The sequence below is a fragment of the Kitasatospora sp. P5_F3 genome, from assembly GCF_054049135.1.
Window position 1 is genome coordinate 1 of the sequence record NZ_JBFUMY010000051.1, and the last position, 48,191, is coordinate 48,191.

Annotated in this window: 36 protein-coding genes, 1 tRNA gene, 1 other RNA gene, 3 pseudogenes and 1 riboswitch; of the genes and pseudogenes, 5 read left to right on the top strand and 36 right to left on the bottom strand. The window is 71.4% G+C overall.

Going from position 1 to position 48,191, the window contains the following annotated elements; genetic code table 11:
* Positions 1 to 428: 428 nt before the first annotated feature.
* On the bottom strand, positions 429 to 2,246 hold the full coding sequence (locus ACXJMZ_RS25930) for a DEAD/DEAH box helicase (protein ID WP_457032481.1): 1,818 nt from the start codon (positions 2,244 to 2,246) through the stop codon (positions 429 to 431).
* A 347-nt stretch (positions 2,247 to 2,593) separates the two neighbouring features.
* Between ACXJMZ_RS25930 and ACXJMZ_RS25935 the strand changes: the two genes are divergently transcribed.
* Positions 2,594 to 3,037: an SsgA family sporulation/cell division regulator gene (locus ACXJMZ_RS25935; RefSeq protein WP_457032452.1), complete on the top strand. Its 444-nt coding sequence runs from the start codon at positions 2,594 to 2,596 to the stop codon at positions 3,035 to 3,037.
* Between the two features lie 7 nt (positions 3,038 to 3,044).
* Here ACXJMZ_RS25935 and ACXJMZ_RS25940 read toward each other — a convergent pair whose 3' ends face one another.
* From ACXJMZ_RS25940 to ACXJMZ_RS25955, 4 genes are all read right to left on the bottom strand, one after another.
* Positions 3,045 to 5,570 carry a phosphatidylglycerol lysyltransferase domain-containing protein gene (locus ACXJMZ_RS25940; RefSeq protein ID WP_457032453.1) on the bottom strand — a complete coding sequence of 842 codons (2,526 nt, stop codon included), beginning with the start codon at positions 5,568 to 5,570 and terminating at the stop codon, positions 3,045 to 3,047.
* Positions 5,567 to 6,889 (bottom strand): alpha/beta hydrolase, encoded by a 1,323-nt coding sequence (locus tag ACXJMZ_RS25945; protein WP_457032454.1) that lies wholly within the window; start codon positions 6,887 to 6,889, stop codon positions 5,567 to 5,569. Before ACXJMZ_RS25945 ends, ACXJMZ_RS25940 begins: the two co-directional genes overlap by 4 nt.
* The gene (locus ACXJMZ_RS25950) at positions 6,889 to 7,518 is read right to left on the bottom strand and encodes a class F sortase (RefSeq protein WP_457032455.1); all 630 of its coding nucleotides are present in this window, start codon (positions 7,516 to 7,518) and stop codon (positions 6,889 to 6,891) included. The genes ACXJMZ_RS25945 and ACXJMZ_RS25950 overlap by 1 nt, the downstream gene beginning before the upstream one ends.
* Before the next feature lie 114 nt (positions 7,519 to 7,632).
* Positions 7,633 to 10,215, bottom strand: coding sequence for a phosphatidylglycerol lysyltransferase domain-containing protein (locus ACXJMZ_RS25955; RefSeq protein ID WP_457032456.1), 2,583 nt, complete (start codon positions 10,213 to 10,215; stop codon positions 7,633 to 7,635).
* A gap of 267 nt (positions 10,216 to 10,482) precedes the next feature.
* On the opposite strand from ACXJMZ_RS25955, the gene ACXJMZ_RS25960 reads away from it, so the two are divergent.
* On the top strand, positions 10,483 to 11,790 hold the full coding sequence (locus tag ACXJMZ_RS25960) for a hypothetical protein (RefSeq protein WP_457032482.1): 1,308 nt from the start codon (positions 10,483 to 10,485) through the stop codon (positions 11,788 to 11,790).
* Between the two features lie 3 nt (positions 11,791 to 11,793).
* Here ACXJMZ_RS25960 and ACXJMZ_RS25965 read toward each other — a convergent pair whose 3' ends face one another.
* A complete protein-coding gene (locus ACXJMZ_RS25965; protein ID WP_457032457.1) occupies positions 11,794 to 13,257 on the bottom strand; it encodes an MFS transporter in 1,464 nt (487 codons plus the stop codon).
* Between the two features lie 95 nt (positions 13,258 to 13,352).
* Positions 13,353 to 13,667, bottom strand: a complete 315-nt coding sequence (locus ACXJMZ_RS25970; RefSeq protein ID WP_457032458.1) for a DMT family transporter — start codon at positions 13,665 to 13,667, stop codon at positions 13,353 to 13,355.
* A 35-nt stretch (positions 13,668 to 13,702) separates the two neighbouring features.
* A riboswitch (guanidine-III (ykkC-III) riboswitch) is annotated at positions 13,703 to 13,764 on the bottom strand.
* Positions 13,765 to 14,047: 283 nt separating this feature from the next.
* On the opposite strand from ACXJMZ_RS25970, the gene ACXJMZ_RS25975 reads away from it, so the two are divergent.
* A tRNA-Cys gene (locus ACXJMZ_RS25975) sits at positions 14,048 to 14,119 on the top strand.
* A 166-nt stretch (positions 14,120 to 14,285) separates the two neighbouring features.
* Here ACXJMZ_RS25975 and ACXJMZ_RS25980 read toward each other — a convergent pair.
* The 12 genes from ACXJMZ_RS25980 to ACXJMZ_RS26035 all read right to left on the bottom strand — a co-directional run bounded on the left by ACXJMZ_RS25980 (position 14,286) and on the right by ACXJMZ_RS26035 (position 26,875).
* Positions 14,286 to 15,701, bottom strand: a complete 1,416-nt coding sequence (locus ACXJMZ_RS25980; protein WP_457032459.1) for a WXG100 family type VII secretion target — start codon at positions 15,699 to 15,701, stop codon at positions 14,286 to 14,288.
* Between the two features lie 58 nt (positions 15,702 to 15,759).
* On the bottom strand, positions 15,760 to 16,089 hold the full coding sequence (locus ACXJMZ_RS25985) for a hypothetical protein (RefSeq protein WP_457032460.1): 330 nt from the start codon (positions 16,087 to 16,089) through the stop codon (positions 15,760 to 15,762).
* Positions 16,090 to 16,231: 142 nt separating this feature from the next.
* A complete protein-coding gene (gene mycP / locus ACXJMZ_RS25990) occupies positions 16,232 to 17,551 on the bottom strand; it encodes a type VII secretion-associated serine protease mycosin (protein WP_457032461.1) in 1,320 nt (439 codons plus the stop codon).
* A gap of 214 nt (positions 17,552 to 17,765) precedes the next feature.
* Positions 17,766 to 18,161 carry a hypothetical protein gene (locus ACXJMZ_RS25995; RefSeq protein WP_457032462.1) on the bottom strand — a complete coding sequence of 132 codons (396 nt, stop codon included), beginning with the start codon at positions 18,159 to 18,161 and terminating at the stop codon, positions 17,766 to 17,768.
* The gene (locus ACXJMZ_RS26000) at positions 18,161 to 19,420 is read right to left on the bottom strand and encodes an amidase domain-containing protein (protein WP_457032463.1); all 1,260 of its coding nucleotides are present in this window, start codon (positions 19,418 to 19,420) and stop codon (positions 18,161 to 18,163) included. Before ACXJMZ_RS26000 ends, ACXJMZ_RS25995 begins: the two co-directional genes overlap by 1 nt.
* A 5-nt stretch (positions 19,421 to 19,425) precedes the next feature.
* Complete coding sequence (locus ACXJMZ_RS26005) at positions 19,426 to 19,734, bottom strand: type VII secretion target (RefSeq protein ID WP_057237518.1); 309 nt, start codon at positions 19,732 to 19,734, stop codon at positions 19,426 to 19,428.
* A gap of 129 nt (positions 19,735 to 19,863) precedes the next feature.
* Complete coding sequence (locus ACXJMZ_RS26010) at positions 19,864 to 22,206, bottom strand: xanthine dehydrogenase family protein molybdopterin-binding subunit (RefSeq protein ID WP_457032464.1); 2,343 nt, start codon at positions 22,204 to 22,206, stop codon at positions 19,864 to 19,866.
* Positions 22,203 to 23,195 (bottom strand): (2Fe-2S)-binding protein, encoded by a 993-nt coding sequence (locus tag ACXJMZ_RS26015; protein ID WP_457032465.1) that lies wholly within the window; start codon positions 23,193 to 23,195, stop codon positions 22,203 to 22,205. Before ACXJMZ_RS26015 ends, ACXJMZ_RS26010 begins: the two co-directional genes overlap by 4 nt.
* Positions 23,192 to 24,058, bottom strand: coding sequence for an FAD binding domain-containing protein (locus ACXJMZ_RS26020; protein WP_457032483.1), 867 nt, complete (start codon positions 24,056 to 24,058; stop codon positions 23,192 to 23,194). Before ACXJMZ_RS26020 ends, ACXJMZ_RS26015 begins: the two co-directional genes overlap by 4 nt.
* 252 nt (positions 24,059 to 24,310) lie before the next feature.
* Positions 24,311 to 25,912, bottom strand: a complete 1,602-nt coding sequence (locus tag ACXJMZ_RS26025) for a beta-N-acetylhexosaminidase (protein ID WP_457032466.1) — start codon at positions 25,910 to 25,912, stop codon at positions 24,311 to 24,313.
* A gap of 51 nt (positions 25,913 to 25,963) precedes the next feature.
* Positions 25,964 to 26,242: a DUF3039 domain-containing protein gene (locus tag ACXJMZ_RS26030; RefSeq protein ID WP_057240860.1), complete on the bottom strand. Its 279-nt coding sequence runs from the start codon at positions 26,240 to 26,242 to the stop codon at positions 25,964 to 25,966.
* A gap of 63 nt (positions 26,243 to 26,305) precedes the next feature.
* Positions 26,306 to 26,875, bottom strand: a complete 570-nt coding sequence (locus tag ACXJMZ_RS26035; protein ID WP_457032467.1) for a YqgE/AlgH family protein — start codon at positions 26,873 to 26,875, stop codon at positions 26,306 to 26,308.
* A 269-nt stretch (positions 26,876 to 27,144) separates the two neighbouring features.
* Between ACXJMZ_RS26035 and murA the strand changes: the two genes are divergently transcribed.
* Positions 27,145 to 28,485 carry a UDP-N-acetylglucosamine 1-carboxyvinyltransferase gene (gene murA, locus ACXJMZ_RS26040; RefSeq protein ID WP_057237510.1) on the top strand — a complete coding sequence of 447 codons (1,341 nt, stop codon included), beginning with the start codon at positions 27,145 to 27,147 and terminating at the stop codon, positions 28,483 to 28,485.
* Positions 28,486 to 28,505: 20 nt separating this feature from the next.
* On the opposite strand, the pseudogene ACXJMZ_RS26045 reads toward murA, so the two are convergent.
* From ACXJMZ_RS26045 to ACXJMZ_RS26065, 5 genes and pseudogenes are all read right to left on the bottom strand, one after another.
* Positions 28,506 to 28,712, bottom strand: a pseudogene (locus ACXJMZ_RS26045) (HU family DNA-binding protein); the annotation flags it as partial.
* Positions 28,713 to 29,225: 513 nt separating this feature from the next.
* Complete coding sequence (locus tag ACXJMZ_RS26050; RefSeq protein WP_457032468.1) at positions 29,226 to 30,701, bottom strand: malic enzyme-like NAD(P)-binding protein; 1,476 nt, start codon at positions 30,699 to 30,701, stop codon at positions 29,226 to 29,228.
* A gap of 324 nt (positions 30,702 to 31,025) precedes the next feature.
* Positions 31,026 to 33,308, bottom strand: a complete 2,283-nt coding sequence (locus tag ACXJMZ_RS26055; protein WP_457032469.1) for a HelD family protein — start codon at positions 33,306 to 33,308, stop codon at positions 31,026 to 31,028.
* Positions 33,309 to 33,528: 220 nt separating this feature from the next.
* Positions 33,529 to 34,704, bottom strand: a complete 1,176-nt coding sequence (locus ACXJMZ_RS26060; protein ID WP_457032470.1) for a uroporphyrinogen-III synthase — start codon at positions 34,702 to 34,704, stop codon at positions 33,529 to 33,531.
* A gap of 172 nt (positions 34,705 to 34,876) precedes the next feature.
* Positions 34,877 to 36,256: a nitrate/nitrite transporter gene (locus ACXJMZ_RS26065; RefSeq protein ID WP_457032471.1), complete on the bottom strand. Its 1,380-nt coding sequence runs from the start codon at positions 36,254 to 36,256 to the stop codon at positions 34,877 to 34,879.
* Positions 36,257 to 36,696: 440 nt separating this feature from the next.
* On the opposite strand from ACXJMZ_RS26065, the gene ACXJMZ_RS26070 reads away from it, so the two are divergent.
* Entirely contained in the window at positions 36,697 to 38,034 is a 1,338-nt protein-coding gene (locus ACXJMZ_RS26070; protein ID WP_457032472.1) for a ricin-type beta-trefoil lectin domain protein, read from the top strand.
* 111 nt (positions 38,035 to 38,145) lie between these two features.
* On the opposite strand, the gene ssrA is transcribed toward ACXJMZ_RS26070, so the two are convergent.
* From ssrA to ACXJMZ_RS26130, 12 genes and pseudogenes are all read right to left on the bottom strand, one after another.
* Positions 38,146 to 38,522, bottom strand: a transfer-messenger RNA (tmRNA) gene (gene ssrA, locus ACXJMZ_RS26075).
* Between the two features lie 90 nt (positions 38,523 to 38,612).
* Positions 38,613 to 39,092, bottom strand: coding sequence for an SsrA-binding protein SmpB (smpB, locus tag ACXJMZ_RS26080; RefSeq protein ID WP_457032473.1), 480 nt, complete (start codon positions 39,090 to 39,092; stop codon positions 38,613 to 38,615).
* Between the two features lie 45 nt (positions 39,093 to 39,137).
* On the bottom strand, positions 39,138 to 39,782 hold the full coding sequence (locus ACXJMZ_RS26085; protein WP_457032474.1) for a hypothetical protein: 645 nt from the start codon (positions 39,780 to 39,782) through the stop codon (positions 39,138 to 39,140).
* Positions 39,779 to 40,162, bottom strand: a complete 384-nt coding sequence (locus ACXJMZ_RS26090; protein ID WP_457032475.1) for a hypothetical protein — start codon at positions 40,160 to 40,162, stop codon at positions 39,779 to 39,781. The genes ACXJMZ_RS26085 and ACXJMZ_RS26090 overlap by 4 nt, the downstream gene beginning before the upstream one ends.
* Before the next feature lie 89 nt (positions 40,163 to 40,251).
* Complete coding sequence (locus tag ACXJMZ_RS26095; RefSeq protein WP_457032476.1) at positions 40,252 to 41,466, bottom strand: hypothetical protein; 1,215 nt, start codon at positions 41,464 to 41,466, stop codon at positions 40,252 to 40,254.
* A 9-nt stretch (positions 41,467 to 41,475) separates the two neighbouring features.
* Positions 41,476 to 41,763, bottom strand: a complete 288-nt coding sequence (locus tag ACXJMZ_RS26100; RefSeq protein WP_457032477.1) for a hypothetical protein — start codon at positions 41,761 to 41,763, stop codon at positions 41,476 to 41,478.
* A 128-nt stretch (positions 41,764 to 41,891) separates the two neighbouring features.
* Positions 41,892 to 42,998, bottom strand: coding sequence for a S41 family peptidase (locus ACXJMZ_RS26105; RefSeq protein ID WP_457032478.1), 1,107 nt, complete (start codon positions 42,996 to 42,998; stop codon positions 41,892 to 41,894).
* A 34-nt stretch (positions 42,999 to 43,032) separates the two neighbouring features.
* Positions 43,033 to 43,938, bottom strand: a complete 906-nt coding sequence (ftsX, locus tag ACXJMZ_RS26110; RefSeq protein WP_184919061.1) for a permease-like cell division protein FtsX — start codon at positions 43,936 to 43,938, stop codon at positions 43,033 to 43,035.
* Between the two features lie 61 nt (positions 43,939 to 43,999).
* Complete coding sequence (ftsE, locus tag ACXJMZ_RS26115; RefSeq protein ID WP_457032479.1) at positions 44,000 to 44,689, bottom strand: cell division ATP-binding protein FtsE; 690 nt, start codon at positions 44,687 to 44,689, stop codon at positions 44,000 to 44,002.
* 682 nt (positions 44,690 to 45,371) lie between these two features.
* Positions 45,372 to 46,466, bottom strand: a pseudogene (gene prfB / locus ACXJMZ_RS26120) (peptide chain release factor 2); the annotation flags it as partial.
* Between the two features lie 9 nt (positions 46,467 to 46,475).
* Positions 46,476 to 47,765: a serine/threonine-protein kinase gene (locus ACXJMZ_RS26125; RefSeq protein ID WP_457032480.1), complete on the bottom strand. Its 1,290-nt coding sequence runs from the start codon at positions 47,763 to 47,765 to the stop codon at positions 46,476 to 46,478.
* Between the two features lie 165 nt (positions 47,766 to 47,930).
* Positions 47,931 to 48,191: pseudogene (locus ACXJMZ_RS26130) on the bottom strand (serine/threonine protein kinase); the annotation flags it as partial.

The following is a 48,191-nucleotide window of genomic DNA, read 5'->3' on the forward strand; positions in this document are numbered from 1 at the left end:
TGCGGCAGGATATGCGACCAACGGGGCTTCCCGGCTGACGAGTTGAGGCGTAGAGAACCTGCTCAACGGCCAGGAGGCCCTGTCTGTAGCGCCGAACATCCGCTCGATCCGTCAGATCACCCGATCAGGTACCGAGCTGAAAAGGCTCACTGGTGAATAGCTGGGCCGATATCTGACGATCCATACCGTTCTCCCACCGAGGTGATGCCCCTCTCGGCCGCTCTCGGCACCGGGCCCGCGCGGCAGGGAGGCCACAGCATGTCCGGGCGGGGCCGATGACCGGAAAAATGACTTGTCGCACCGTCAGCCGGGATATCCGAACTCCACCGCCACCGCCGTGCCCCCACCCGGTACGGACCGTACCGAGAGTGCGCCACCGAGCCGCCGGACCCGCTGACTCGCCCCGGCCGGCGAGGATGACGGACTGATCAGTTGGCCCACTCGCGGACCTTGGCGATCCTGGCCTTCAGCTGGTTCGCCGTCGCCTGGGCCGTGAGCGGCCCGCCGCACTGCCGGCGCAGCTCGTTGTGGATGGTGCCGTGCGGCTGGTTGGTCCGGTGGTGCCAGGCGGCGACCAGCCCGTTCAGCTCCTTGCGCAGGTCGCGCAGCTCCTGATGGGTCACCACCGGACGCTGCTCGGCCGGGAGTTCCAGCAGGTCGGCCTCGTCGGCCGGCTTGCCCTTGGAGCGCTGGATCTGCCGGGTCTGACGCTTCTGCAGCAACATCTGCACCTGGTCCGGCTCCAGCAGGCCCGGGATACCGAGGTAGTCGTCCTCCTCCTCGCTGCCCGGGTGCGCCTGCATCCCGAACTCCATGGAGTTGTAGAGCACCCGGTCGAAGACCGCGTCGGAGCCGATCGCCTCGTAGCTGAACTCGTCCCCGCCGCCGTCCGGGCCGTCGTTGGCCCGCTCGGCCTCGGCGAGCAGCCGGTCCTCCTCGTCGAAGAGACCGTCACCCTCCTTCTTCGGCCGGTCCAGCACGTGGTCGCGCTGCAGCTCCATCTCGTTGGCGAAGCCGAGCAGGGTGGGCACCGTGGGCAGGAAGACCGAGGCGGTCTCGCCGCGCTTGCGGGCCCGGACGAAACGGCCGACCGCCTGGGCGAAGAACAGCGGGGTGGAGATCGAGGTGGCGTACACCCCGACGCAGAGCCGGGGCACGTCGACGCCCTCGGACACCATCCGGACCGCGACCATCCAGCGGGAGTCCCCCGCCGCGTAGTCGGAGATCCGCTGGGACGACTCGTTCTCGTCGGAGAGCACCACGGTGGCCTTCTCGCCGCTGATCTCACGCAGGATCTTGGCGTAGGCGCGGGCCACGTTCTGGTCGGTGGCGATCACCAGGCCGCCGGCGTCCGGGATCGCCTTGCGGACCTCGGTGAGACGCTTGTCGGCGGCCTGCAGCACGCTCGGGATCCACTCGCCCTGCGGGGCCAGCGCGGTCCGCCAGGCCTGCGCGATCAGGTCCTTGGTCATCGGCTCGCCGAGCCGGGCCTCCAACTCGTCGCCGGACTTGGTCCGCCAGCGCATGTTGCCGCTGTACGAGAGGAAGATCACCGGGCGGACCACGTGGTCGGCCAGCGCGTGCCCGTAGCCGTAGGTGTAGTCGGCGACCGACTTCCGCAGCCCGTCGGTGTCCTGCGCGTACTGGACGAACGGGATCGGGTTGGTGTCCGAGCGGAACGGCGTACCGGTCAGCGCGAGCCGCCGGGTGGCCGGCTCGAAGGCCTCGAAGCAGGCCTCGCCCCAGGACTTGGAGTCACCGGCGTGGTGGATCTCGTCCATCACCACCAGGGTCTTCCGCGCCTCGGTGCGGTTGCGGTGCAGCATCGGGTTGACCCCGACGCCCGCGTAGGTGACCACGATGCCGTGGTACTCCTTCGACAGCGGCCCCGAGGAGTAGGCCGGGTCGAGCTTGATGCCTATCCGGGCGGCGGCCTCGGCCCACTGCTTCTTCAGGTGCTCGGTCGGGGCGACCACGGTGATCTGCTGCACCAGGTGGTTGTGCAGCAGGTACGAGGCCAGGGTGAGCGCGAAGGTGGTCTTACCGGCGCCGGGGGTCGCGACCGCGAGGAAGTCCCGCGGCTGCTTCTCGACGTAGGTGTCCAGCGCACCCTGCTGCCAGGCCCGGAGCTTGCCCGCCGTGCCGTACGCGGCGCGGCTCGGGAAGGCCGGGGACAGGTGGTGCGAGCCCGCGCCGACAGCGCGGACCGGCGCATGCGGGTCGGCATCCGAGAACAGCGGGGCCATGGCGGAGGAAGCGGCAGTACTCACGGTCTCCGAAGGGGATCGTCGCAGGTCAGGGCCTGTGCGGCAGGCCCGCCCCGCAGTCGGACAGCGGTCGGACAACCCGCCTAGCCTACCGGCACCCGCCCCGGCCGGCCGCCCGACACGAGATCCGCCGGCCCGCCCGGACGGTGTACGGCGCGCCCCCGCCGAAGCCCGGGTCGGCCGGCCGGTTTCGACGGAAAGATCACGGGCAGTGTGACGTGGATCACGTTATTCGGTGTCAGAAGTGACGTAAGGCCCCAGGGGTCCCCCGGCTCTCACTGGTGTGGGCCCAAACAACCGGGCCCACGCCCGATCGGGAGGAACCCATGTCCGCCGCCGTAGTCGAGCAGGTCGCCCAGGCCCGGCTCATCGTCAGCACCCACCGCTCCGCTCTGCTCCGTGTCACGTTGCGGTACCGGTCCGACGACCCGCTGGCGGTGCGGATGGGCTTCCCGGCCGAGTACTCGCTGGACGTCGAGCCCGAGCTGCTGGACGCCCCGCAGCCGCTGCCCGAGATCGAGTGGGTGTTCGCCCGTCAGCTGCTGGCGGCCGGTCTCGACCTGCCGACCGGCGACGGCGACGTGCACATCCGCCCCGCGCTCGGACAGCGGGCCATGGTCGAGCTGCGGGCCCCCGAGGGCGTCGCGCTGCTCCAGTTCGAGGCGCCCGAGCTGCGCCGCTTCCTCTGGCGCAGCTACCTCGCGGTGGCCGAGGGCGAGGAGTACACCCACCTGGACGCGGACCAGGCGCTGGCCGAGCTGCTCGGCTGAAAGCGCATCAGCCGGACAGCTTGCGCATCAGCCGGACTCCCTGGGCGGGCGTCAGATGCGGCAGGTACGCCTTGCCGATCGCCCGGCTGATGCTGCCCAGCGCGGCCGGGTCCGGGTAGACCATGTACATCGGCCGGTACTCGGGCTGGAACTTGGCTTTGAAGGCGAGCAGCGAGCGGAAGCCGTAGACCGGCTCCATGCTCCGGCCCAGCCAGTCCATGGTGCGGTCCAGCGTGCTCAGTTCGGCGCCGCGTTCGGCCCGGGCCAGCGGTGCGCCGGAGAGGCTGAGGAACTCGGCGCCCTCCTCCTTGAAGCCGAGCGCGGCGGAGGCGATCAGGAACTCCATCACACCCCGGAAGCCCTCCGAGCGGCGCCGCATGAAGTCCAGCGTCCAGCCCACCGGGGCGCCGTCCCGGTAGACCGGCATCCAGCTGGTCAGCCCGTGCACGGTGCGGTCGGCGTCCACCGCGACCAGCACCCGGACCGCCGGGTCGGCCAGCTCGGCCAGGCCGCCGAGGGTGAAGCCCATCTCGGGCAGGCCCTTGTCGGAGACCCACTCCTCCGAGATCGAGCGGATCTGGTCCCGGATCGCGATCGGGGCGTCCTGCCAGCTCCACCACTCGGCGGTGATGCCCTGCTTGCCGGCCTTGTTCAGCGAGGTCCTGATGTCCTGCCACTTCTTGCCCGTGAAGGCCAGGTCGGGCAGCGGCACCACGGTGTCCTCGGCGACCTGGAGCGAGCGCCAGCCGAGCTGCTCGGCGGCCTGCCGGGTGTCGGCGGTGACCGAGTAGAAGCACGGCGTCCAGCCGCGCTCGTCGCAGTACTCGGCGAACCCGGCCACCGCCCGCCGCCGGGCGGCCGGTTCGCCGAACGGGTCGCCGGTGGTCAGCGCCACGGTGGCGAGCACCCGGTACGGGACGGCCGCCTCGCCCTGCTGGTCGAACCAGTAGTGGTTGCCGTCCCAGGTGGAGATGAAGGAGAGCGTCGAGCCGCCGTACCGGGTCAGCAGCTCCCTGGCCCGGGCCGCGTCCTCGGCGTCCACGTGCACCACCGGACGGCGGAACGCCAGCAGCAGCGCGACCAGGGCGACCGCCCAGAACAGCACCCCGCACCAGATCTCCAGCGCCTGCGCGGTGCCGCCGACCGCGATCGGGTAGTCCGGCACCAGGTCGTTGTAGGCGGGCGGCAGCAGCTCCGAGGGCAGCCCGGCGAACAGCCCGCCGAGGGTGGCGTCCGGCTCGTACTGGTCCCGGACCAGCCAGCCAATCCCGACGTACGCCCCGCAGCTCAGCACCAGGGCGGAGCCGATCACCAGCGCCAGCCGGCGCAGGTCCCGCCCCGGCAGCCGCTGGTCGAAGCGCTGACGGCTGATCAGCAGCAACACCAGCATCGCCACCGGCAGCAGCATCGCCTCGCCCATCAGCTGGAACAGGTAGGCGTTGCCACCGCTGTCGGCGAAGTCGTCGTAGTTGTCCGCCAGCACCCAGGCCAGCACGCCGGTCCAGAGCAGTTCGGTGCCGGCGGTGATCCACCAGGCCGCCCGTAGCCCCCGGCGCAGGCCCTCGGCCAGCACCACCAGCAGGGCGGGCACCAGGGCCGCCATCAGCCGCCCGGGCGAGTCGAAGAACCGCTGGGTGGAGTGCGCACGGGCGCAGGCCTCGACCGACTCCTCACAGGCCGCGGTGACCTCCTCGGCCGAGGGCACGTGCGAGAAGTACAGCTCGCTCATGGTGTTGAAAGGCCCGATCGCGTCCTGGTAGAGCGAGGCGACCAGCGGGCCGAGCGCGGTGGCCAGCAGGCAGAGCGCGACCAGTACCCGCGCCTCGGTGTGCGAGATCCCGCGTGGCAGAGCCGGCCTGCGGTGGTGCAGCAGCGCGCCCAGCAGCATGCCGACCAGCACGCCCGCGAACCGCTGGACGCTCTCCAGATGGCCGATGTAGAGCATCGCCACCAGCGGCACCAGCACCGCCAGCAGCCGCACCCGGCGCCGCCAGAGCGCGGTCAGCCGGTAGCTGAGCACCGCCGCCAGGCCGAGCAGGCCGACGCCGGGGCCGATCGCGATCTGGTCCTGGATCGAGTTCAGCCAGTCCAGGTCGGCCGCCACCCCGAGCCGGACCAGGCCGGTGCCGAGCAGCGTGCCGAGCATCTGACAGGCGATCAGCACCCCGGCGGTCAGCGGGGTCCCGAGCCGCTGCTCGGCGACCGGGCCGAGCACCAGCAGCAGCAGGCTGGTGAACACGTACGCGCCGATGCCCGGGCACCAGAACAGCGAGCTGACCACGGTCCACCAGTGACCGTCCGTCAGGGTCGGGATGCCGACCCCGACCTGTTCGAGCAGCGACTGCCCCGGCCCGTCACCGAGGCTGCCGGTGGCCGCGCCGACCACCCAGAGCGCGGTGAACAGGGCCACCGTGAGCGGCGCGGTGCGCAGCCGACCGGCCAGCAGGCCGAGCAGCCGCAGCCAGCGGTGCCAGCCGCGCTCGGGCTCGGGGGCGATCGGGGCGGCCTCGGCCGCCGGGAGGGTTTCGGTCATCGGATCAGTCCCGCCTGCTGGGCCAGCCAAGGGATGTTGACGCCCAGTCCGGCCCGGAAGGTGTTCCAGTCGTGGCCGCCGGGGACGGTCTGGAAGTGGGCCTGCATTCCGGCCGCCAGCGCGGCCTGGTAGACCTTCTGCTGCTGCGGCCCGAACTCGCCGTCACCGGCGCCGACCACGAAGGCCGCAGCGGTGTCGGGGAACTTCTTCCGGGCCATCACGTGCAGCGGGTCGACCGCGTCGAAGGCCGCCTCGTCCCCGCCGAACGCCTGCTGCACGGTCTCCTGACGGGTGCCCAAGGTGGGCCCGTCCTGTCCGGAGATGTCCAGGAACATGCCGTAGACCTCCGGGGCGTTCACGGCCAGCTGCAGTGAACAGGTGCCGCCCTGGGACAGCCCGCCGATCGCGGTGGACTTCCGGCCGGTGGCGGTCTGCAGATGGGTGTGCACCCAGTCCGGCACGTCCTGGGCCAGATAGGTCTGGGCCTGGGCGATCTTCGAGTTCATGCAGAGCGAGTTGCCCCACTCCGAGCCGTTCTGACCGATCGCCACCACGATCGGGGCCAGGCCCTGGTGCGCGGCGGCGAAGGCGTCCATCTGCTGCGGCATCTCGCCGGTGCCGACCCACTGCGCCGGGGTGCCGGGCTGGCCGGTCAGCAGCACCAGGACGGGCAGCAGCGGCCGGGGGTTCGCCTGGTAGGCGGGCGGCAGGTAGACGTACGCGTCCGGGGTGCTGAAGCCGGACCTGACGCCCGGGATCGGGGTGGTCGACACGGTGCCCTTGGCGGGCAGCCCGGCGGGGGCGTGCCAGACCTCGGCGAGCGTGCTGCCCTCCGGTACGTGCACCGGCGTGACCTGACCGGTGGTCAGCGCGTCGGTCTTGCCGATCAACGGCTCCAGCATCACCCGCAGGGTGGGGTACTCGTCGAACTGCCGGTTGATCTGCGAGGAGGCCATCAGCACCACCAGCGCGGCAGCCAGCGCCGCCACCGCCCGCCCGCGCCAGCTCAGCGGCGGCATCCGCAGCGCGGCCAGGCAGAGCCCGAGGATCGCCACCGCGATCCAGAACAGGGTCGGCCGCGGCAGCCCCTCCGGGAACGGCGTCCACCAGTCGTCCACCACGAACCGCAGCAGCACCGTGAGCGCGGCCGCCAGCACCACGGCGCACGGCAGCCGCCTGCTCCACCAGTGCCTGCTCCTGGAGTACGCCAGGCCGAGCAGCGCGGCCCAGCCGACCGCCAGCACCAGGTACGGGATCACCCCGGTGGTCAGCGACCAGTCCAGCGGGTTCCAGCCGGCCAGCTCGGTGTGACGGCCCATCAGGTGACGCTCCGCACCAGGTGGGCGAAGACCACCACGTTGGCGTCCCAGCCGTGCGCCGCCGAGAACCCGCCGCCGCAGGTGATCAGCCGCAGCTGGGAGTCGGCCCGCTGGCCGTACACCCGGGTGTCGGGAAAGTCCGTCTTGGCGAAGCTCTCCACGCCGTCCACGGTGAAGTACCCGGTGCCCTGGTCGGCGCCGTCCACCTCCACCTGGTCGCCCTTGTGCAGGGTGCCGAGACCGTAGAAGACCGCGGGCCCGGACGCGATGTCGACGTGCCCGGCCATGATCGCGGTACCGCGCTGGCCCGGGGTGACACCGTCCCGGTACCAGCCCGTGAGGTTGCGGTCGTGCTCCGCCGGAGTCTCCAGCCGGCCGCCGACGTCCAGCCCGAGCGCGGCCACCGGGGCGTCCACCCGGAGCGCCGGGATCCTGATCCGGGTCGGCACCGCGTACGGCCTGGGCGGCACCAGCAGGGCCGCCGTGGTGGCTCCGTCCATCGCCTGGCTGCCGTCCGGACCGAGCGGGCCGCCGTGCCCGCCGCCGGCCAGCAGCCAGGCCCCGACCAGCAGGGCACCACCCGCAGCGAGCGAGCCCGGCCACGGACTCCTGGAGACCTGCCCGGTCACTCCCGACTCCCCTCGTCCTTCCGACCCTGATCCGTGCCAGTCAACCGCCGCCGGTGTCGCCCCGCGCGGCGAGCGCGCCCTCGCGCCGATCGCAGCAAGGAACATGACCGCAGGTCAGCGCCCTGACGACGGGTCAGCACCCGCGCCGACCATGGCCTGCCCCGAACGAGTGACCGCACCGCCCGGCAGCCGGCGCCTGGACAGCAGCCCCTGGGTGCTCACGCCGGCCAGCACGATCGCGGGCAGCTCGGCCGACTTCTCGTACAGCAGGAATCTCGGCACCCAGTGCGGGCCGTACCTGGCGTTCGCCCGGTAGCGCTCCTCCAGCCGCCACCAGCGGGCCAGCGAGCCCAGCCCGGCCTTCGCCAGCCGGAGCACAGGACCGGCGCCGACCCGGGCCCCGCGCTCGAAGACGTGGCGGAACATCGCGAAGTTCAGCGAGATCCTGACCACCCCGAACTCCCGGGCCCGCACCAGCAGTTCGGTGAGCAGGAAGTCGACCAGCCCGTCGTCGGACTCGCGGTCCCGGCGGACCAGGTCGAGGGTCAGGCCATCGGTGCCCCAGGGCACCAGGTTGACCAGCGCGCAGACCCGGCCGTACTCGTCCCGGCACTCGGCCAGCAGGCAGTCGCCGTCCACCGGGTCGCCGAGCCGTCCCAGCGTCATGGTGAGGCCGCGCTCGCCCCGGCCGTGCCGCCAGGCGTCGGCGAGCCGGACCAGCTCGGCCGACTCGGCCGCCGGGACGTCCCGGTGACGGCGCAGCAGCACCCGGTACCCGGCCGCGATGACCCGCTCCCGGACCTCTCGCAGCTCCGCCGGCGGCTCGAAGCCCGCCGCCTCGACCACCGCCTCGGCGCCGAACTCCAGCGCCCGCAGCCCCGACCGCTGGTACGCCGTCCCGGCCCGCTCCCCCGCCCCCAGCACCGCCGGGATCCAGGCGTACTGCCTGGCCTGCTGCCGCCAGACCTCGATCGCCTGCGGCCAGGCCTCCGGGTCGCCGATCGGATCGCCGGTGGCGAAGGTGACGCCGTTGACCACCCGGTGCAGCACCGCCGCCTTGCCCGACGGCGACCAGCAGACCGCCCGGTCCCGACGGAGCGCCAGATAGCCGAGCGAGTCCCGCTCGCCGTGCCGGGCCAGCAGCGCGCGCAACCGCTCCTCGTCCTCGGGCTCCAACCGGACCAGCCCGCGCGGCGAGCGGAACAGCAGCCGGACGGTGACCAGCAGCAGGCCCGCGCCCAGCACGTTCAGCAGCAGGTCGAACCAGCCGGGCACCGCAAGATCGGCGTACTCACCGATGCCGGAGAGGGTGACCAGCCGGAGTGCCACGTACTTCGCACAGTCGCCCCAGCCGGGCGAGCTGCCCTGGTCGGCCACCCGGAGCAGGACGGCGCCCACGGCGGTGAGCAGCGCGCCGCCACCGACCAGGAAGGCCAGCGCGAGCGGCAGGTTGCCCGGCTCGCCCCGGGCCCGGAAGGCCGGGCGGCCGAGCAGCAGGGTCACCAGCACAGCCAGGGTCAGCCCGGCCGAGACCCAGTTGAAGGGGTGCGCGCGGTCCTCCGGCAGCACCGCGAGGGCGATCGAGAACAGCACCGCGTACAGCGCCACCACGGTGGTGGCCACCACCCAGGCGGCCCGCTTGCGGCGGCGCAGCATCACCGCGAGCAGCGCGGCGAACAGTGCGGCGGTGAAGCCCGCGGTCATCAGCACCGGGGTGAAGAACTCACCGCTGTTGGCCCGGTGCACCTGATCGCGGAACGGCGCGACCAGCCCGGCCAGCAGGTTGAGCGCCGCCGCGACCCGCAGGTACCACTCGGCCCCGGTGGCGCACCGGCCGCGCCAGCGCGGCAGCTCCACCGGCGGCGCCTCAGCCGCCGCCTTGGCCGCCTTGGCCGCCTTCGCCGCCGGGGGTGACGGCGGCTCAGCCGGAGGCTCCAGGTGCGGGTTCGGGTGCGGGTTCGGGTCGGGGGCGCCGGCCAGCACGTCGTACACCGAGGTTTTCGCCGCCACCAGCCGTCGGTGGATCCGCTCCTCCCGGCGCTCCGCCCTGGCCAGCCGCCGGGGCCGGGCGTGGTAGCGCCAGCGGGCCCACGGGCTGCGCGGCCTGGCCAGCCGGAGCATCCCGACGACCGCCAGCGGCGCCAGCATCACGCCCAGCAGCCCGGTCCAGAGCTTGCCCTTGAGCAGACAGACCAGCACCGGCACCAGCAGCAGGCCTGCGCCCAGCAGCTGACTGCCGGTCACCCCGCCGACGAAGCCGCCCAGCGGCACCTCGCCGATCAGCAGCAGCCCGATCAGCGACACGGTCAGGATCACCGCGTCCACCGAGGTCCGGCCCTGTTCGCTCCAGTACACGTCCTCCAGGTGCAGCACCAGCGCGAACTCGTCCAGCACCAGCCCGCAGCCGATCCCGAACCCGGCCGCCAGCACCTCCCACAGCGCCCCGCCGTCGCCCCGGACCGCGAAGGCGCCGACCCCGCAGATCACCATCAGTCCCTGGCCGAACACCACGTGATGGATGTGCAGCCCGCCGGGCGTGACGTTGCCCGGCCACCAGGAGGTGCCGCGGCGGATCATCCGGACACTGAACCGGATGAACAGGAAGGAGCCGATCAGTCCGAGCAGCAGCAGGAAGAGCGGCTGCCGACCGGTGTCGACGATCCGCTCGTGGTAGGCATCGAGCACCGACTGCCACATGGACGGATCTGCCTCCGTGAGTCCCGGGCTCCCATCTGACGCCGGGTCAGGGCCGGTCGCCAGCCGGGTACTCCGAACGGGCGAGCGTCGCTCTCACGCCCTGAGGATCACCCCCGCCACCGCCCCGCCTTACCCGGCGGACGGCACCCGCCGTGGCAGGCTGTGCCCCATTAGCCACATCCGTGCACTTATCGGACTATTCATCGGCCGACTCCCGAGGGCCTCGGCTCAAGTCACCCCGCACGGCCTCCAGGAACGGACGTGACCATGGACGCACTCTCCCGCCGCACACTGCTGGCCGCCGGGGCCGCCACCGCCGCCACACTCGCGGCCGGCTGCGGCAGTTCGACCGGCAGCGACGGCGAGCAGGCCGCCGCCGCCCCGCCCGCCGTCGGCAGCCCGGGAGCCCACCCCAGCGTCCCGGCCAAGCCCCCGGCCATCGTGATCGGCGACGGCTCCACCTCGGACACCGGCCCGCAGCCCCACCAGCCCACGCCCGAGCAGCTCAAGCCCGGCGAGCGGCCGCCGCAGTTCGTGGTCTTCTCCTGGGACGGCGCGGGCGAGCTGGACAACCGCCTGTTCACCCGGTTCCGGCAGCTGGCCAAGGACAACAACGCCTCGATGACCTTCTTCCTGTCCGGCATCTACACCCTGCCAGAGGCCAAGAAAGACCTCTACCACCCGCCGCAGCACCGGGTCGGCGCGAGCGACATCGGCTACCTGACGGACCAGCACATCCACGACACCATCGAGCAGATCGGCGCCTCCTGGCTGGAGGGCCACGAGATCGGCACCCACTTCAACGGCCACTTCTGCGGCGCCAACGGCGGCGGCCGGTGGTCGCCCGAGGAGTGGGACAGCGAGATCGAGCAGGCGATGTCCTTCGTGATGAGCTGGAAGACCAACACCGGCTTCACCGACCTGCCCGCGCTGCCCTTCGACTACCGCAAGGAGCTGATCGGCGGCCGCACCCCCTGCCTGGAAGGCCAGCGCGGCCTGCTGCCGACCGCGGTCAAGCGGAACTGGAAGTACGACAGCAGCGGCCCCGGCGGCACCCAGGTCTGGCCGCAGAAGTTCCAGGGCGGGGCGCTCTGGGACATGCCGCTGCAGTCCGTCCCGTTCCCCGGGCACAGCTTCCAGGTGCTCTCGATGGACTACAACATCATGTACAACCAGTCCGGCAACAACACCAAGGCCGGCGCGGGCTCGTACGACGCCTGGCGCACCCAGGCCGCCGGGTCGTACCTGGCCGGCTTCGAGCGGGCGTACAACTCCAACCGGGCACCGCTGTACATCGGCAACCACTTCGAGCAGTGGAACGGCGGCATCTACATGGACGCCGTCGAGCAGACCATCAAGACCATCGCGGGCAAGCCAGAGGTCCGGCTGGTGTCGTTCCGTCAGCTGGTCGAGTGGCTGGAGGTGCAGGACCCGGCGGTGCTCCGCAAGCTGCAGACCCTCAACCCGGGCCAGGCACCGACCGGCGGCTGGGAGACCTTCCTCGGCACCCCGGCAGCGGCCGGCCCCGCTGCCGCCGGCCCCGCCGCGGCCGCCGTGAGCCCGGCGGCGGGCTGACGGTCAGGCCGCCTTCACCCTGCTGGTGAGGGCGGCCCCCAGCAGGGCCACGCCCGCCATCACCGCGAAGATCACCGCGAACGGTGCGACCGGCACCCCAGCCGCATCCGCCGCGCCCACCGCGCCCGCCGTCGAGTCCGCCACCGTCAGGGAGCCGCCGCCGAGCGCGGCGAACAGCACGCCCGCCAGACCGGCCAACGCCACGTTCCCGAGCGCGTCACTGAGCTGGAGCGAGGCCGAGTTGACCCCCGCCTCCTCCGGCGCCGAGAGCTTCATCATCAGCACGCTGATACTGGCCACCGCCAGTCCCATCCCGATCCCGCCGACCGCCCAGGCCACCGCGGTCACCCAGACCGGCACCGCCGGTATCAGCACCAGCGCCGCCCCCGCGATCGACACCGCCGTCAGCACGAATCCCAGCCGGATCAGCGCCTCCCGGTGCCGGTCCGCCGTCGGCCGCCCCTGCAGCCAGGAGCCCAGCGCCCAGGACAGCCCGCCACTGGTCAGGGTCAGCCCCGCCATGGTCAGCGACAGGTGCCGCTGAGTGACCATCATCAGCGGGATGAACAGCTCGGCCGTGAAGAACGCCCCCGCCGCCACCCCGCGCAGCACGATCACCGTCGGCAGCCCCCTGGCCGCCCGCAGCGCCCCGGCCGGCAGCAGCCGCAGCGCGGCCGGAACCAGCAGCGCCGCCCCCGCCACCGCCGGGATCAGCCCCAGCAGATCGCGGCGCTGTCCCGCGTACTGCAACAGCGCCGCACCGACCGCGGCCATCGCCGCCAGACCGGTCCGCCGCAGGTCGAACTCCGCACCCTGCTGCGGCGGCTGGGCCCGCTCGGCCCGCCGCAGGGCCGGGCCCATCACCGCCAGCGGCAGCAGGATCAGCACCGGCACCGCCAGGAACACCCAGCGCCAGCCCAGGTGCTGGGTCACCGCACCCGAGATCAGCGGCCCGAGGATCGAGGGCAGCACCCAGGCCGCCGAGAAGGCCGCGAACACGGCCGGCCGCAGCCGCTCCGGAAAGGCCCGCCCGACCACCACGTACAACGCCACGATCACCAGCCCGCCACCGAGCCCCTGCACCGCCCGGCCCGCCACGAACATCCACATGTTCGCCGCCGCACCGGCCACCACCAGGCCCACCCCGAACACGGCGATCCCGGTGAACAGCGGCCCCATCGGCCCCCGCCGGTCCGACCACTGCCCCGAGACCACCAGCGCGAACAGCGTCGTGGTGAAGTACCCCGAGAAGGCGAAGGCGTACAACCCGAGCCCGTGCAGTTGCCTGGCCGCCTCCGGCATCGCGGTGTTCACCGCCGTCGCCTCGAAGGCGAGCAGCAGGACGACCGAGACGATCCCGAGGGTGAGCGCACGGTACGGGCCGCTCAGCACGCCCCCGCTCTCCGCTTCCGGGAGCGGGTCTTCCGGACGGACGGCATCGACCGAGGTGGGGGAAGCTGTGGTCATGGATGCCATCGTAAGTGCCGTGGCCGCCTTTTACTCCTGACCTGCGGTCCCGACACCCCTCCGCCCCTGGTCCTAGGACCGCTGCTGCGCGCGCGTCAGTGCAGCACCTTCAGCCCGACCACCCCGCCCAGGATCAGCACCAGGCAGGTGATCCGGGCCGCGGTCACCGCGTCCCCCATCACCGCCATGCCGTACAGCGCGGTACCGATCGCACCGATCCCGACCCAGATCGCGTACCCCGTGCCGAGCGGGATCGACTTCATCGCGTACGCCAGCCCACCCATGCTGAGCACCAGCGCGACCCCGAACACCACCGTCGGCACCAGCCGCGAGAACCCCTTCGACGCCTCCAGAGCAACCGCCCACACCGTCTCCAGCACACCGGCGATGATCAGAACAACCCAAGCCATGACGAGCACTCCCTCGCAGTAGGTGTCAGTTCACTACTGCGCCGTCTTGTCAGACCGGGTACGACGCGCTCGTCCGGGGCGATCAACTCGCCTGCCATCGAGGCTAGCACGGCCGACACACGGAATTCATATACGGATATTGACGCGGCCCGGCACATTCGGGCACTATGAATTCACGAACAGCGCGCCCGGTCGATCCGGGCCACGACGACAGGAGCAGGCCATGAGCAGGGAGACGGTGGCGATCTCGATGCCCCTCACCTGTGCCGCTTCTTGTTGTCGGTCCTGTCGCTGACGTTCCCCTCCTTGCCGACGGCGGTCCCTGACCTGCCGTCACATCTTCTGCCTCGCCTCCTGCCCCACCTTCTTTCCACCTTCACGGCCGTGTGCCCGAGTGGCTTAGGGAACCGCCTGCAAAGCGGTTTACACGGGTTCGATTCCCGTCATGGCCTCTTTACCGGATGCGTCGAATTCCCCTGCGCGGGGGGAATTCGGCGCATTCTTTTTCGGCATTCTCTCTGCCCCACCCCACCCCGCCCCGCCCCGCCCCCGCAAAGGGAACGGCCCGGCCACGGGGTCTCCCCCGTGGCCGGGCCGTCAGTCCGACCGGACCACCCGCTACTCGATCACCGGCGGGTTGGCCTTGCCGCCGGAACGCCAGGTGTCCTCGTCCTCGACCAGGTAGTCGGGACGGTTCCCGTTCTTGTCCTTCTTCTTCCCGCCGGCACCGGCCCCGGGCATACCGCCCGCACCCGGCGCGCCACCACGGGCCTGGCCACCCTGGCCGAGACCGGAACCGCCCTGAGTGAAGGCCCGGCCGCTCGCGCCGCCCGCCTTCGCGCCGCCGACCGTACCGCCCCCGCGCCGGACCAGGCTCGGCTTACCGCCACCGGCCTTGCCGCCACCGGCCGCACCGCCACCGGGCATGCCACCCGCACCGGGAGCACCGCCACGGCCCTGACCCGCAGCACCACCGGCCGCACCAGCACCGGCCCCGGCACCCGCGCCACCGGCCCGGCCACCTGCACCGGAACCAGCACCGCCACCGGCCAGACCGCCGCCACGGCCACCGCCGGCACCGATACCGCCACCACGACCGCCACCGCCCGGCAGCCCGCCGACACCACCGGGGAAGCCCCCGCCGATGCCGCCACCGCCACCACCACCGCCGCCACCGGTCCCGATGCCGCCGCCACCCGGCAGATCAATCCCAGGCCGAGGCAACGTCGACCCCGGCGTCGGCTGCTGCACCCCACCATCAATCCCGGTCCCGGGCACCCAGCCCGGCAGCTTGCCCTCCCCGGTCCCACCGGGCACCGGCGGAGTCCACGGCGTCGGCGGCACGACGGGCTTGCCGCCGTCGCCCGGGCCGGGCAGGTCCTTTTGGGGGATCACCAGCTTGGGGCCGTCGCTACCGGGGCCGCTCGGGCCGACCGGCGGCGCGATCTTCGGCTGCGGCTTGGGCGGCGTAGCCGGCGGCGGCTCGACAGGCTCCGGCGGGAACGGCTTGCGGGGGTCACCGCCCCGGTCGTCCCCCGGTGGCTTCCCCATGAACTCGACTGCCTCGTTGTACTGCGGCGCCAGGTGCTCCATCACCACGATCGCCCGCTGATGCGCGATCTCGGTGGCCGACAGTTCGTCATAGTTCTTGTTGACGGCAGCGGCCCGATCCATGCCGCCTGCCAGGTCCGCCTTGAACTGCGCGTCGGAGCGCTGCCCGAGGTCGCCGACCAACTTCACGCCACTCTCGAACCGGCTGGGGACGTCGATGTCCTCCATGACCCCCTTGCTCTGATCCAGCGCCTGCCCGGCGTAGTTCATGGCAGTGGAGGTCCGTACCGCGTACGAGGCTGTGTTGGCCATGCTGGTCTGGATGCGAGTGGCCGCAGTGACGAAATTCTGCGCGGCGGTGCCCTGCCAGGACTGCGTGGCGTGCTCGACCGCCTTCTGCAAGTCCTCTGCAGCGGCCCGGAGTTCGGCATCGACGTTCTTCCAGTGGTCGGCCACCTCCTTCAGCCGACCGGGATTGGACACGTTCAACATCCGCTGGAGCGGAATCAGGGATTCACCCTCGAAGTACGACCTCGCCATGTCAGTTCCCCTTCTGCTGGGAGTTCATGACGGACTGCTGATCTTCCTCGACGCCCCGGTAGTTCTGGTTGACCTGATGGGTCTTGTCACCGAAGTCGTTGATCAGCTGGTTCAGGTTGGCGATGGTGGTGCTGAGGAAGGTCTGCATGTTCCCGTGCGCAGAGCGGAGCTTCTCCGCTTCCTTGAAACCGCTGCCCCCGAAGTCGTTCGGTCCGACCACGGTGTTGTACTTGCTGCTGTTCGCGGTCTGACCGAGGTTCTGCTGAAGGGCGCGCAGTCGTCTGACTACCGCCTCCAGTTCGGCGGTGTTGACCTGGTATCCGTCCGACATTCGGCTCCTCCCCCTGGAGTGTCGATGCTTCCCCGTCTTGCTCTGGCGGGTGCTGAAGTCGCCTCGTCCGACCGGTTGCTGTCATCCGGTCAAGGCGTTCGATCGTATCGCTTAAGCAGAGGGTGCTGACACACCCTCAGCGTCACTGGTTCTGACCGGAACCGTAAGGATTCGGGTACGGCGGCTGCTGCGGCGATTGGTTACCGTACGGGGGCTGGCCCGGCATCGGAGGCTGGCTGCCGTACGGCTGGTTCGGGTACGGCGGCTGGGCCTGCGGGTATCCGTACGGAGCCGGTCCCGGCGGGACCGAGGCAGCGGCCCGGCGGCGCTTCGCGGCTCGCACGATCAACACGATCAGACCGATGAAGAGCAGCACGAGGACCAGTAGGACGACGCCAGCGATGGCGAGACCCTTGCCGAGGAAGGAGAAGCTCTCCGACTTGATCTCGTCACCGGTCGATCCGCCGGGAGCAGCCCCACCTGGCGCCGGAACAGCAGCGCTGGGCGCAGCGCTCGGAGCACCCGACGCCGTGGTCTTGGCCAGCGGCCCCTGAGCCGGGCCCGCCGCGATGTCCTGGGTAAGTGCCTCGTACGGACGGATACTCCCGTACCCGTACCGCTCGTCCGGGAGCTTCAAGCCCGTCGGCGCCTTCGCCGACTTGGCCAGTCGGTTGGCGATCTGTCCGGCCGTCAGGTTGGGGAACTTCGCGCGGAGCAGCGCCGCGGCACCCGACACGTAGGCCGTCGCGGTTGAGGTCCCGTTGCCGATGCAGTACTTGCTTCCGGAACAGTTACCAGCGGACACGATCTCGTCACCCGGTGCGACTAGCAAGACCTCGGGGCCATAGTTGGAGCCCGACCAGATCTTGCCGCTCTTGTCGACGGCTCCCACCGCCAGGATGCCCGGGGTATTAGCGGGGCTCTCGACCGGGCTGATCCCGCTGTTTCCAGCGGCGGACACCACCAGGACGTCCTTTGAAAGCGCATACGCCACTGCCTGGCTCGTCTTCTCATCGGGCGCTCCGATACCGCCCTGAGAGATGTTGATGACCTTCGCGTCATGGTCGGTGGCCCAGCGGATGCCTTCGGGGATCGCGTCCAGGTTCTCGGCGCTCGCCTTGTAGATCGGCAGAATCTTCGCGCCCGGCGCCACCCCGATCATGCCGGCGCCGTTACCTTGACCCTTGGCCGCGATGATGGAAGCCATCGACGTGCCGTGGCCGTCACCCGTCGGGACCTTCTCACGTCCCTTGCCACCAGGGTCGAAGCCCGGCAGTACCTGCCCGGCCAGGTCGGGGTGGTTCACGTCCATCCCCGAGTCGATGACCGCGACGATGACCCCGCTGCCCTTACTGACGGACCAGGCCTTCTCCAGGTTGAGCTGCTGGATCGGCCACTGCCCGTCCCGGACCTGGTCCGCCGAGGCCAACGGCGCAGTGGTCAGCAGCAGACCGGCGGCCAACGTCGTGGCACCCAGTGCGCGCATGGTCCTGGTGAGCGTCATCCCTACCCCGTTACCCCGTCAATTGGAGACCGTGGTCCGCGCCTTGGAGGCACGCACCGACCGATCGTATCTCCCGACCGGCTGACATGGGCAGGACCCCACGCCTCTGCACGTGTTCCGCACAGCCGCCTTGGCTTGATTCGTCACTTCACCGTCGGGATCTTGTCGAAGATCATCTGCGTGATCTTCCGAGCAATTCCGCAGACATCGGGCTCAGCGGCGCAGCGCCGGAGCACAGCCGCCGCCCCTTCCCCAGGTCGAGCGTGTCGGCGACCAGGAAGACGCCCGTGCCGACCAGCACCACACCGGCCACCATCGCGAGGACCGCCAGCACCCCGAGCCGGGCCCGGCCCAGCAGGCGCAGGCCCAGCGGCAGCAGCACAGCCAGCACCCCGAAACCGAGCACGCCCCAAGCCCCCACCCGCATACCGGTGTTGGCCGGCAGGTCGAGGCAACTCGCCAGCACCGCACGGTGCCGCTCCTCGTACGCGACGCTGAACCACCACGCGGCCGCGCCCCCCAGCACGGCTGCCGGCACACCAACGAAACCGGAACGACGCGTCGTCATCAGTACCAACTCGGGGAGACGCGCACGATGCGAACCTTCTGTTCGCCCTCAGCCTTCTCGGTCGCGTGAACCCGCCCGTCCAGGCTGACGTTCTGTCGGGAGGTGGTGTGCTGGGTGTACTTGACGTCGCCGTCAGGGGTGACGGCGGTGACCACGGCGGCGTGGTGGGTGTTGCCCTTCTCGATGTGCTCGTTGTCGCCGGACTGCTCGTAGAAGATCAGGTCGCCGGGCATGGCCTCCGACACCGAGACCTCGTGACCGCCGTTCTCCAGCATGAAGTTCTGCAGGTTCTCGGCGGCGCCCCAGCTCTTGGAGTAGTCCATCCGCTCGTCGTACCAGCCGGAGTCGGCGTCGTCGTCGCGCCCCCAGCTGTCGTCGGACCAGCCGGGACCCCAGCCACTGTCGGGCTTCTCCTTGACGCCGCCCTGCCGCAGCGACTCCGAGGCGAAGTTGGTGCAGTTGTTGTCCAGCTTGTCGATCGAGGTGTCGTCCCAGTGGTCCAGTGCCCACTGCACCTGCTTGACCCGGTCGTACTTGCCGTCCCGGCCGTGCAGGTCGAGCTTGACGTCCTCCGGGATGCCGTTCAGGTTGGCGAGCTTCACGGGCTCGGCCCGCATCAGTTCGCGCTGTTCCTGCACCGTCAGACCGGCCCACCAGTCGCGGACCACCTGCTGGTCGGTGCCGTCGGGGATGCTGCTGGAGAGGATGTTCATCTGGGTGTGCGAGGCGGCGGTCTGCGCCTCGTCCAGCGCCTTGGACGGGTCCGACTCGTACGTCTTGCCCATCAGGGTGCGCAGTTCGGGCTCGGCGAGCGCGTCGGCCTCGCGGGCCTGGCGCAGCGCCTCCTTGATCAGGTCGGAGACGTCGTTGAGGTTGTTGAGCTTCTCGCTGGTGACGCCCTCGCCCTGGGTGGAGGTGTTGCCGTTCTCGTCCACCGTGATCTGGTAGGCCTCGGCGAGTTCGAGGGCGTGCCGCAGGGTGCGCTGGGCGTACTCCATGGACGAGGCAAGCCCGTCCAGCACCATGGTGATGCCGCGCATGATGTCCGCGCCGGCCTCCAGCCGGTCGGCGATGTCCTTCAGGTCGGCGGCGGCCTGCTGCCCGACCGCGTCGGTCCAGTTCTCCGCCAGCGGGCGGCTGCCCTGGCCCCGGACGTCATCGGCGGCCTGCAACGCGTGCTTGGAGAGCGAGAGCCAGTCCTCGGCGGCCGTCTGCCACTGCGTCGGGTGGGCGTTCTTCAGATCAGCGAAGGTGATCACGGCGCTCACACCCGCCCGAGGTCGGTCATCGCCGCCCGCATCCGGGCGTCCGCCTCGGCGTCGGCCGCGTCGTACGAGTTGGCCGAACTGTGCAGCTGCTCGGAGAGCTGCTGCATCCGGTCGGCCAGCACCACCATGTGACGCTCCCAGTCCCCGGCGCACTCCCGCAGGGTCGCTGCGGAGGACCAACCCGCGTCCAGCGAGCCTGCGGTCTCACTGCTGTCCAGCGCCCCGGAGAGCCGGCTCTTGGTCTGGCCGCTCAGCTCCCCCATGCTGTCGCCCGCCCTGCGTACCCCGCTGGTGGTGATGTTCATGTCCTGCACTCGGACCCCCGCCCGTTCCCCGCTCAAAAAATCAGCTTTACCGGGGAACACCCTAACCAGACGGTCCGACGGTCCGTCAGCCGCCCACCGGCCGGACGTCGGCAGGGCGCCAGCAGAACATCAGCCGACCGTCGCGTCCTCGGGCAGAATCGGCAGCCGCCCGACCGGCAGCCCCGTGGCGGCCCGGACGGCGGCGGCCACGGCGGCCGGGGCCACCACGGCCGGGACGGCGCTGACCGCCTTGGCGCCGAAGGTGGCGACCACGTCGCGGTCCTCGATCAGGGCGGCGATCCGGACCTCGGGGGCGTCCAGGGCGGTGGGGAGCCGGTAGCCGGTGAGCGAGGGGTTGACCAGGCGGCCGCCCTCGGTGCGGAGGTCCTCCAGCAGCGCGAGGCCGACGCCCTGGGCGACTGCGGCTTCGATCCGGTCCTCGATCTGACGCGGATTGAGCGCTCGGCCGACGTCCTGGGCGACCGTCATCTCGACCACCCGGACGGCGCCGAGCTCGATGTCGACGTCCACCACGGCCCGCATCGCGCAGAACGCGATCGAGACGAAGGCGTCGCCCTGCCCGGCCTCGTTCAGCGGCTCGGTGGGGTGCGGCCGGCACTGGGCGGTGGCCCAGAGCTCCTTGCCCTCCAGGGCCTCGGTGACCGGCATGCCGAGCACGCCGTCGTACGAGGTGATCTTGCCGTCGGCGATCGAGAGCAGCTCGACGGACATCCCGAAGTTGGCCGCGATCGGCTGCAGCAGTTGGTGCCGGACCATCAGTGCGGCCCGTTCCACCGCTCCGCCGGAGACCCAGGTGTGCCGCCCCCGGGCGGACGGACCGGCCGAGGACTGGTCGCTGTCGGCGGGCGCGATGTAGACCTCGGAGACGCCCAGCACGGACTGCACGATCTGCCGGGCCAGGGTGGCGAAGCCCTGCCCCGAGTCGACCGCCGCGCAGATCACGGTGGCGTGGTCGCCGCTGACCCGGACGGTGGCGGTGGAGACCTCGTCCTCGCCCTCCGCGCCGAGCATGTGCACCATGCCGACCGCGTAGCCGATCCCCCGGCGGACGGCCGCCGGGTCACCGGCGCCGCCCGGGCCGCCGGGCAGCAGCCACTCGCTGTCCGGGTCGTCCAGCGGGAGCGGCGGCAGCGGTGCGGTGGAGACCGCGTCGAGCAGCGCGGCGACCGGGGCGGGGCAGGTGACGGCCTGTCCGGTCGGCATCAGGTCGCCGGTGGCGAGCGCGTTGCGGCGGCGGATCTCCAGCGGATCGATCCCCAACTGGGCAGCCAGCTGGTCGAGTTGGGACTCGTACGCGAAACAGGTCTGCAGTGCGCCCTCGCCCCGCATCCGTCCGGCGGGCGGGTTGTTGGTGCGCACCGCCCAGGCGTCGACGAAGACGTTCGGGCAGACGTAGGGGCCGACCGAGAAGGCCGCGGCGGCGGCCAGTGCCTCGGCCGAGACCTCGGCGTAGGCCCCGCCGTCCAGCAGGATCTGCGCCTCGACCTTGACCAACCGGCCCTCGGCGTCGGCGTGGTGACGGTAGCGCAGCAGCGCGGGGTGCCGGCTGGTGTGGGTCTGGAAGGACTCCTCGCGGGTGAGGGTCATCTTCACCGGGCGGCCGGTGCGCAGCGCGAGCAGCGCGAGGGTGACCTGGAACGAGCGGTCCTCGCGGTCGGCGGTGGCGCCGGGCACGCCGGTGACCACCAGGCGGACCCGGTCCGGGTCCAGGCCGAGACCGGCCGCGGTGCGGTCCCGGTCGCCGTGCGGGTCGGTGGAGGAGAGGTGCAGTTCGACGCCGCCGTCGGGGCGCGGGACGGCGAGGCCCGCCTCGGCGCCGATCGGCGCCGGGTCCTGCCGGCCGACCTGGTACAGGCCCTCGACGATCACCTCGCCGACCGCCTCGGGGTCGCCGCTGCGCAGCGGCAGGTGGCGGAACAGGTTGCCGTCGGGGTGCAGCGGCGGGGCGTTGAAGGACTGCTCGGGGTCGGTGACCGGCTCCAGCGGCTCGTACTCGACCACGATCGAGGCGGCGGCCAGCCGGGCGGTGTCCGGGTGGTCGGCGGCGACGGCGGCGACCGGCTCGCCGTGGTGGCGGACCACGCCGGAGGCCAGCACCGGCCGGTCGGCGGAACCGCGGCCGTCCGGGGCGACGTCCGGCGTGCCCTCGGGGCCCGGCGGCAGGTCGGCGGCGGTGATCACGGCGTGCACGCCGGGCAGCGCCAGCGCGGCGCTGGTGTCGATCGAGACGATCCGGGCGTACGGGTAGGGCGAGCGCAGCACCGCGCCCCAGAGCAGCCCCTCGGCCCACAGGTCGGCGGCGTACGGGTAGATGCCGAGCGCCTTGGGCAGCGCGTCGGTCCGCGGGGCGGAGCTGCCGAGGCCGAACGGCTCGCCGCCGTCCGGCAGTTCCTCGGCCGAGGCCGAGGCCGACGGCGCGAGCGGGGCGGTGAGGTCGGTAGGCGAGCTCATGCGCGATCGTCCTCGGGGAGCCGGATGCCATGGGGCGGGGTGTTGCCGTCGTAGACCGGCTGCACACCGGGGGACATGCCGCCGTGGGGCGGCCCGTCGAAGGGCGTGCCGTGTGCGGGGGTCGGGTAGTACGGGGTGCCGTGTGCGGGGGTGCCGACCGGGCCGTCCGCGGCGGTGCCGTGGGCCGGGGTCGCCTCGTGCCGGCCGGTTTCGTACGGGTCCTCGAAGCCCGGGTCGTACGGCGCCGGGTCGTAGTACGGGGCGGGGTATTCCGGCTCGTAGACGCCGGTCTGGTGGGTGGTGGCGGCGTACTCGCGGGCGGTCGGCTGCGGCTCGGCCTCGACCCAGACCTCGGAGTCGGCGTACAGCGGGTGCTCACCGGCCAGCGGCAGGTCGGCGGCGGACTGGGTGGGCAGCACCGGTACGGGCTGCGCGGCAGCCGGCGCAGGGGCAGCGGCGACCGGCTCGGCGGCGGGCTCCTCGACCACCCCGCGCGCCTCGGCGACGGCCTGCACGGCGGCCAGCACGCCCTGGTAGCCGGTACAGCGGCAGAGGTTGCCGCAGAGCGCCTGCCTGGCCTCCACCTCGCTGGGCCGGTGGTTGCGCTGGAGCAGGTCGTGGACGGCCATCGCCATCCCGGGGGTGCAGTAACCGCACTGCACGGCACCGGAGTCGGCGAGTGCCTGCTGCACATCACTGGCCGCGCCGCCGGCCGACAGGCCCTCGACGGTGGCGATCTCACTGTCCGAGGCGAGCGCGGCGGGCACCAGGCAGCCGGCCACCAACTGGCCGTCCACCTGCACCGAGCAGGCCCCGCACTCGCCCTGCTCGCAGCCGTCCTTGGCACCGGCCAGGCCGAGCCGCTCGCGCAGCACGTAGAGCAGGCTCTCGCCGATCCACGCGTCGTTGACCGGCCGTTCGAAGCCGTTGACCCGCAGGGTGTACGAGGCGGTCGGACGCACGTCGGCGCCCATGAGGTCGTCCGTCACTTCAGCGCCCTTCCCAGTGCCCGGCGGGCCAGCACGGATACCGTACGCCGAAGCCTCAGCGCGGCCGCGTGCGCCCCCCCGGGGCCGCTCTCCGCCATGCCGTCGGGCACGCAGGCGGCGGCCACGTAGTCGCCGAACGCGGCGGCCGCGGCCGGGTCGATGGCGCTGGCGGCCTGGTCACCGCGGGCGTCCCAGTCGATGCAGCCGGCCACCCAGGACTCGGCCTCCAGCGGGCGCAGCGGTACGGGGGCGACGGCGCCGACCGCGCACCGGACGGCCCGCCGGGCCGGGTCCAGCACCAGGGCGACCGAGGCGGTGGCGCGGGACGGGCCGCTGCGGCCGGTGGCCTTCAGGAAGACCTGCGGGGCGTGCAGCAGCGGGACCCGCACCCAGGTGAGCAACTCGCCCGGGCGGACCGGGTCCAGGCCGGTGAGCAGGTGACTGACCGGCACCTCGCGGGTGGCGCCGGCCCTGGCCAGCGTGACGGTGGCCTCCAGCGCGGCGAGCACCGGCAGCGTATCCCCGGCGGGTGCGGCGGTGGCGATGTTGCCGCCGAGCGTGCCGACGTTGCGGATCTGCGGCGGCCCGGCGGTCCGGGCGGCGTCCGCCAGCGCCGGGATCAGCGCGGCGAAGTCCGGGCGGTCCATCCGGGCGTGGGTCAGCCCGGCGCCGAGGACCGCGGTGCCGCCGTCCTCGTAGCGCCAGCCGCGCAGTTCGGTGATCCGGCCGAGGCCGATCAGCGCGGCCGGGCGGAGGCGGCCCGCGTTGACCGCTTCCATCAGGTCGGTGGCACCGGCCACCGGCACCGCGCCGGGAGTGGCGGCGAGCGCCTCGACGGCCTCGTCGAGCGAGGCCGGCAGCATGATCGTCCGGTTCACCAGGAATCCACCGTGCTCCACTTGCTCATCAACTGCCCGCCGTCTCCCGGCGGTGCGGCCTGGCCCGTAGGGTACGGGCGATCGGGGCGGGTTGGGCAACTCTGGCACACAAAGCTTGGTGATCATTTCCCGGGGGACGGACAGGCAGGGAGAATCCCGGACGAATCCAGGCGTCAAACGATCCGATCCGGTCGGACCGGATCGGATCTTCACCTGTTGTTGACGTACGGGCCGGGTTCAGAGGTTCCCGGGACCTTCGGACGGGCGCCCGAGCACCCCGGGGCGGCGCTGCCAGGGGTGCGGCCCGGCGGCCGGCCGGTACTCCACGCCGAGCGCGTCCAGGCGGGCGTAGTGGGTGGTCATCCGGCGCTCGAAACCCGCCCAGTCCCGGGCGGCCGGCTCTCGCGGCAGCTCCGACCAGGCCACCTCGGCGAACGCGGCCAGCCGGGGGAAGGCCCGGTAGTCGACGTCCCGGGCGTCGTTCATGAACTCGGTCCACAGGTTGGCCTGGGTGCCGATCACCCGGGCGGCCGCAGCAGCATCGAGCTCGGCCGGGACCGGCTCGAACCGGTAGACGTCCTCCAGCGTGCGCACGAAGCCGACCGGGATCGGCTCGTCCTCCCCGGCCGCCTGCCGGTGGTCCAGGTAGACGTGCTGCTCGGGGCACATCACCACATCGTGGCCCGCCTTCGCGGCCGCCACCCCACCCTCGTAGCCGCGCCAGGAGGAGACCGCGGCACCGGGCGCGAGACCGCCCTCCAGGATCTCGTCCCAACCGATCAGCCGCCGGCCCCGGTCGGCCAGCCAGCTGTCGAAGTGCCCGATGAACCAGCTCTGCAGCCCGTCCTCGTCCGCCAGCCCGAGCTCCTTGATCCGGTTCTGCGCGGCCTGGCTGAGCTTCCACTGCTCCTTGCGGCACTCGTCACCGCCGAGGTGGACGAACCTGGACGGGAAGATCTCGAGGACCTCCTCGAGCACCCCCTCGAAGAACCGCAGGGTCTGCTCGGAGACGTTCAGCACGTTCTCGCTGATCCCCCAGTCCGTCCAGACCGACAGCCCGGCGGTGTCCACCACATCGGTGTTGCCGAGCTCGGGGTAGGCCGTGATGGCGGCCTGCGAGTGGCCGGGCAGGTCGATCTCCGGGACCACGGTGATGTGTCTGGCATCCGCGTACGCGACGATCTCGCGCAGGTCGTCCTGGGTGTAGAAGCCGCCGTGCGGCTCGTCGTTGCGGCGCTCGGCGGCCCGGAAGCCGACCATCGAGCGGTCCCGCCAGGAGGCCACCTCGGTGAGCCGGGGGTAGCGCTTGATCTCGATCCGCCAGCCCTGATCGTCCGTCAGGTGCAGGTGCAGCACGTTCAGCTTGTGCGCGGCCATCAGGTCCAGGAAGCGCAGCACGTCCGCCTTGGGCAGGAAGTGCCGGGAGACGTCCAGCAGCACCCCGCGCCAGCCGAACCGGGGCGCGTCCTCGATCTCGACGTACGGCAGCGCCCAGCCGGTACGGCGCAGCGGCGCGCGGCGGTAGGCGTCGGGGCCGAGCAGCTGACGGAGCGTCTGGGCGCCGTGGAAGGCACCGGCCGGGCTGCCCGCTGCCAGCCGGGCGCCGCCGGAGCCGATCGAGAGCCGGTACGCCTCCGGGGCCAGCGACTCGTCGAGGCACAGTCCGATGCCACCGCCGCCCGGGCGGAGCGGGAGGCCGGTGGCGGCGTCGAGAGCGGCGCGGAGCCAGGACTCGACGCCCTCCAGGCCTGGTTCGGCGGTCAACGTCGTGCCGGCGTCCAGCACGAACTCGCCGGTCTCGGGACGGGTGACACTCAGCGGGGCCGGGATGAGATCCATGACCTCATCCTGCCCCGCCGGAGCACCAGTGGCATAGACCAATCGGCCTGCCTACTTCTTGTCGTCATCCCCGCCCTGCGGCTTGCCGATGCCCTCGAAGATCTCCTTGCACATCGGACAGACCGGGTACTTCTTCGGGTCGCGCCCGGGCACCCAGACCTTGCCGCAGAGCGCGACCACCGGGGAGCCGGAGAGCGCGCTCTCCATGATCTTGTCCTTCTGGACGTAGTGCGCGAAGCGCTCGTGGTCGCCGTCGCCGTGGGACACCTGGGGGACGGGCTCGACCAGGGTTCCGGTACCGAGACCGCGCTCGGGCTCAAGAGTGCTCATAGGCGCCAAGTCTATGGGGCCCGGAGCCCGTACGGGAGCGGGCCTCGGGCCCTCGGGCGGGCCTCAGTTCAGCGTCGGGTCGTCCGGGTACGTCGCCAGCACCGCGAGCGGGCCGCGCTGGCGGCGCAGCACCGCGCGCCAGAGCCGTTCCGGGTCCGGACAGAAAATGTCACCTGGCTCACAGTCCACCAGGTACCAGGCGCCCTCGGCCAGCTCGGCCTCCAGCTGGCCGGGCGACCAGCCGGCGTACCCCGCGAAGACCCGCAGCCCGCCCAGCTCGCCGGCCAGCACCTCCGGCGGAGCCTCCAGGTCGACCAGCCCGATCGCACCGTGCAGGCGCCGCCAGCCGAGCGGCTCCGCCTGGCCCGGCTCGCCGGGGACCACCGCCACCGCGAGCGCCGAGTCCAGGCCGACCGGACCGCCCTGGAACAGCACGGCCGGCCGGCCGGCCAGCTCTGACCAGCCGTCCAGCACCGCCGCCACCTCGATCGGGGTCGGGCGGTTGAGCACCACACCGAGTGCGCCCTGCGCGTCGTGGTCCAGCAGCAGCACCACGGAGCGGGCGAAGTTCGGGTCGGTGAGCATCGGCGTGGCGACCAGGAGTCGGCCGGTGTGCGAGGAGGCCGGGGTCATGCCCATATGATCCCGCAGTCCGGCCCCGGCCGGGCGTCCAACACGAAAGCCGTCCCGGTTCTGGCACCACCCGAACGGGCGTACCGGCCCGCCGTGTCGGCTCGCGAGCGAGCATGATCACCAATAGGGCGCAAGGGAACCAATCGTCCTCCCCTTACCATCTATAGGTGGTGGAAGGGCCTTCTACTCCGGTGGAAGATCCTTCCACTTGCGTCTGCCCTGCTCCGCAGCCGATTCACCCCCCTTTGGCATCCCGGATTGCGAGAACGATGACCGACGACGTCCTGCTGGTCCACGGCGGAAACCCGCTCGAAGGCGAGATCCGGGTCCGTGGTGCGAAGAACCTGGTCCCCAAGGCCATGGTCGCCGCCCTGCTCGGCACGGGCCCCAGCAGACTGCGCAACGTCCCGGACATCCGCGACGTCAAGGTGGTCCGCGGGCTGCTGCAGCTGCACGGCGTGACGGTGCGCACCGGCGACGAGGAGGGCGAGCTGATCCTCGACCCCTCGCACGTGGAGAGCGCCAACGTCGCCGACATCGACGCGCACGCGGGTTCCTCGCGGATCCCGATCCTGTTCTGCGGCCCGCTGCTGCACCGTCTCGGGCACGCCTTCATCCCGGGCCTGGGCGGCTGCGACATCGGCGGCCGGCCGGTGGACTTCCACTTCGAGGTGCTCCGCCAGTTCGGCGCCACCATCGAGAAGCACCCGCAGGGCACCTACCTGGTGGCGGCCCAGCGGCTGCAGGGCACCAAGATCGAGCTGCCCTACCCCTCGGTCGGCGCGACCGAGCAGGTGCTGCTCACCGCGGTGCTCGCCGAGGGCGTCACGGAGCTGCGCAACGCGGCCGTCGAGCCGGAGATCGTCGACCTGATCTGCGTGCTGCAGAAGATGGGCGCGATCATCTCGCTGGGCACCGACCGGACCATCCTGATCACCGGCGTGGACGAGCTCTCCGGCTACAACCACCGCGCCCTGCCGGACCGCCTGGAGGCGGCTTCCTGGGCCTGCGCGGCGCTGGCCACCAAGGGCGACATCTACGTCCGCGGCGCCGACCAGATCCCGATGATGACCTTCCTGAACACCTTCCGGAAGGTCGGCGGCGCCTTCGAGATCGACGACGAGGGCATCCGGTTCTGGCACCCGGGCGGCGAGCTCAAGGCGATCGCGCTGGAGACCGACGTGCACCCCGGCTTCCAGACCGACTGGCAGCAGCCGCTGGTGGTCGCGCTGACCCAGGCCGACGGCCTCTCCATCGTGCACGAGACGGTGTACGAGTCCCGGCTCGGCTTCACCGGCGCGCTGAACCAGATGGGCGCGCACATCCAGCTGTACAGCGAGTGCCTGGGCGGCACCCCCTGCCGCTTCGGCGCCCGCAACTTCCAGCACTCCGCGGTGGTCTCGGGCCCGTCCAAGCTGATCGGCGGCGAGCTGGTCATCCCCGACCTGCGCGGCGGCTTCTCGTATCTGATCGCGGCGCTGGCGGCCGAGGGCACCTCGACCGTGCACGGCATCGACCTGATCAACCGGGGCTACGAGAACTTCATGGAGAAGCTCCGCGACCTCGGCGCCCAGGTCGAGCTGCCGAGCGAGGAGCTCGTCACCGTCTGATCGACCTGTTGAAACGACCGTGGCCGGTCTCCCCTCGGGGAACGGGCCGTACGAGCGGCACGGTGGGTGCGCTCGAAGGTCAGAAAGCCGGGGATGGTGACCTTCTCGTCGCCCTTGGCGACGACCTCGCCGACAACCTCGGCGAAGGCGGCCAGAACAGCGTCGGCGTCCTTGCGGGTCACCTCGGCGCGCTCCGACAGAGCGGCCACCAGCTCACTGCGGTTCATGTGTACTCCTGTGGTCTGTTCGCGTTGCGGTGTGCGGGGGCCCATCGGTCGTCCCTCCCGGGCCCTCCATTTCTGGAGGATGGCCGGACGGGCCGCTGGTCCGCACACTGTGCTCATTCAGGCGAGGGTTGGTCAGGGGTCGGGCTTGCACCCCGAAGCGCCTCAAACCGCACTGCCTGGGTACGAATCCTGCCCCGACCGGCACTGAGAAAGCCAATCGGACCCCGGCGCGGTTGACCCGAACAGTGCCCGCCCACCGGAGTTGTGACGCTCCGTCGGCTCCGGCGGACCGGATCGGGCGACGGTCCAATGGACACGCCGGGAGCCCAGGGGGACGTTCCGTACTTGTCGGACACGCCTGCCCCGTGCAGGGCTACCGTACGCCCTGGCACCGACAAGCCCAAACACGCCCCTTCCCCTTGTGTCGCAAGGGTTCGGGGCGTGTGTGACTGGGTAGGGCCGCCGACCGGGCATTTGTCCGAGCGCACGGCCACTCCCGAGCGCCCGTGCGACCTAGAGCCGAACGGCCGGGAAAGCCGCAGTGTCGAGCGTCCCGACGATGCCGGGGGTGGGCCTCCCCGGGGCGGGCTCAGCGCCGCCACGGGCCGCCAGGGCGGCCTCCCGGACGGCTGCGGCCACGGTCTTGGCCACGTCGGGGTGGAAAACGCTCGGGATGATGTAGTTGGCGTTCAGCTGGTCGTCGGCGACCGTGGTGGCCAGCGCCCGGGCGGCGGCGATCATCATCTCGGTGTTGACGGTGTGGCTCTGCGCGTCCAGCAGACCGCGGAACACGCCGGGGAAGACCAGCACGTTGTTGATCTGGTTCGGGAAGTCGCTGCGGCCGGTGGCCACCACGGCGGCGGTCTGCCTGGCCACCGCCGGGTCGACCTCCGGGTCCGGGTTGGCCAGCGCGAAGACGATCGAGTTCGGGGCCATGGTGGCCAGGTCGTCGCCGTCCAGCAGGTTCGGGGCCGAGACGCCGATGAAGACGTCGGCGCCCGCCACCGCCTCCTTGAGGGTGCCGGTACGGCCCGAGCGGTTGGTGTGCTCGGCGATCCAGCGCAGCGAGTCGTTCAGGTCGTCCCGGCCGCTGTGCACCACGCCGCGGACGTCCGCGACGGTGGCGTGCTCCACGCCGGCGGCCAGCAGCAGCTTGAGGATCGCGGTACCGGCGGCGCCGGCGCCCGACATCACGATCCGGACCTCGGAGATCTCCTTGCCGACCACCCGCAGCGCGTTGGTCAGCGCGGCCAGCACCACGATCGCGGTGCCGTGCTGGTCGTCGTGGAAGACCGGGATGTCCAGTGCCTCGCGCAGCCGGGCCTCGATCTCGAAGCAGCGCGGCGCGGAGATGTCCTCCAGGTTGATGCCCGCGAAGCCGGGGGCGATCGCCTTCACGATGGCGACGATCTCGTCGGCGTCCTGGGTGTCCAGGCAGATCGGCCAGGCGTCGATGTTGGCGAACCGCTTGAACAGCGCGGCCTTGCCCTCCATCACCGGCAGCGCCGCCATCGGGCCGATGTTGCCGAGGCCCAGCACGGCCGAGCCGTCGGTGACCACCGCGACGCTGTTGCGCTTGATGGTCAGCCGGCGGGCGTCCTCGGGGTTCTCGGCGATCGCCATGCAGACCCGGGCCACACCGGGGGTGTAGATCATCGAGAGGTCGTCACGGTTGCGGATCGGCAGCTTCGAGGACATCTCGATCTTGCCGCCGAGGTGCATCAGGAAGGTCCGGTCCGAGACCTTGCCGATGGCCACGCCGTCGATCGCGCGAAGCTTCTCGACGATCTCCTCGCCGTGCGCCACCGAGGAGGCCGCGACCGTCACGTCGATCCGGAGCGCCTCCAGGCCCGAGGCCGTGACGTCGAGACCGGTGACCGAGCCGCCGGAGGACTCGACCGCGGTGGTGATCGAGCTCACCGCGTTTCCGGTGGCCGGGACCTCCAGCCGCACCGTGATCGAGTTCGAGACACTGGGCACCGTCGCCATCGACGTCCTTCTTCCTGGATCAACACGTTCTGAGATCAACACTTTGTTGAAAATCTCACGCCTTGGGCATGCTAGACCTCGATCGTCGCACCTACCAAGGGCCTGCCAGAAATAACGTTCATTGAGTGTCCGGAGTCGACAAGGCTTCTTGCCCTCCACGGGCGATGCGTTACATTGGACAAGGCACCGACTCGATCCAAGCCCCCGGGCCCAACCTTCGTCGCTACGAGCGACCACTTGCCGCGAGGCGAGCATGGCGGGTCGGTGTCACTAACGTCGGAAGGCCCCTCACCACTGGTGAGGGGCCTTCTTCGTGTCGGACCGTCAGCGCAGCAGCGCCGGCACCCCGTCCGCGTCCGGCAGGTCGTCCGGGCCCGAGAGCACGGTCAGCCGCTGGGTCGCCCGGGTCAGCGCCACGTACAGCACCCGCAGCCCCGCCTCCGACTCCCCCGCGATGCCGACCGGGTCGGCCACCACCGTGGCGTCGTACTCCAGGCCCTTGGCCTCCAGGCTGCCGAGCGCCACCGCCCGCTCGCCCAGACCCTCGATCCAGCCGGCCGCCTCGGCCCGGCGGTCCATCGGGACCACCACCGCGACGGTGCCGTCCACCTCGGCCAGCAGCCGGGTCAGCTCGGCCCGGGCGGCCGCCGCGAAGACCGCGGGTTCGGCCGAGGCCGCCGCCGCGAAGCGCGGCGCCAGGCCGGTCGAGCGGACCGCCGTCGGCGAGGGGGTGCCGGGCGCGGCCAGCGCCAGCACCTTGGCCGCCACCTCGGCGATCTCGGACGGGTTGCGGTAGTTCACGGTCAGCGTGTGCCGACGGCGCGGCTTGCCCGCCAGCACCTCGTCCATCGCCGCCTGCGCCTCCTGCGGGAACGGCCAGGAGGACTGCGCCGGGTCGCCGACGATGGTCCAGGTCGCCATCCGGGAGCGCCGGCCGACCATCCGCCACTGCATCGGGGTGAGGTCCTGCGCCTCGTCCACGATCACGTGCGCGTACTCGACCCGCTCGACCGGCACCCGGTCGCGCTGCCGGGCCGACCGGTCAGCGTACGTGGTGACCTCGTCCAGACCGGTCAGCAGGTCCACCGCGTCCACCTCGCGGGCCACCCGCCGGGCCGCCTCGCCGAGCAGCAGCTGCAGCTCGTCGACCATCGCCACGTCGTGCGCCGAGAGCGGGCCCTCGCCACGGTCGGTCAGCTCACGCCAGGAGACGGCCAGCAGGCGCGCCTCCTCCGGCGTGACGGCCCGGCGGGCGATCCGGTTGGTGTGCCGGGGCTGCTTGAGGGTGGCCAGCACCCGACGGGGCGTCAGGGACGGCCACCAGGCCTCCAGGAAGTCCAGGAAGACCGCCTCGTCGGAGACGTACTCGTCGAAGGCCTCCTTCTCCTCCTGGCGCTGCTCCCTGGCGTAGTGGTCGCTCGGGCGCGGCTGGTGCCTGATCGCCTCCTGCCAGAGCGCGTCCAGCAGCAGCCGCCGGGCGCGCGGGCGGAGCAGGTTGAGCGGCGTCCCACCGCTGCCGATCACGTTGCCGCGCACCGTCCGGAGCTTGTTGGCGTCCAGCCGGAGCGCCTCGCCCCGGGCGAACACCTTCAGATCGGTCGGCGCACCCAGCTCCAGCGCGGCCTTGGCCGCCCGGCGCAGCAGCGTCACCATCCGGGCCGAGCCCTTCACGTGCGCGGCCTCCGGGGTGTCGTACCGGCCCGCCTCGATGCCGTCCACCAGGCTGCCGACGGCCCGGATCGCGACCTGGCCCTCCTCGCCCAGCGAGGGCAGCACGCCCTCGGTGTACGAGACCAGCAGCGCGGTCGGGCTGACCACCAGGATGCCGCCCGCGTACCGGCGGCGGTCCTGGTAGAGCAGGAACGCGGCCCGGTGCAGTGCGACCGCGGTCTTCCCGGTGCCCGGGCCGCCGGTCACCAGGGTGGCGCCCGGCGCGGGGGCCCGGATCACCTCGTCCTGCTCGCGCTGGATCGAGGAGACGATGTCGCGCATCGAATGGCTGCGGGCCCGGCCCAGCGAGGCCATCAACGCGCCGTCACCGACCACCGCCAGCTCCTGACCGTCCAGGGTCGGCGTCAGGTCGGGGCGCAGCAGGTCGTCCTCGACCCCCAGCACCTTGCGGCCCTTCGACCGGATGACGCGCCGTCGGATCACCCGACCGGGCTCCAGCGGGGTGGACCGGTAGAACGGTGCGGCGGCCGGCGCCCGCCAGTCGATGACCAGCGGCCCGAACTCGGCGTCGAGCACGCCGAGCCGCCCGATGTGCAGCGACTCGGCGACGGCCGGGTCGGCCGGGTCGAGCGGGGTCTGCGAGGGGATGCCGTGCTCCTCCGGAGCATCGGCCTGCTGAAGGTCGATCCGGCCGAACAGGAAGTCCTCGAACTCGGCGTTCAGCCGGTGCAGGTGCGCGCCGGCCCGGTACACCTGGGCATCACGCTCGGCGAGCGCGCCGGGCGTACCGACCTGCACGCGCTTGGCGGCGTCCTCCAGGATGTACTCGGCCTCGGCGAGCTTCTCCTCCAACCGGTGGTAGACCGTGTCGAGATGGCGCTGTTCGCCCGCGATCTCGCGGTCGCGAATGGTGTCTGAGTCAGAGCTGCTGTGCATGGCCTCGGGGGGTGCGGCGAAGGACCTCGGAAAAGAGACGGACGGATGATCCTACGCCCTAGGCACCCACCTGAGCCATGCACTACCCAGGGGCTCGGGAAAGTGCGACGCCAGCCTCTGCAAAAGGTCACCCGTGCGTAGCTGGTCAGGCACTTTCGCAGTGATGCCCGCCGGCCACGAACCGTCGCCGTTCCCCGAGCCCCTGCGGGGATCGTCTCACCTACGCGGCGCCGTACTTCTCGCCCGGATCCGCCACCGGATCGAGCGCCAGCCGGTACCCCCGCTTGACCACGGTCGCCACCAGCGAAGGCGCGCCCAGCGCGGAGCGCAGCCGCGCCATCGCCGTCTCCACCGCGTGCTCGTCGTTACCGCTCCCCGGCAGCGCCCGCAGCAGCTCGGCCCGCGGCACCACCCACCCCGGCCGCTTCGCCAGCGCCCGGAGCAGCGCCATCCCGGCCGGCGGTACGGGGCGCAGTTCGCCGTCCACCAGCACGGCCTGGCCGCGCAGCTCCAGCAGGTGCCCGGCCACCGAGAGCCGCCGCGCCCGTCCCGGCAGCTGCGCGGTGAGCATCTGCACCATCGCGCCGAGCCGCATCCGCTCCGGCCAGACCGTCGCGACGTCCAGCTCCTCCAGCGGGGCCGCCGTCACCGGGCCGACGCAGACCGGCAGCACGTCCCGGCGCAGCGCGTGCAGCAACTCCGCTGTCAGGCCGCGCTGTTCGGCCCGGTCGAGCAGGCTGATCGCGGCCGGGGCGCTGGTGAAGGTGACCGCGTCCAGGGCGCCCGCGCAGCAGGCGTCCAGCAGCCGGTCCAGCGGGGCCAGGTCGACGGGCGGCAGCCAGCGGTAGACCGGGACCTCCACCACCTCCGCGCCGGCCGCCTTCAGCGACTCGACGAAGTCCCGCAGCGGGGCGCCGTGCAGCTGGACGGCGATCCGCCGTCCGTCGACGCCCTGCTCCAGCAGGCGCTCCAGCACCTCGACCGAGGACTCCGACTCGGGCGACCACTCCTCACGCAGTCCGGCGGCCCGGATCGCGCCCTTGGCCTTGGGCCCGCGCGCGAGCACCACGGCCTTCCCGAGCCGGTCGATCAGGTCGTCACCGAGACCCCAGCCTTCGGCGGCCTCGATCCAGCCCCGGAAGCCGATGCCGGTGGTGGCCACCGCGATGTCCGGCGGGTCGGCGACCAACGCGCGGGTGGCGGCGAGCAGGTCGGTGTCGTCGGTGAGCGGCACGATCCGCAGGGCGGGCGCCCGCAGTACGGCGGCGCCCCGGCGTTGGAGCAGGGCGGCAAGCTCGTCGGCCCGCCGGGCGGCGGTGATGCCGATGGTGAACCCGGCCAGTGGCGGTACCGGTTCGGTGCGGTCGGTGGGGCGACTGCTCGTCAGATCGTCCATGGCTCGGTCCTTCGGTGGTGCGCCCCACGGCTGCGGCGGGCCGGGAGGGTGGGTGGACGGAAATCCTCCCTCCCTGCGGTGTCGCGGCGGGGTCGGTCCGATTTCCGGGCTGTTTCGCAGGTCGGACCGGCCGTCCAAGGGGTGGACGGCCGGTCGCGACAGGGCCGGCCCGTCAGGCGCGGGCCAGCGCGGGGCTCGGTACGGCCTCGCCGGGAGCGGCGGTCGGGCGGCGCAGGTACACCGCCCAGGTGAGGACGAAGCAGATCGCGTACGCCACCAGGAAGGAGACGAAGGCCGGGGTGCCGGTCTTGGCCACCAGGAAGGACTGCCGGAAGGCCAGGTTGATGAAGAGCCCGCCGAGCGCACCGACCGCACCGATCACGCCGACCGCCGCGCCCGACATCCGGCGGGACCACGCGGCGGCCTGCTCGACCGTGTCGCCGAGCTGGGCGATCCGGTCCTGCGCCTTGGCCTCGAAGATCACCGGGATCATCTTGTAGGTGGAGCCGTTGCCGAGACCGGCGAAGACGAACAGGGCGATGAAGCCGGTCAGGAAGACCGGCAGCGACTTGATCGAGGAGGCGTACGTGACCAGCGCGGCGGCGGCCGCCATCGCGGCGAAGTTCCACAGCGTGATCCGGGCCCCGCCCAGCCGGTCCGCCAGCCAGCCGCCGACCGGCCGGATCAGCGAGCCGAGCAGCGGGCCGACGAAGGTCAGCTGGGCGGCCTGCAGCGGGGTGCGGCCGAACTGGTTCTGCAGCACCAGGCCGAAGGCGAAGCTGAAGCCGATGAAGGAGCCGAAGGTGCCGATGTAGAGGACGGACATCAGCCAGGTGTGCTTCTGCTTCACGATCTCGGCCAGCGCTCCGGTGTCGCTCCTCATCGGCGCCAGGTTGTCCATGAACAGCGCCGCGCAGACCGCCGCGATCACGATCAGCGGCAGGTAGATCCCCAGCACCAGCCTCGGGTGGGTGGCCCCGGCCCAGGTGATCACGCCGAGCGCGACCAGCTGGATCACCGGTACGCCGATGTTGCCGCCGCCCGCGTTCAGGCCGAGCGCCCAGCCCTTCCGGTGCTGCGGGAAGAAGGCGTTGATGTTGGTCATCGAGGAGGCGAAGTTCCCGCCGCCGAGCCCGGTCAGCGCTGCGACCAGCATGAAAGTGGTGTACGAGGTGCCGGGGTGCATGACATAGGCGGCCGCCAGGGTCGGCAGCAGCAGCAGAAGGGCGGACACGATGGTCCAGTTCCGCCCGCCGAACCGGGCCACCGCGACCGTGTACGGAATCCGGACGAACGCGCCGACCAGGGTGGGCACCGCGACCAGGAAGAACTTGCCGGCCGGGTCCACGCCGTACTTCGGCCCCATGAAGAGGACCATCACCGACCAGAGGCTCCAGATCGAGAAGCCGATGTGCTCGGAGATGATCGAGAACAGCAGATTCCGGTTGGCCACCTTCCGCCCGGTCCGCTCCCAGAAACCGGCGTCCTCCGGCTGCCACTCCTGGATCCAGCGACCGCCCGATCTGCCCTGCGCTGCCGTGTCCGTACCCATCGCGCTCCCCTTGCCTGCCGGTGCCCTGTGCCAACTGACGTTAGGAGGCCGTGATTTCGCCCTCGTTGTGGCCTGTGACACCCGAGGAACCGTCCTCTCACCCGACGGACGCCGTCGTTGTGAGGGCGGGGCCCCTGACCAGAAGGAGTGGCGCAACCGCGAAGTGCCTACCCATCACGGCGCCGACGAACCGGACCGGCTGTGAGAAGGGTTGACACCGCATGGCCCGAGGGGGACGCTGCCGTCATTCCGACGACGACCGCCACCCCTCCCACCCCGGGTGGCTTGTTAACGCTCACATGACTTGTGCGTGTCGCACTTGGCTGTCACCCCGCCAGGAGACCTGCGTGAACGTCGGAAGCCCCATGGCCTGATGGCCCTCCCGGCTGCCCACCACTGCGCCGCGTTCGCATCCCCACCCCCCAGCGAAGGACGAACAGATGAAGCACCGATCCTTCTTAGCCGCCGTCACAGCCGCCGCGCTCCTCGTCCTGGGAGCCGCCGGCACCGCACAGAGCCGCACCGCCGACCCGGCCGCCGCACCCGCGGCCGTCAGTGCCGCCGCGCCGACAGCCGGCTGCGGCAAGGCTCCGACGCTGAGCAGTGGCGCCCACACGATCCAGAGCAGCGGCCAGAACCGCAGCTACATCCTCAGGCTCCCCACCGGCTACGACAGCAACCGCCCCTACCGCCTGGTCTTCGGGTTCCACTGGCGGGGCGGCACCGCGAACGACGTCGACTCGGGCGGGACCGACGGGTACAACTGGTCCTACTACGGCCTGCGGCGGCTGGCGGACGGCGCGAACAACGGCACCATCTTCGTCGCCCCGCAGGGCTTCGACAACGGCTGGGCCAACAGCAACGGCCAGGACGTGACCCTCGTCGACGACCTGACCCGCCAGCTCGAGGCGGGGCTCTGCGTCGACAGCACGCAGCTGTTCGCCGCCGGCTTCAGCTACGGCGGCGCCATGTCGTACGCGCTCGCCTGCGCACGGCCGACCGTCTTCCGGGCGGTCGCGGTCTACTCCGGCGCGAACCTCAGCGGGTGCGCCGGAGGAACGCAGCCGGTCGCCTACATCGGGCTGCACGGCCTCCGGGACAACGTCCTGCCCATCGCCTCGGGACGCGCACTCCGGGACACCTTCGTCAGGAACAACGGCTGCACCGCGCAGAACCCGCCGGAGCCGGCGAACGGCAGCCTGACCCACATCGTCACCACCTACTCCGGATGCCGGTCCGGATATCCCGTCGTCTGGGCGGCATTCGACGGCGCGGGCCACGACCCCGGCCCCATCGACGGCTCCACCGGTGACGGCTGGCGCACCTGGACGTCGGGCGAGGTGTGGAAGTTCTTCTCCCAGTTCGACTCGAGCACCACTCCCCCGCCCACCGGCCAACAGCTCGTCGGGCAGCAGTCCGGCCGGTGTGTCGACATCAACGGCACCGCCACGGCCAACGGCACCCAGGCCCAGCTGTGGGACTGCAACGGCGCCGCCAACCAGCGGTGGACCTACACCGCCGACAAGCAGCTCACGGTCTTCGGCAACAAGTGCCTGGACGCCTCCGGAAAGGGCACCACGAACGGCACCGCAGTGGTGATCTGGGACTGCAACGGCCAGACGAACCAGCAGTGGAACCTCAACTCCAACGGCACGGTCACCGGAGTCCAGTCGGGGCTGTGCCTCGACGCCACCGGCGTGGCGACGGCCAACGGTACGAAGATCCAGCTGTGGGGCTGCTCGGGCGGGGCGAACCAGCAGTGGCACCTCCAGAGCTGACGCGGGCCGCCTGACGGTGCGAAGGCGCCCCGGCAGGCCGTGAGCGGCCGGGGCCCGGGAAGCACGAAGGCCMCCCTCCGGKGTGGAGGGKGGCCTTCGATACACATGGGGTGGTGGAGATGCCGGGAATCGAACCCGGGTCCAGTGGAGTGGATTCAGGACTTCTCCGAGCGCAGTCCGCTGTGATTTTCTCGGCCCTGGCAGTCACACGGACAAGCCGCCAACAGGCCCAGTCACTGTTTGATTTCCCCACCGACCCCCGTGACCGGGGTGGCAAGTTGAGTTCCCTAAATTATGCCAGGGTCCGGGTCGGGAACTCCCCGGTCTGACACCCGTTCACTTTCGCTTAGGCAGCGAGAGCGAACTGCTGGGCATCGCGCTTAGAATTGGCGATTATTGTTTTGCGGCAGATGGTTAACGAGATCATTGCCGCGTTCCTCGGCTCGCTTCTCCTGTTTCGACTTCCCCTGTCGAAACCGATCATCCCCATGTTTTGTTGAGAAACAGCTCCCGGCGGGCGGACCCTCCGGTTGGTGCTGCGCCCATACTACGCGCAGCGACCGGCCTGGCCAAGCAGATTAACCCTGCTGGCGGCGGCGGACCGCCGCGACCGCCCGGTCCGTCTCACGACGGTCCTGCTTCTCGCGGAGGGTCTGCCGCTTGTCGTGCAGCTTCTTGCCGACCGCGAGGGCCAGTTCGAGCTTCACCCGGCCGTCCTTGAAGTACAGCGAGAGCGGCACCAGGGTGTGGCCGGTCTCCTTGGTCTTCGACTCGATCTTGTGGATCTCCATCCGGTGCAGCAGCAGCTTGCGCTTGCGCCGCGCCGAGTGGTTGGTCCAAGTCCCCTGGGCGTACTCGGGGATGAACACGTTGTCGATCCACACCTCGCGCCCCTGGACGTAGGCGTAGCCGTCCACCAGGTTGGCCCGCCCCTCGCGGAGCGACTTGACCTCGGTGCCGGTCAGCACCAGACCGCATTCGTACGTGTCGAGGATGGTGTACTCGTGTCGCGCCTTCTTGTTCTGCGCGATCAGCTTCTTTCCGGTTTCTTTAGCCATAGCGCCGATCATTCTCGCATCCCGGCGAGGCCCCTGGCAGCCCCTTTACCGCCGGAGCGTCACACCGCGGGGCTCGAAGGTGACGGTACGCAGCAGCTCCACCACCACCGGGCAGTAGGTCTCCCAGTCCTGGACGGAGGGCGTGCTGAAGGTGACCACGGTCAGGCTGCGCCCCGTCGGGTCGGCCTCGCGCGGAACCGGGATCCACGCCTGCAGGGTGGCCACCGGAATCGGCTCGTCCGCCCCGCTCGGCGAAACGGCGGCGGGGATCAGCAGCGGGGCGTCCAGCTCGATCTCCACGGCGGCGGGCCCGCAGGGCAGTTCGTACCGCTGGAGCTGCCGGCGGTCGGACCCTCGGCGGCGGATCTCGATGATCCCCGCGACGGCGACCTCCGGATCGGAGCAGTCCACCTCCTGGTGCGCGATCAGCAGCGAGGCGGCGGACGGACGGCTGTCGTCGATCAGCCCGAAGCAGGAGGCCGCGTAGTACGCACCGGTGGCAGCCAGCTGCCGGGAGGTCTGCCGGTAGGTCGCCAGCAACTGCTTGAGCAGGACCGGGTCGGTGTCCTCGACCCGGTCCTCCCCGATCCGCCCGCGCAGGTCGTCGGCAAGCTCGAAATCGTCCGCCCCGACCGGGATCTCCCGGAAGTCGGGCGGCAGCTCGAACTGGATCCGGTACTCAAGACTCATACGCCGAGCCCCCACTTCTTCCGAGCCCGCTCGGCCGCCGCCCGCTGGGAACTGCGGACTCCCACCTGACGGATCAACATGGCGAGCGGCCCGGGCTGCTGGTCGGCGCGGGTCACTCCAGTCAGCGCCAGCAGGTCCTTGGCGTCCTCCGGAGTCATCCCCGAGATCCGGACGCCCGGGTGCCAGCCCGGCGGGTTGAAGCCGAAGGGCACGTCCGTGCGCCAGCTGAACGGGGGCGTGAAGGACGGGTCCGCCTGCGGGTTCCGCATGTAGGCCGCCCGGCGACGGGCGAGTGGGCTGTCGTCGCGGACGAACCGGATGCTGTTCCAGCTGCTCCCGGCCTTCATGTCGGCAAGCGCGTAGCCGTAGAGGTGCGCCACCCAAACCACCTCATGCGGCGTTCCCAGGGTGTACGTGACAGAGAACTCGGGTCGCCCGTCGGCGAGGGCCGGTACCTGCTCGGCGTGATTCATCGTGCGCCCCTCTCGGCGGCGGCCTGGCGGTCCTTCTCGACGCCTGCCTTCCAGGAGTTCTCGAAGGCGTGGCTGATGAGCAGCGGCGAGGTTATCGGGCCGCCGACCATGCCTATGCCGACCTGGGCCACCTGGCGGTCGTTCTGCGGGACGAAGTAGCTGAGTGTCTCGTCGGAGCCCAGCAGGCTCTTGACGTCCATGAAGTCGCCGACCGCGCCGCCCACCCCGTCACCCCGGGCGATCGCCGTGACGATCTTGCCGGCCGCCTCGCCCTCGCGGGCGGCCATCGCCCCGGCCCGGCCGATCCCGAAAGTCAGACCACCGAGCGCGTCCTCGCCCAGCGTGGCCCAGGAGACATCCGCCCCACCGGCCTTGGCCACGCCGTGCAGCCCGAGTGCGCCGAGCCCGGTGACGCCGGAGACGACCTCCAGCGGCACCCCGACGATCGCTCCGACCGCTGTCCCGTCCAGGGCCAGACCGACCACACCGGTGACCGCGCTGATGGTGGAGAGCACGTCGCCGACCGCCGCGATGGAGTTGGCGTGGTCCTGGACGAACTTCACCACCTCCTGCCCGGCCTTGATCTGGAGCATGGCGACCTGCTCGATGGACTCGCCGAGCCGGGCCAGCAGCCCGGGCCCGTCCGGGGCCTGTTCGGCCGCCGCCCGCAGGGCTGCCGCGCACTTCTCGGAGAGGTCCTCGTGCAGCGCCGAGAGCTCGGCGGCCTGCCTCCGCAGGTCGGCGAGTTCGTCCTCCGCGCTGTCCACCTCGCGGGCCGCCGCGGCCAGCCGCCGCTCGGCGTCCGCCAGTTGATCCCCGTCGGTGAACAGCACGTTGACCAGGTCGAGGTCGGGGTTGTCCTTGGCCCGCTTCAGCCGGGCCTTGGCGGCCTGGGCCGAGTCCTCGTACGCGTGCGCCTTGGACTTCAGGCCCGCCAGGTCGGCGCCCCAGCGGTCCAGCTCCCGGGCGGCCCGGTCGAAGGACTGCCGGGCGATCTCCAACTGCCGGGGCAGCGGCTGGATCTTCGCGGTGAAACCCGACGCCGCGTCACCCTGCCACCCGGCGTCGCCGGAGACGGCCCGGGTCAGCGTCGCGTGCGCGTCCTCCAGGTACTTGGCGGAGGTGGTGAGCTGCAGCACCAGGGCGTCGATCCGGCCCGGGTCGCCGGGCGCGGGGTCGAACCCCAGCGCCGGGAAGTCACGTTCGAACATGGTGCCCCCTCAGCTCGCCGCAGCCGAAGCCGAAACGCCCTGGTACACGGCCGCCAGTGCGGCCTCGGTCTGCTGGTACGCCGTGACCGTCTGCTCCAGGCCCTTGCTGACGGCCTGGACGGTCTGCGTCAGCTGCTTGAGGCCGTACTCCCACTTCTCCTGGAAGTCGTCGCAGGCGTGGTCGAGCCGCTTGCTGCCGGTGGTCTTCGGCCCGGTGGTCTCCATCGCGCGCATGGCGGCGCCCATCGAGCCGGTGCTCTCACCCAGTTGACGTGCCAGCAGGTCCAACTGACCCACGTCGACACGGAAATCCGATGTCACTTGTCCGCCCCCCAGCGTCGCCACCGTGCCGCGTGATCCGTCGGCACCCGTCGTGGCGTTCGGTCATGGTAGCCACACGCTCCGACACGACCGCGGATGGGGGGCTACTTGCGGCCGAGGCCGGAGAGCACGGTGTCGGCGAGCCGGAGGGTGTCGGCGGGGGTGGCGCCGGCCGGCCGGGGGACGTCGGGGGTCAGGCCGGTGCCGTCCGGGGAGCGGCCGGCCGGGGTGAAGTACCGGCCCACCGTGAGCTCGAGCACGGCGCCGTCGGCCAGCCGGCTGGGCTGCTGGACGGTGCCCTTGCCGAAGGTCCGGGAGCCCACCAGGACGGCGCGGCTGCGGTCCTGGAGTGCTCCGGCCAGCAGTTCGGCGGCGCTCATGGTGCCGCCGTCGACCAGCACCACCAGCGGTGTGGCGGTGTCGCCGCCGGGTGCGGCGGTGAGTTCGCGCCGCTCGCCGTGCTCCAGGTAGGAACCGACCGGGCCGCCGTCCAGGAAGAGCGCGGCGGTGGCGGCGGCCTCGTCGACCAGCCCGCCGGAGTTGCCGCGCAGGTCGAGCAGCACCCCCTTGGCACCCTGGGCGGCCGTCCTGACCTGCTCGGCCACCCCGGCGGTGAAGCCGTGCACGGCGATCCGGACCACCCCGGCGCGCGGGTGGTCCACCGTCACGTCACGGGCCGCCAGTTCGGCCCGGCGCAGGGTGAGTTCGCGCTCCACGCCGCCGGGGCCGCGCAGCGCCAGTGCGACCGTCGAACCGGCCGCGCCGCGCAGCCCGGCCACCACTTCGGTGACCGGCAGCCGGTCGGCCGGGGCGCCGTCGATCCGTAACAGCTGCTCCCCGACCGCGATCCCGGCCAGCTCGGCCGGCCCGGCCGGGGTCACCTGGGCCACCGTGGTGGCCCCGTCGGGCGCGCGGCGGACCGAGAGGCCGACGCCGTGGTACCGCCCCTGGGTGAGGTCGGTGTACGCCTCGCGGCTGTAGTACGCGGCCCACGGATCGCCGCCCCCGGCCAGCAGTTGCTCGGCCTGCTGCCGGGAGAGGTCGGCCCCGGCCAGCGTCTGGCCGTCCAGCGCGTCCGAGGAGGTGGCGAGTTGGGCGAGCGCCGGGGGTTCGCTCCAGGCACCGGTCATCGCGCCACCGAGCAGCACGGTGCCGAACACCAGCGAGAGCATGGCCCCCTGGCGTACCCCTCTGCGCAGTGTCACCGACATGGCCCGGAGTCTAGGCGCCGCGCTCGGCCGGACGTCAGACCTTCAGGTACTTCCGCAGAGTGAAGAACGCCGCGATCGCGGCCATCCCCATGCCGACCACGACCAGCAGCGGGATCACCGACAGCACCGAGGAGAGCCCGATGAAGTGGATGAACTCCACCTTCTTGGCCAGGAAGCCCTGCACGAAGAAGTGCCCGCCGACCAGCAGCCCGGAGGCCAGCGCGGCCCCGAGCAGCGCGGCGAACGCGGCCTCGGCGATGAACGGCATCTGGACGTAGAAGTTCGAAGCACCGACCAGGCGCATGATGCCGGTCTCACGCCGTCGGCTGAACGCCGACACCCGGACGGTGTTGACGATCAGCAGCAGCGCAACGAACAGCATCAACACCATGATCACGAACGCGGCCGTCTGCAGACCGTTCAACAGCCCGAACAGGTTCTCCAGGATCTTCTTCTGGTCCTGCACCGACTTGACGCCCGCGTTGCCGGCGAAGGCGCTCTGCATCACGTCGTACTTGGTCGGGTCGGTCAGCTTCACCCGCCAGGACTGCGGCATCGCCTCCGCGCCGACCGCGACGATCAGCGGGTTGTCCGGGTTGAGGTCCTTCCAGTGCTTGAAGGCCTCCTGCGAACTCTCGAAGGTGAAGTTCTGCACCAGCGGCATCTTCTCCAGCTTCGCCTTCACGTCGGCGATCTGCTGGTCGGTGGCCGCACCCGCTGCACACTGGGCCGACTTGGAGTCGGCCTTGGTGCAGAAGTAGATGCTCACCTCGACCTTGTCGTACCAGAAGTCCTTCATCGAGTTGACCTGGTCACGCACCAGCAGGCTGGCTCCGGCCAGGGCGAGCGACAGCGCAACACTGACCACGACCGCGATGGTCATGGTCAGGTTGCGACGGAGACCGACGCCGATCTCCGACAGAACGAACTGGGCGCGCATGGCTTTGTCTCACTCCAGGGTCATTGCGGGTGGGGGCGGGCAGGCGGACGAAGCGTCAGGCTCAGTGCTGGTAGCCGTAGACGCCACGGGCCTGGTCGCGGACCAGCAGCCCCTTGTCGAGCTCGATCACTCGCTTGCGCATCTGGTCGACGATGGCCTGGTCGTGGGTGGCCATCAGAACGGTGGTGCCGGTGCGGTTGATCCGGTCGAGCAGCTTCATGATGCCGACCGAGTTCTGCGGGTCGAGGTTTCCGGTCGGCTCGTCGGCGATCAGCAGCATCGGACGGTTCACGAAGGCGCGGGCGATCGCCACGCGCTGCTGCTCACCACCCGAGAGCTCGCCGGGCATCCGGTCCTCCTTGCCACCGAGGCCGACCAGGTCGAGCACCTCGGGGACGACCTTGTTGATGGAGCTCTTCGGCTTGCCGATCACCTCGAGGGCGAACGCGACGTTCTGCGCCACCGTCTTGTTCGGCAGCAGGCGGAAGTCCTGGAAGACGGTGCCCAGCTGGCGGCGCATGTGCGGCACCTTCCAGTTGGACAGCTTGCCGAGGTCCTTGCCCAGGACGTGCACCTCGCCGACGCTCGGCCGCTCCTCGCGCAGGCAGAGCCGGAGGAAGGTCGACTTGCCCGAGCCGGAGGACCCGACCAGGAAGACGAACTCACCCTTCTCGATCTCCAGCGAGACGTTGTCCAGGGCCGGACGGTTCTGCTTGGGATAGGTCTTGGAGACGTTGTCGAATCTGATCACGGCTGCATCACGGGGGCCATCCTAGGTGGAATGGCGACCGGTTCGGCCGAACTTCCGTGACCCGATCGTTACTTCGGGCCTCGGAGGGCTGGCCGGACGGCACCGTTCCTCGGTCGGTTCCACTCCCGCGGCAGGCCGGGAGCGGCGGCGGAAATGGCGGACTGCCACTTCTCCGGTCTCGGACCATACGCGAAGCGCATCCGGGCTCGCAGGCCCGGCCGGTCCGACGGCCTGAGAATTGGTGGCGAATGTTCTGTTTTGCCCGGATAAATGCGAGCCATGTCACAGACCTGCTTGCGGTTGAGCGGTCCACCGCCCCCACGCACGGGCCGGATCGTCCGGAACCTGGCACAGTGGTAGGCAGAGAGCGGCCGTATGGGGCAGCCGAAGGAACCGGAAGCCCTCCCGGCGCGTTGCTGTAAGCAGCAAGGAGGAGATCGCATGACGTGCGACCATCTGGTGTGCGCCAACTGCAACGGCCGCGTGAGTGACGGTCGCTGCCCCGTCTGCCGCGCCAACCGGGCCCGGCTGGAGGGCGAGCAGGGCCCGTTCGCCGCACTGACACCCGCCACGCTGCTCGCGTTGCTGGTCGGCCTGCTGGCCGTGGCACTGATCGCCCGGCAGGCCCTGGCCTGACCCGCGCCGCACCGAACGACGAGAAGGGCCCCGGGACGACGTCCCGGCGCTGCTTGCGCCRGCGGATCCCTGCCTCGATAAACCCGTCGATGTCCCCGTCCAGCACGGACTGCGGGTTGCCGACCTCGAACTCCGTCCGCAGGTCCTTGACCATCTGGTACGGGTGCAGGACGTAGGAACGCATCTGGTTGCCCCAGGAGCTGCCGCTGTCCTTGAGCGCGTTCATCGCGGCCTTCTCCTCCTGCCGGCGCAGCTCGAGCAGCTTGGCCTGCAGCACGTTCATCGCCGAGGCCTTGTTCTGGATCTGCGAGCGCTCGTTCTGGCAGGAGACCACGGTGCCGGTCGGCAGGTGGGTGATCCGGACCGCCGAGTCGGTGGTGTTGACGCCCTGGCCACCGGGGCCCGAGGCGCGGTACACGTCGATCCGCAGCTCGCCCTCGTCGATGTCGACGTGGTCGGACTGCTCGACCACGGGGAGCACCTCGACGCCCGCGAACGAGGTCTGCCGGCGGCCCTGGTTGTCGAACGGCGAGATCCGGACCAGGCGGTGGGTGCCCTGCTCGACCGAGAGCGTGCCGTACGCGTACGGCACCTTCACGGTGAAGGTCGCGGACTTGATGCCGGCCTCTTCGGCGTACGAGGTGTCGTAGACCTCGGTCGGGTAGCCGTGCCGCTCGGCCCAGCGGAGGTACATCCGCATCAGCTGCTCGGCGAAGTCGGCGGCGTCCACGCCACCGGCCTCGGCCCGGATGTTGACCAGGGCCTCCCGGGCGTCGTACTCGCCGGAGAGCAGGGTGCGGACCTCGAGCTCCTCGACCGCCTTCTGCACCGAGGTCAGCTCGGCCAGCGCCTCGGTGAGGGTGTCCGCGTCGTCCTCGTCCTCGGCCAGCTCGAACATGATCGAGAGGTCGTTCACCCGGCCGCGCAGGGTCTGCACCTTGCGCAGCTCGCCCTGCAGGAAGGAGAGCCGGCTGGTGACCTGCTGCGCGTTCGCCAGGTCGTCCCACAGGTTGGGGGCGGCTGCCTCCTCCTCGAGGGCGGCGATGTCGGCCCGGATCTTGTCCAGGTCGAGGACGGCCTCGATGGACCCCATGGTCGTTTCGAGGGACTTGAGCTCTTCTGAAGGATCGACGGCTGCCACGCCACCAGCCTAATGGTTCGGGGCGGCCGACCGTGCATGGGTATCCACAGCCGGGTCGGTCGGCCACGGAGCGGGTGCCCCGACCCGCGCGTCGGGCGGCGACGCCGCGAAGGCCGAGTACGCGGCCGCCGCACCGGCCAGCAGCAGCACCACGGCGAGCAGCACCGCGTACAGCCGGCGGCGCCGGACCAGCGCCCGCCGCCCCTTCCGGTGGCCGCTCGCCGGGGCCGCCTCCCGGCGCTGGGCCTGCGACTCGGCCGCGTAGGAGGCCAACTCCTGGGCGGACGGGCGGCGCAGGCTGGTGTGGGTGTCCCGGGTGGAGTCAGGCGAGGGGGTCGGCACCAGCGGGACGGCCGGGCCCCGGCGGCGCCGGTGGGTGCCGGGGCCGGCGTCCACCTCGGCGTAGACCGCCTCGCCCGGGGTGATCAGTTCCTCGGCCGGGGCCTTGCTCTGCGGCGGGACGTGCGCGGGCAGCCCGGCCAGGTACGGCAGTTGCTCGCGCAGCCGCTCGGCCAGCTCGGCGGCGCGCAGCCGGGAGGCCGGGGCCTTCGCCAGGCACTCGCCGATGATCCGTGACAGACCGTCAGGAATCCCGGCGATCGGCGGGACGGTCTCGGTGACGTGCCGCCGCAGCACCGCGCCGGTGTGGCCGCCGCCGAACGGGGTGAAGCCGGTCAGCAGCTCGTACAGGACCGTGGCCAGCGCGTAGATGTCGACGGCGGCGCGCGGCTCCAGGCCCTCGATGATCTCGGGGGCCAGGTAGTCGGGGGTGCCGATGATCCTGGTCGCCCTGGTCCGGCGCGGGGCGTCCACCAGGCGGGCGATGCCGAAGTCGGTGAGCTTGGCGCGCGGGGCGCCGCCGGGCCCGGCCGGGGCGGCCAGGTCGAGCATCACGTTCTCCGGCTTCACGTCCCGGTGCACGATCCCGGCGGCGTGTGCGGCGGCCAGGCCGTCGGCCACGTCGGCGATCACCGAGACGGCGGCCAGCGGGGCCATCGGACCGTCCCGGTCCAGCCGGGAGCGCAGGTCGGCGCCCTGCACCAGCTCCATCACCAGGGCCAGGTCGTCGCCGTCCATCACCATGTCGCGGACCCCGACCACCCGGGGGTGGTCCAGGCTCATCAGCGCGGTGCGCTCCTGGATGAACCGCCCCACGAGGACCTGATCGGATGCCAGATCCTCACGCAGCAGCTTGACTGCCACCGGCCCGTCCGGGCCCTCGCCGAGCCAGACGGTCCCGGCGGACCCCCGGCCGATCACCTGGTGGACGGTGTACCGGCTGCCGATCTTGCGTGCCAATGCTGCTGCTCCGTAGGCGGCGGGAGCACGCGGTACTGCTGCGTGCTCGGTAGGTCGGTGCTTCAGCCCACCAACCTACGCGCCCGACGGCCGTTCGGGGGACGCCGAACGGCCCTGTAAGCCCTCGGGTGACAGGAAAAATCGTGAAGTGTCGACAAATCCCTACTACTGACTGCCGGTCAGATCGGTGACCCAGTCGCTCGCGGTGGTGAACCAGTCCTGCACGTTCTGCCACCAGATCGGCAGGTCCGTGAAGTTCCACAGCGCGACGGCGGCCACCGCCAGCACCACGATCACCATCAGGCAGCCCTTGAGACAGCCCAGGCCGGGGATGTACATCCGGTTCCGGCTGCGGCGGCGCGGCTCCCGGCCGGGCTCCGGCTCGCGCTGCTGCGGGGCCGGGGGCTCCTGGCGGCGCGGCGGGGC

What these genes read in the sequence shown, in the direction of transcription:
- ACXJMZ_RS26020 (WP_457032483.1), bottom strand. Translation starts at nt 24,058, where the DNA reads ATGCTGCCGGCCTCGCTCGACGAGGCCGTCGAGGCGCTCGCCGCCACT.
- ACXJMZ_RS26060 (WP_457032470.1), bottom strand. Translation starts at nt 34,704, where the DNA reads ATGGACGATCTGACGAGCAGTCGCCCCACCGACCGCACCGAACCGGTA.
- ACXJMZ_RS25945 (WP_457032454.1), bottom strand. Translation starts at nt 6,889, where the DNA reads ATGGGCCGTCACACCGAGCTGGCCGGCTGGAACCCGCTGGACTGGTCG.
- ACXJMZ_RS25970 (WP_457032458.1), bottom strand. Translation starts at nt 13,667, where the DNA reads ATGGCTTGGGTTGTTCTGATCATCGCCGGTGTGCTGGAGACGGTGTGG.
- ACXJMZ_RS25960 (WP_457032482.1), top strand. Translation starts at nt 10,483, where the DNA reads ATGGACGCACTCTCCCGCCGCACACTGCTGGCCGCCGGGGCCGCCACC.
- ACXJMZ_RS25930 (WP_457032481.1), bottom strand. Translation starts at nt 2,246, where the DNA reads ATGGCCCCGCTGTTCTCGGATGCCGACCCGCATGCGCCGGTCCGCGCT.
- ACXJMZ_RS25955 (WP_457032456.1), bottom strand. Translation starts at nt 10,215, where the DNA reads ATGTGGCAGTCGGTGCTCGATGCCTACCACGAGCGGATCGTCGACACC.
- ACXJMZ_RS26050 (WP_457032468.1), bottom strand. Translation starts at nt 30,701, where the DNA reads ATGGCGACGGTGCCCAGTGTCTCGAACTCGATCACGGTGCGGCTGGAG.
- ACXJMZ_RS26030 (WP_057240860.1), bottom strand. Translation starts at nt 26,242, where the DNA reads ATGAGCACTCTTGAGCCCGAGCGCGGTCTCGGTACCGGAACCCTGGTC.
- ftsX (WP_184919061.1), bottom strand. Translation starts at nt 43,938, where the DNA reads ATGCGCGCCCAGTTCGTTCTGTCGGAGATCGGCGTCGGTCTCCGTCGC.
- ACXJMZ_RS26025 (WP_457032466.1), bottom strand. Translation starts at nt 25,912, where the DNA reads ATGGATCTCATCCCGGCCCCGCTGAGTGTCACCCGTCCCGAGACCGGC.
- ACXJMZ_RS26095 (WP_457032476.1), bottom strand. Translation starts at nt 41,466, where the DNA reads ATGTTCGAACGTGACTTCCCGGCGCTGGGGTTCGACCCCGCGCCCGGC.
- ACXJMZ_RS26010 (WP_457032464.1), bottom strand. Translation starts at nt 22,206, where the DNA reads ATGAGCTCGCCTACCGACCTCACCGCCCCGCTCGCGCCGTCGGCCTCG.
- ACXJMZ_RS26005 (WP_057237518.1), bottom strand. Translation starts at nt 19,734, where the DNA reads ATGAACATCACCACCAGCGGGGTACGCAGGGCGGGCGACAGCATGGGG.
- ACXJMZ_RS26070 (WP_457032472.1), top strand. Translation starts at nt 36,697, where the DNA reads ATGAAGCACCGATCCTTCTTAGCCGCCGTCACAGCCGCCGCGCTCCTC.
- smpB (WP_457032473.1), bottom strand. Translation starts at nt 39,092, where the DNA reads ATGGCTAAAGAAACCGGAAAGAAGCTGATCGCGCAGAACAAGAAGGCG.
- ACXJMZ_RS26065 (WP_457032471.1), bottom strand. Translation starts at nt 36,256, where the DNA reads ATGGGTACGGACACGGCAGCGCAGGGCAGATCGGGCGGTCGCTGGATC.
- ACXJMZ_RS25940 (WP_457032453.1), bottom strand. Translation starts at nt 5,570, where the DNA reads ATGACCGAAACCCTCCCGGCGGCCGAGGCCGCCCCGATCGCCCCCGAG.
- ACXJMZ_RS26055 (WP_457032469.1), bottom strand. Translation starts at nt 33,308, where the DNA reads ATGCACAGCAGCTCTGACTCAGACACCATTCGCGACCGCGAGATCGCG.
- ACXJMZ_RS26085 (WP_457032474.1), bottom strand. Translation starts at nt 39,782, where the DNA reads ATGAGTCTTGAGTACCGGATCCAGTTCGAGCTGCCGCCCGACTTCCGG.
- ACXJMZ_RS26105 (WP_457032478.1), bottom strand. Translation starts at nt 42,998, where the DNA reads ATGTCGGTGACACTGCGCAGAGGGGTACGCCAGGGGGCCATGCTCTCG.
- ACXJMZ_RS25985 (WP_457032460.1), bottom strand. Translation starts at nt 16,089, where the DNA reads ATGTCGGACGGATACCAGGTCAACACCGCCGAACTGGAGGCGGTAGTC.
- ACXJMZ_RS25995 (WP_457032462.1), bottom strand. Translation starts at nt 18,161, where the DNA reads ATGACGACGCGTCGTTCCGGTTTCGTTGGTGTGCCGGCAGCCGTGCTG.
- ACXJMZ_RS25965 (WP_457032457.1), bottom strand. Translation starts at nt 13,257, where the DNA reads ATGACCACAGCTTCCCCCACCTCGGTCGATGCCGTCCGTCCGGAAGAC.
- ACXJMZ_RS25935 (WP_457032452.1), top strand. Translation starts at nt 2,594, where the DNA reads ATGTCCGCCGCCGTAGTCGAGCAGGTCGCCCAGGCCCGGCTCATCGTC.
- ACXJMZ_RS26035 (WP_457032467.1), bottom strand. Translation starts at nt 26,875, where the DNA reads ATGACCCCGGCCTCCTCGCACACCGGCCGACTCCTGGTCGCCACGCCG.
- murA (WP_057237510.1), top strand. Translation starts at nt 27,145, where the DNA reads ATGACCGACGACGTCCTGCTGGTCCACGGCGGAAACCCGCTCGAAGGC.